The sequence below is a fragment of the Streptomyces sp. NPDC023723 genome, assembly GCF_040639815.1.
Lineage (GTDB): Bacteria > Actinomycetota > Actinomycetes > Streptomycetales > Streptomycetaceae > Streptomyces.
The window spans coordinates 1-56288 of record NZ_JBFAAP010000008.1; the positions used below are offsets into that span (position 1 = coordinate 1).

The 56288-nt window shown below is 71.0% G+C and carries 51 protein-coding genes, 3 pseudogenes and 1 riboswitch; of the genes and pseudogenes, 19 read left to right on the forward strand and 35 right to left on the reverse strand.

Features of this window, described 5'->3' with window-relative positions:
* A pseudogene (locus AB0G32_RS11685) lies at positions 1 to 359 on the reverse strand (hypothetical protein); the annotation flags it as partial.
* A gap of 266 nt (positions 360 to 625) precedes the next feature.
* Between AB0G32_RS11685 and AB0G32_RS11690 the strand changes: the two are divergent.
* Positions 626 to 1747: a hypothetical protein gene (locus AB0G32_RS11690; protein WP_361161610.1), complete on the forward strand. Its 1122-nt coding sequence runs from the start codon at positions 626 to 628 to the stop codon at positions 1745 to 1747.
* A 41-nt stretch (positions 1748 to 1788) separates the two neighbouring features.
* On the opposite strand, the gene AB0G32_RS11695 is transcribed toward AB0G32_RS11690, so the two are convergent.
* The 6 genes from AB0G32_RS11695 to AB0G32_RS11720 form a co-directional block, all read right to left on the reverse strand.
* Positions 1789 to 2694, reverse strand: coding sequence for a universal stress protein (locus AB0G32_RS11695; RefSeq protein ID WP_361161611.1), 906 nt, complete (start codon positions 2692 to 2694; stop codon positions 1789 to 1791).
* 153 nt (positions 2695 to 2847) lie between these two features.
* A complete protein-coding gene (locus AB0G32_RS11700) occupies positions 2848 to 3747 on the reverse strand; it encodes a universal stress protein (protein WP_361161612.1) in 900 nt (299 codons plus the stop codon).
* A gap of 259 nt (positions 3748 to 4006) precedes the next feature.
* Positions 4007 to 6376 carry a glycosyl hydrolase family 65 protein gene (locus AB0G32_RS11705; RefSeq protein ID WP_361161613.1) on the reverse strand — a complete coding sequence of 790 codons (2370 nt, stop codon included), beginning with the start codon at positions 6374 to 6376 and terminating at the stop codon, positions 4007 to 4009.
* Between the two features lie 36 nt (positions 6377 to 6412).
* Positions 6413 to 7291: a universal stress protein gene (locus AB0G32_RS11710; RefSeq protein ID WP_361161615.1), complete on the reverse strand. Its 879-nt coding sequence runs from the start codon at positions 7289 to 7291 to the stop codon at positions 6413 to 6415.
* A gap of 222 nt (positions 7292 to 7513) precedes the next feature.
* Complete coding sequence (locus tag AB0G32_RS11715; protein ID WP_361161616.1) at positions 7514 to 7840, reverse strand: universal stress protein; 327 nt, start codon at positions 7838 to 7840, stop codon at positions 7514 to 7516.
* Between the two features lie 30 nt (positions 7841 to 7870).
* Positions 7871 to 8359 carry a universal stress protein gene (locus AB0G32_RS11720; protein ID WP_361161618.1) on the reverse strand — a complete coding sequence of 163 codons (489 nt, stop codon included), beginning with the start codon at positions 8357 to 8359 and terminating at the stop codon, positions 7871 to 7873.
* 676 nt (positions 8360 to 9035) lie between these two features.
* Here AB0G32_RS11720 and AB0G32_RS11725 point away from each other — a divergent pair.
* Entirely contained in the window at positions 9036 to 9614 is a 579-nt protein-coding gene (locus AB0G32_RS11725) for a hypothetical protein (protein ID WP_361161619.1), read from the forward strand.
* A 103-nt stretch (positions 9615 to 9717) separates the two neighbouring features.
* Here the strand turns inward: AB0G32_RS11725 and AB0G32_RS11730 are convergent, their stop codons facing one another.
* On the reverse strand, positions 9718 to 10008 hold the full coding sequence (locus AB0G32_RS11730; protein ID WP_361162014.1) for a hypothetical protein: 291 nt from the start codon (positions 10006 to 10008) through the stop codon (positions 9718 to 9720).
* Between AB0G32_RS11730 and AB0G32_RS11735 the strand changes: the two genes are divergently transcribed.
* A complete protein-coding gene (locus AB0G32_RS11735; protein WP_361161976.1) occupies positions 9931 to 10380 on the forward strand; it encodes a hypothetical protein in 450 nt (149 codons plus the stop codon). The genes AB0G32_RS11730 and AB0G32_RS11735 overlap by 78 nt on opposite strands.
* A 22-nt stretch (positions 10381 to 10402) precedes the next feature.
* A complete protein-coding gene (locus AB0G32_RS11740) occupies positions 10403 to 10771 on the forward strand; it encodes an AIR synthase-related protein (protein WP_361161620.1) in 369 nt (122 codons plus the stop codon).
* Between the two features lie 92 nt (positions 10772 to 10863).
* Here AB0G32_RS11740 and AB0G32_RS11745 read toward each other — a convergent pair whose 3' ends face one another.
* A complete protein-coding gene (locus tag AB0G32_RS11745) occupies positions 10864 to 12432 on the reverse strand; it encodes a hypothetical protein (protein WP_361161621.1) in 1569 nt (522 codons plus the stop codon).
* A 263-nt stretch (positions 12433 to 12695) separates the two neighbouring features.
* Here AB0G32_RS11745 and AB0G32_RS11750 point away from each other — a divergent pair, with 263 nt between their 5' ends.
* On the forward strand, positions 12696 to 13112 hold the full coding sequence (locus AB0G32_RS11750; protein WP_361161622.1) for a hypothetical protein: 417 nt from the start codon (positions 12696 to 12698) through the stop codon (positions 13110 to 13112).
* Here the strand turns inward: AB0G32_RS11750 and AB0G32_RS11755 are convergent.
* Positions 13089 to 13226: pseudogene (locus tag AB0G32_RS11755) on the reverse strand (acyltransferase); the annotation flags it as partial. The gene AB0G32_RS11750 and the pseudogene AB0G32_RS11755 overlap by 24 nt on opposite strands.
* A 281-nt stretch (positions 13227 to 13507) precedes the next feature.
* Between AB0G32_RS11755 and AB0G32_RS11760 the strand changes: the two are divergent.
* The 4 genes and pseudogenes from AB0G32_RS11760 to AB0G32_RS11775 all read left to right on the forward strand — a co-directional run.
* Positions 13508 to 14446: pseudogene (locus AB0G32_RS11760) on the forward strand (ABC transporter ATP-binding protein); the annotation flags it as partial.
* Between the two features lie 226 nt (positions 14447 to 14672).
* Positions 14673 to 16103, forward strand: coding sequence for an ABC transporter permease (locus AB0G32_RS11765; RefSeq protein WP_361161624.1), 1431 nt, complete (start codon positions 14673 to 14675; stop codon positions 16101 to 16103).
* 166 nt (positions 16104 to 16269) lie between these two features.
* Positions 16270 to 16929 (forward strand): CBS domain-containing protein, encoded by a 660-nt coding sequence (locus AB0G32_RS11770; protein ID WP_361161625.1) that lies wholly within the window; start codon positions 16270 to 16272, stop codon positions 16927 to 16929.
* A 60-nt stretch (positions 16930 to 16989) separates the two neighbouring features.
* The gene (locus tag AB0G32_RS11775) at positions 16990 to 17502 is read left to right on the forward strand and encodes a flavodoxin domain-containing protein (RefSeq protein WP_361161627.1); all 513 of its coding nucleotides are present in this window, start codon (positions 16990 to 16992) and stop codon (positions 17500 to 17502) included.
* A 129-nt stretch (positions 17503 to 17631) separates the two neighbouring features.
* Here the strand turns inward: AB0G32_RS11775 and AB0G32_RS11780 are convergent, their stop codons facing one another.
* Complete coding sequence (locus tag AB0G32_RS11780; protein WP_361161629.1) at positions 17632 to 18534, reverse strand: universal stress protein; 903 nt, start codon at positions 18532 to 18534, stop codon at positions 17632 to 17634.
* 420 nt (positions 18535 to 18954) lie between these two features.
* Between AB0G32_RS11780 and AB0G32_RS11785 the strand changes: the two genes are divergently transcribed.
* The 3 genes from AB0G32_RS11785 (at position 18955) to AB0G32_RS11795 (ending at position 20626) form a co-directional block, all read left to right on the forward strand.
* A complete protein-coding gene (locus AB0G32_RS11785; RefSeq protein ID WP_361161631.1) occupies positions 18955 to 19176 on the forward strand; it encodes a hypothetical protein in 222 nt (73 codons plus the stop codon).
* Positions 19177 to 19428: 252 nt separating this feature from the next.
* A complete protein-coding gene (locus tag AB0G32_RS11790) occupies positions 19429 to 19887 on the forward strand; it encodes a cyclic nucleotide-binding domain-containing protein (protein ID WP_361161633.1) in 459 nt (152 codons plus the stop codon).
* A 49-nt stretch (positions 19888 to 19936) separates the two neighbouring features.
* Positions 19937 to 20626, forward strand: a complete 690-nt coding sequence (locus AB0G32_RS11795) for a CBS domain-containing protein (protein ID WP_361161635.1) — start codon at positions 19937 to 19939, stop codon at positions 20624 to 20626.
* Between the two features lie 120 nt (positions 20627 to 20746).
* On the opposite strand, the gene AB0G32_RS11800 is transcribed toward AB0G32_RS11795, so the two are convergent.
* A complete protein-coding gene (locus tag AB0G32_RS11800) occupies positions 20747 to 20878 on the reverse strand; it encodes a hypothetical protein (RefSeq protein WP_361161637.1) in 132 nt (43 codons plus the stop codon).
* A gap of 315 nt (positions 20879 to 21193) precedes the next feature.
* Between AB0G32_RS11800 and AB0G32_RS11805 the strand changes: the two genes are divergently transcribed.
* The 5 genes from AB0G32_RS11805 to AB0G32_RS11825 all read left to right on the forward strand — a co-directional run bounded on the left by AB0G32_RS11805 (position 21194) and on the right by AB0G32_RS11825 (position 28094).
* Positions 21194 to 21979 (forward strand): hypothetical protein, encoded by a 786-nt coding sequence (locus tag AB0G32_RS11805; RefSeq protein WP_361161639.1) that lies wholly within the window; start codon positions 21194 to 21196, stop codon positions 21977 to 21979.
* A gap of 69 nt (positions 21980 to 22048) precedes the next feature.
* On the forward strand, positions 22049 to 23956 hold the full coding sequence (locus AB0G32_RS11810; protein ID WP_361161641.1) for a DEDDh family exonuclease: 1908 nt from the start codon (positions 22049 to 22051) through the stop codon (positions 23954 to 23956).
* Between the two features lie 86 nt (positions 23957 to 24042).
* Entirely contained in the window at positions 24043 to 24327 is a 285-nt protein-coding gene (locus tag AB0G32_RS11815; protein ID WP_361161643.1) for a hypothetical protein, read from the forward strand.
* Positions 24328 to 24438: 111 nt separating this feature from the next.
* Entirely contained in the window at positions 24439 to 26466 is a 2028-nt protein-coding gene (locus AB0G32_RS11820; protein WP_361161645.1) for an AAA family ATPase, read from the forward strand.
* The gene (locus tag AB0G32_RS11825) at positions 26454 to 28094 is read left to right on the forward strand and encodes an ATP-dependent helicase (RefSeq protein WP_361161647.1); all 1641 of its coding nucleotides are present in this window, start codon (positions 26454 to 26456) and stop codon (positions 28092 to 28094) included. The genes AB0G32_RS11820 and AB0G32_RS11825 overlap by 13 nt, the downstream gene beginning before the upstream one ends.
* A gap of 438 nt (positions 28095 to 28532) precedes the next feature.
* Here AB0G32_RS11825 and AB0G32_RS11830 read toward each other — a convergent pair whose 3' ends face one another.
* The 3 genes from AB0G32_RS11830 to AB0G32_RS11840 all read right to left on the reverse strand — a co-directional run bounded on the left by AB0G32_RS11830 (position 28533) and on the right by AB0G32_RS11840 (position 31799).
* Complete coding sequence (locus AB0G32_RS11830; RefSeq protein WP_361161649.1) at positions 28533 to 29768, reverse strand: MBL fold metallo-hydrolase; 1236 nt, start codon at positions 29766 to 29768, stop codon at positions 28533 to 28535.
* A 189-nt stretch (positions 29769 to 29957) separates the two neighbouring features.
* Positions 29958 to 30743 (reverse strand): SGNH/GDSL hydrolase family protein, encoded by a 786-nt coding sequence (locus tag AB0G32_RS11835; protein ID WP_361161978.1) that lies wholly within the window; start codon positions 30741 to 30743, stop codon positions 29958 to 29960.
* Positions 30744 to 30980: 237 nt separating this feature from the next.
* Entirely contained in the window at positions 30981 to 31799 is an 819-nt protein-coding gene (locus tag AB0G32_RS11840; protein ID WP_361161651.1) for a peptidoglycan DD-metalloendopeptidase family protein, read from the reverse strand.
* A gap of 4 nt (positions 31800 to 31803) precedes the next feature.
* Positions 31804 to 31965, reverse strand: a riboswitch (cyclic di-AMP (ydaO/yuaA leader).
* Between the two features lie 504 nt (positions 31966 to 32469).
* Here AB0G32_RS11840 and AB0G32_RS11845 point away from each other — a divergent pair.
* The gene (locus AB0G32_RS11845; RefSeq protein WP_361161653.1) at positions 32470 to 33267 is read left to right on the forward strand and encodes a tyrosine-protein phosphatase; all 798 of its coding nucleotides are present in this window, start codon (positions 32470 to 32472) and stop codon (positions 33265 to 33267) included.
* Between the two features lie 18 nt (positions 33268 to 33285).
* Here the strand turns inward: AB0G32_RS11845 and AB0G32_RS11850 are convergent, their stop codons facing one another.
* The 20 genes from AB0G32_RS11850 to AB0G32_RS11945 form a co-directional block, all read right to left on the reverse strand.
* Entirely contained in the window at positions 33286 to 33405 is a 120-nt protein-coding gene (locus AB0G32_RS11850) for a DUF6126 family protein (RefSeq protein WP_320783372.1), read from the reverse strand.
* A complete protein-coding gene (locus tag AB0G32_RS11855; protein ID WP_361161656.1) occupies positions 33402 to 34031 on the reverse strand; it encodes an XRE family transcriptional regulator in 630 nt (209 codons plus the stop codon). The genes AB0G32_RS11850 and AB0G32_RS11855 overlap by 4 nt, the downstream gene beginning before the upstream one ends.
* 68 nt (positions 34032 to 34099) lie before the next feature.
* Positions 34100 to 35485, reverse strand: a complete 1386-nt coding sequence (locus tag AB0G32_RS11860) for an aspartate aminotransferase family protein (RefSeq protein ID WP_361161658.1) — start codon at positions 35483 to 35485, stop codon at positions 34100 to 34102.
* Positions 35486 to 37372 (reverse strand): 1-deoxy-D-xylulose-5-phosphate synthase, encoded by a 1887-nt coding sequence (dxs, locus tag AB0G32_RS11865; RefSeq protein WP_361161660.1) that lies wholly within the window; start codon positions 37370 to 37372, stop codon positions 35486 to 35488.
* Between the two features lie 27 nt (positions 37373 to 37399).
* Positions 37400 to 38554 carry a flavodoxin-dependent (E)-4-hydroxy-3-methylbut-2-enyl-diphosphate synthase gene (ispG, locus tag AB0G32_RS11870; protein ID WP_361161662.1) on the reverse strand — a complete coding sequence of 385 codons (1155 nt, stop codon included), beginning with the start codon at positions 38552 to 38554 and terminating at the stop codon, positions 37400 to 37402.
* A 4-nt stretch (positions 38555 to 38558) separates the two neighbouring features.
* Entirely contained in the window at positions 38559 to 39581 is a 1023-nt protein-coding gene (hpnH, locus tag AB0G32_RS11875) for an adenosyl-hopene transferase HpnH (RefSeq protein WP_361161664.1), read from the reverse strand.
* Positions 39582 to 39586: 5 nt separating this feature from the next.
* The gene (locus AB0G32_RS11880) at positions 39587 to 40228 is read right to left on the reverse strand and encodes a 1-hydroxy-2-methyl-2-butenyl 4-diphosphate reductase (protein ID WP_361161665.1); all 642 of its coding nucleotides are present in this window, start codon (positions 40226 to 40228) and stop codon (positions 39587 to 39589) included.
* Positions 40228 to 42258 (reverse strand): squalene--hopene cyclase, encoded by a 2031-nt coding sequence (shc, locus tag AB0G32_RS11885; RefSeq protein ID WP_361161667.1) that lies wholly within the window; start codon positions 42256 to 42258, stop codon positions 40228 to 40230. Before shc ends, AB0G32_RS11880 begins: the two co-directional genes overlap by 1 nt.
* A gap of 107 nt (positions 42259 to 42365) precedes the next feature.
* Entirely contained in the window at positions 42366 to 43430 is a 1065-nt protein-coding gene (locus tag AB0G32_RS11890) for a polyprenyl synthetase family protein (protein ID WP_361161980.1), read from the reverse strand.
* A gap of 65 nt (positions 43431 to 43495) precedes the next feature.
* Positions 43496 to 44914, reverse strand: coding sequence for a hydroxysqualene dehydroxylase HpnE (gene hpnE / locus AB0G32_RS11895; RefSeq protein ID WP_361161668.1), 1419 nt, complete (start codon positions 44912 to 44914; stop codon positions 43496 to 43498).
* Entirely contained in the window at positions 44911 to 45024 is a 114-nt protein-coding gene (locus AB0G32_RS11900; protein WP_361161670.1) for a DUF6380 family protein, read from the reverse strand. The genes hpnE and AB0G32_RS11900 overlap by 4 nt, the downstream gene beginning before the upstream one ends.
* Positions 45024 to 45971, reverse strand: coding sequence for a presqualene diphosphate synthase HpnD (hpnD, locus tag AB0G32_RS11905; RefSeq protein ID WP_361161672.1), 948 nt, complete (start codon positions 45969 to 45971; stop codon positions 45024 to 45026). Before hpnD ends, AB0G32_RS11900 begins: the two co-directional genes overlap by 1 nt.
* Positions 45968 to 46870 (reverse strand): squalene synthase HpnC, encoded by a 903-nt coding sequence (gene hpnC / locus AB0G32_RS11910; protein WP_361161674.1) that lies wholly within the window; start codon positions 46868 to 46870, stop codon positions 45968 to 45970. The genes hpnD and hpnC overlap by 4 nt, the downstream gene beginning before the upstream one ends.
* Positions 46871 to 47231: 361 nt before the next feature.
* Complete coding sequence (locus AB0G32_RS11915) at positions 47232 to 48020, reverse strand: ABC transporter ATP-binding protein (RefSeq protein ID WP_361161676.1); 789 nt, start codon at positions 48018 to 48020, stop codon at positions 47232 to 47234.
* Positions 48013 to 48948: an ABC transporter permease gene (locus tag AB0G32_RS11920; protein ID WP_361161678.1), complete on the reverse strand. Its 936-nt coding sequence runs from the start codon at positions 48946 to 48948 to the stop codon at positions 48013 to 48015. The genes AB0G32_RS11915 and AB0G32_RS11920 overlap by 8 nt, the downstream gene beginning before the upstream one ends.
* A gap of 93 nt (positions 48949 to 49041) precedes the next feature.
* Positions 49042 to 49914, reverse strand: a complete 873-nt coding sequence (locus AB0G32_RS11925) for a glycosyltransferase (protein ID WP_361161982.1) — start codon at positions 49912 to 49914, stop codon at positions 49042 to 49044.
* An 8-nt stretch (positions 49915 to 49922) separates the two neighbouring features.
* Entirely contained in the window at positions 49923 to 50702 is a 780-nt protein-coding gene (locus AB0G32_RS11930) for a CDP-alcohol phosphatidyltransferase family protein (RefSeq protein ID WP_361161680.1), read from the reverse strand.
* Complete coding sequence (locus tag AB0G32_RS11935; RefSeq protein ID WP_361161682.1) at positions 50680 to 51741, reverse strand: iron-containing alcohol dehydrogenase family protein; 1062 nt, start codon at positions 51739 to 51741, stop codon at positions 50680 to 50682. The genes AB0G32_RS11930 and AB0G32_RS11935 overlap by 23 nt, the downstream gene beginning before the upstream one ends.
* Positions 51729 to 52484 (reverse strand): phosphocholine cytidylyltransferase family protein, encoded by a 756-nt coding sequence (locus tag AB0G32_RS11940; protein WP_361161684.1) that lies wholly within the window; start codon positions 52482 to 52484, stop codon positions 51729 to 51731. Before AB0G32_RS11940 ends, AB0G32_RS11935 begins: the two co-directional genes overlap by 13 nt.
* Positions 52481 to 54283, reverse strand: a complete 1803-nt coding sequence (locus tag AB0G32_RS11945) for a DUF5941 domain-containing protein (RefSeq protein WP_361161686.1) — start codon at positions 54281 to 54283, stop codon at positions 52481 to 52483. Before AB0G32_RS11945 ends, AB0G32_RS11940 begins: the two co-directional genes overlap by 4 nt.
* 446 nt (positions 54284 to 54729) lie before the next feature.
* On the opposite strand from AB0G32_RS11945, the gene AB0G32_RS11950 reads away from it, so the two are divergent.
* Positions 54730 to 55668: a cation diffusion facilitator family transporter gene (locus AB0G32_RS11950; RefSeq protein ID WP_361161688.1), complete on the forward strand. Its 939-nt coding sequence runs from the start codon at positions 54730 to 54732 to the stop codon at positions 55666 to 55668.
* Positions 55669 to 56288 lie beyond the last annotated feature (620 nt).

The following is a 56288-nucleotide window of genomic DNA, read 5'->3' on the forward strand; positions in this document are numbered from 1 at the left end:
CCGACACCCAGCAGACCCAGCATGAACAGCCAGTCCGCCCAGGCATCCCCGGCCCACGCACGGAACGTCGACTCCATCGGCCCCACAGCCACCCGGCCCAGGAACCCCTCGGCCGGCGACCCCCCGTCGACCCAGCCCCTGCCCGAAACAGTGGCGTACCCGAACCCGAACGTCTTGTCCAGGAACGCCCACAGGAAGACGAACCCCATCAGCAGACGGGCCGACGCGAAGACATAGGCCCGCGCGGTGCGCGTACCGGCCTCCGCCGACACCACCGGCCCGGACACCGACGCGCGATCCCCGCGCAACGACGGCAAGTGGAAACCTCCACTGCGATGCGGCTGCTCATGCACGGCCATGACGATGACCCCTTCACGGATAGTCCGAACACTTCCTGACACCACTCACTCTGGCCGGGGCGGCGATGCGGCGCCGGATGCCGGAGGGCCGGTTCATCAGGGACCAACGGACCTTTTCCGCAGGGCTGTTCGGCGGAGAGCCCGCTGCATGGGCCCATGGGTCCGAAGTAGGGCCGTAGGGCCTCTCGGCCACGGCCCGACCGCGCCGGAAGCTGATGAGGTCACCTACCGGCGCCGAATCCGGCGCGGAGCGGGAAGGAGCCGTGATGAGCTCTCCGACGCTCGACGTCGCGACCCTGGAACGGCTGGTCGCCGCGGCCGTGACCGCGCCGTCCCTGCACAACAGCCAGCCCTGGCGCTTCGGGCTCGAACCGGACACCCGCACGATAAAGATCAGTGCCGCCACCCACCAGGCGCTTCCGCATACGGACCCGGTGGGACGGGCAGTGCACCTGTCGGTCGGCTGCGCCGTCCTCAACCTGCGGGTGGCGGCGGTGCACTTCGGCTGGGAGCCGGTGACCAGGCTGCTGCCCAGCCCCGCACACCCCGCGCTCCTCGCCACGGTCCGGCTCGCGGGCGCCGTCCGGACGACGGTGTCCCCGGGCCGGTACGAGACCCTGTGGCGCCGGCACAGCAGCCGTCTCCCCTTCTCCGACCGGCCGCTGCCCGTGGCGCTGCTCACCGAGCTGTCCGAGGCGGCCCATGCCGAGGGCGGTCGGCTGTTCTTCCCCGATGAGCAGGGCACCGACCGGATTCTGCGCGCCACCTGGGAAGCGGAGCGCCGGAACCGTATGGACGCGGACCGGGCCGCCGAAAGCCGGCACTGGCTGCGGCGTCCGGGCTCTTCGGCGACCGGCGTGCCGCAGGAGGCGCTGGGACCGCAGGACGCCCTGGACGGCATTCCGATGCGGGACTTCGGCGCCCACCGGCATCCGGCCGTACTGCCGGCCCGCTCGTTCGAGAGGCACCCGCATCTGGCAGTGCTGTGCACCGCACACGACCGCCGGGCCGACTGGCTGCGCGCCGGCCAGGCGCTGGAACGCGTGCTGCTGCTGGCCACCGCGCACGGGGTACGGACCTCCCTGCTCCACCAAGGTCTGGAGTGGACCGATCTGCGGGGTCTTCTGTCGGGCGGGAGGAACGAGGCCGGGCACCATGTACAGATGGTCCTTCGCATGGGTTATGGCCCCGAGGGAAGCCCCTCGCCCCGGCTCGGCGTCGCGGACGTCATGGAGTCAGCGCAACGCAGGGTCTTCGGCCCGTGCCGGTGTGAGGGCCGGACGGGGCGGTCCGCCGTCCGGTACCGGCACGACCGGGCGCAGGGCGGGCACCTGGAACAGTGCCCGCCCCACGGTGGCGCCCTCGCCGACCGGTGGCGACGACCGTGAGGCGCCAGCGGTGACGGTGCCGGCGCACGGTCACCCGCTGCTCAGGCGTGCGGTACGACGGCGACCGGGCAGGCCACGTGGTGCAGGACGGCGTGGGTGACGGGACCGACGTGCGGGCCTATGCCCCTGCCGTCGTTCCGCCGCCCGACGACCACGAGTCCCGCGTCGTCAGCCGCGTCCGCCAGCACCCCGGCCGCCCGGCCGACGACCACGGTCTCCGTCACGGGAACCGCGGGATACTTCTCGCACCAGGGCCGCAGCGCGGCCACGACGGCGCGTTCCCGCGCGGCGAGTTCCTGGGGACCGGTGACCGCCGCCGACGGGGCGGCGGGTGCCACGGTCACCGATGCGTCGGAGACGGGCCGCAGGGACGCCTTGAAGGCATGCACCACGCGCAGTTCCGCGTCGCGTCGCCGGGCGGCGTCGAACGCGAACTCGATCAACTCGTCACTGGGATGGTCCACTTCCAATCCGAGGACGACCGAAGCAGCGGCTCCGGCCGGCGCCGGCTCTCCCCCGGCGCCCGTGGGCCGCTCCGCCCGCACCAGGACCACCGGCCGTACGCAGTGCGCCACCACGCGCTGGGACACGGAGCCGGTCACGAAGCCGCCGAGGGTGCTCAGGCCGAGTGAGCCCAGGACCAGGATCTCCGCCTTTGCCGCGGCGGCGACCAGGATGTCGACCGGTGCGCCGCGTACGAGACGGTCGGTCACCGGCAGGTCCGGGTGGGACCGTCGTACGCTGTCCACGGCTTCCCGCAGCAGCGACGCGGCCCAGTCGTGCTCCGTGTAGTCCAGCGGAACGTACGGCGACGGCCGGGGGTTGAGGCGCCAGGCGTGGACGATGCCGAGGCCCGTGCCCCGGCGTACGGCCTCGCGGGCCGCCCAGTGGGCGGCAGCCAGACCGGCGGGCGATCCGTCGATACCCACGATGACGTTGTGCGGCATGGTGATGTCCCCTCCGAGTACGTCCGCGACCTCTTGGCCTGTACGCAGCCTGCTCCTGTCGGCCGGGAAAGGCCCAGGGGCCGGACGGCCCCGGATCGTTCCTCTTGCGGACACTGTCGGAAGGGACACTCACCGGCACGGCGCTCGGGCCGGTCAGTCGTGCGGGATCAGCGCCACCGGGCAGCCGACGTGGTGGATCAGGGCGTGGGCGACCGGTCCGGTGTGCGGACCGGGAGCCGCGCGCCTGCCGCGCCGGCCGGCCACGAGCAGCCCCGCGCCCTCCGCCGCCCGCACGAGGACGTGTCCCGCGCGTCCCTCGTGCAGGACGGCCGTGACGGGTACCCCCGGGAACTTCTGGCGCCAGGGCGTCAGCAGTTCCTCCACCTCTCGCTCGACCGCCCGCCTGATGCGGGCCCGTTCCTCCGCGTCCACCACTCCTCGCGCGAGCGGCACGTGCCAGGCGTGTGCGACGCGCAGCGGGGCGTGCCGCAGCTCGGCCGCCCGGAACGCGAAGCTCAGAACCTCCTCGCACGGTCCGCCGGTGTCGAGGGCGACGGCCACGTCACGGCACGGCGTGTCCACCGACGGTTTGCCCCCTTCGACCGGGAGGTGTTCGGCCTCTTCCGTCGTACCGGCCCGGACCAGGACGACCGGTCGTCCGGCGTGCGCGGCGACGACCATCGCGACCGAGCCCGCGACGAGACCGCCCACCGCGCCGAATCCCTGGCTGCCGACCACCAGCATCTCGGCGTGGTCGTCCTCGGCCAGCAGGGCGGGGCCGGGCTGCTTGGCCACTTGCTCGGCGGCGAGGAACAGCCGCGGATACCGCTCGTTCAGCTCGTCGACGGCGGCGCGCAGTATCCGGCGCGCGAAGTACTGCGGCGCCCGCAGCTCAGGCAGGTTCGCCCTGGTACCGCTGTCGGGCAGGCCTTCGAAGGCGTGCACCAACCGCAGCGGCAGTTCCCTCCGCAGGGCCTCCCTGGCTGCCCAGTGGGCCGCGGCGAGGCTCTCGCGCGAACCGTCCAGGCCGACCACTACCGGCCTCGGGATCATGACCGTCACCTCCTCGTGCGTCACGTGCGTGGCCAGGTGTACGACCGGAGGCGGCGGAGCCGGCGGCTCAGGAAGAACCGGCTGTACGGCGGACACCTCCGCGGGAATCTCTCTCCCGTTACCAGCGTCCCGCTCCGGCGAGCGGACGGGCAGGGGCTTCCGGGCCCCCGTCCGGGCCGTACGGCCCCTGCCCGGCGTGCGGCGGCGGAATCGGCCGCTCCCCGTCTTCCCGCCCTCCGCGAGCCGTCTCGGCAGCGACTCACTCGGGCAGTACCAGGCGGCAGGTCTCCCCCGGCTGGACGTCGACGGAGCGGCCGGCCAGCCGGATGTGGACGGGCGGCTGCTCCGAGGCGGGTACCGCGACTTCCAGCACACCGCGCTCCAGGCGCACGCGCACGCCCCAGTGGCCCCGGTACCGGACGGTGAAACCGTAGGAGGAGAGTTCCGGCAGCGGTACGGGGTCCAGCCACAGCGCTCCGTCCCGGGCCCGCAGCCCGGTCAGTCCGCGCTGTACCAGGTCGAGTGTGCCGGCCATGGCTCCCAGGTGGATTCCTTCACCCGTGGTGCCGCCCTGGAGGTCGGCGATGTCGCCGCGCAGTGCCTCCTGGCAGAACGTCCAAGCCTCGGCACGCCGGGCACGGGCCAGGACCCAGCCGTGCACCAGTCCGCTGAGGGTGGAGCCGTGGCTGGTGCGGCCGAGGTAGTAGTCGACCGTACGGGACCAGGTCCTGTCGTCGAGGCGGTAGCCCAACCGGTCGAAGAGGGCGCACAGTTCCGCCGGCGAGAACAGATAGCCGAGCATCAGGACGTCCGCCTGTTTCGACGCCTTGTACCGGTTGACGCTGTCGCCCTCCGCCTCCAGGACACGGTCGAGGCGGCGGATGTCGTCGTACCGCTTGTAGTAGCCGCCCCAGTCGAGTTCGGCCAGGTCCCCGTAGCCCTCGAACTGGCTGATGACACCGTCGTGGAAGGGGATGTACAGGGTACGGGACACGTCTTCCCACTGTTCGAGTTCGCCGCCGTCCAGGCCGGTGCGCTCGACGAGTTCACGCCGGCGGGGTTCGGGCAGGGAGCCGAGTACCTCCAAGGCGCGGACGAGGACCCAGGCGGCGGTGACATTGGTGTAGGCGTTGTCGTCCAGGCCCGCCTGCGCTGCGTCGGGGTAGGCGTCGTGGTACTCGTCCGGGCCCATCACACCCCTGATGCGGTGCCGTCCCAGGTCTTCGTCCCAGACGGCCGCGTCACCCCAGAAACGGGCGATCTGCAACAGCATCTCAGCCCCTTTGGTGTGCAGGAACTCGGTGTCGCCGCTCGCCTCGCAGTAGTCCCACACGTTGTAGGCGATCGCTGACCCGACGTGGTACTGCAGCCGGGAGCGGTCGGGCAGCCAGCGGCCCGAGCGCGGGTTGAGGTGCAGCCGCTGGGTCTCCTCACGGCCGTCGCTGCCGCTCTGCCACGGGTACAGCGCACCCCTGCGGCCCGCCTCGCGCGCCGCGGCGCAGGCCCGCTCCAGCCGGCGGTGCCGGTAGCGGAGCAGGGCCCGGGACACCTCGGGCAGATGCAGGCTGAGGTAGGGCAGCACGAACAGTTCGTCCCAGAAGACGTGGCCTCGGTATGCCTCGCCGTGCAGCCCGCGGGCCGGCACTCCCACGTCGAGGTCGGCGGTGTGCGGGGACAGCGTCTGCAGCACGTGGAACTGGTGCAGCCGCAGGATGTCCCCGGCCTCTCCGGGGATGTCGATCTCGGACCTGCGCCACAGCTGGTCCCAGGCCGTCAGGTGGGTCTCCAGCAGTTCCTCGAAGGCGGGCGCCCGGCTCACCCGGTCGGCCGCGGCCCACAGGGGATCGGTGATGGCGGGGTCCCGCGAGGTGTGCACGGCGACCGTCTTGGTCACGATGGCGGTGACGCCCGGTGTCAAGGGCAGGGTCGTCGACTGCACGGCGCGCGAGGGCTCGTGCTGGACGCTGACCGGACGCCCGCAGGTCAGGCGGGAGGCCATGCCGACGCGGATGTCCGAGGTGCGGGTACGGCAGCGCAGCCACACCGTGTCCTCGGCGTGGTCGCCGGTGTGCGCGTGTGTGAGGTGCCGGCCGTCGAGCGCTCGGTAGCGGGCCACGTTGCCGTTGGTGACGGTGCCGTCGAGCGCCGCCTCCACCTGGAGGTCCGCGTGGAAGTTCAGCGCGGTGAACTCCGTGCGCAGCACCAGGAGATGGGGATCGGCCATGTGCGCGATACGCAGCTGCCGTATCTCCAGTACCCGCCCTTGCCCCAGGCCGTAGCGGGTCCGGCGGTCCAGCAGGCCGGAGTCGAGACACAAGGACATGTGGTGCGCGAGCACACCGGCGGTGTCAGGCGTCAGCCACCGGCCGCCGGCTGCGCGGAAGCGCAGCGGCAGCCAGTCGGGCAGGTTGACCATGTCCTCGTTCTCGACCTGGTGACCGGCGACCGCCGAGGTCAGCCGGTCGTAGCAGCCGGCCACGTAGGTACCCGGGTAGTGGACGCCGTCCGCCACGCACTCCGGGAGTGCCCCGCGGACCGCGACGTAGCCGTTGCCCAGTGTGCACAACGACTCCCGCAGTGCCTCGTCGGCGGGCTGATAACCGTCGTACGTCCAGGTCCGGTCCGTCACGGTGATCGCTCCTCGCGCAGGCCCTCGCGTCCGTCGTCAGTTCCGCTCCGGCACGACCGCCACCGGACAGTGCGCGTGGTGCAGCAGTGTGTGGCTCACCCTGGAGAGCTGGAGACCGAAGTGGCCCGTCCTGCGCCGCGCTCCGACGATCACGAGGTCCGCGGCGGCGGAACGGTGGACCAGCACCTTGTGGGCCGGCCCTTCGGTCGTCGCCCCGCGCACCCGGACCCTTTCGTGTCCGCTTCCCGCGCCGCGCAGCACGGCGTCCAGCAGGGCCGACGCCTGTTCCTCGTGCTGGTGCGCCGGGTCGTCGGCCAGCGCCGGGTGGTCGGACCCCTCGAACACGGGGCAGCGCCAGGCGCGTACGACGTCCAGGACGCAGCCGCGCGCCTCGGCCTCGCGGAAGGCGAACCGTGCCGCCTCACCGCCCGTGTCCGGCTGCCCGGCACCGAGCAGGACGCGCTCGTGGGTGCCGGCCAGGCCGGCCTGGTCACCGCGGACCACGATCACCGGACACCGGGCGCGTGCCGCGACGGCCAGGCTCACCGAGCCGAGGAGCAGTCCCTTCAGTTCTCCTCTGCCGCGTTCCCCGACCACCAGGGACGAAGCGTGGTCGCCCGCTCGCAGCAGGGCACCCGCCGGGTCGTCCGCGACGGCCTCGGCGGACACCTCGACGCCCGGCCGGCGCCGCCGGGCCCGCCGCGCGGCGTCCTCGACGATGTGGTCCGCCACGGCAGGCGCGGACGGGCGTTCCAGGCCGCCCGTCGGGAGGGTCTCCTCGTACCGCTCCCAGTGGGTGGCGTGCAGCAGCCTCAGCGGCCGCCCGTGCCGGGCCGCCTGGTCCGCGGCCCAGTCGACGGCCTGCCGACTGGACTCCGATCCGTCGACACCCACGACCAGGGGGAGTTCCGTCATCGTCACCACCGCCTCGATTCAGCTGCGCCTGTGCACGGCGCGGAGTTCCTGGCCACCGTCGCACGCGGACCGCGGCCCGGACAGGGGCGGATCGGCACCTCGTGCGGGACGTTCGGCCCCTGTGCCGGTCCAAGACGCGACGGACCGTGGGGTGGTGGGCGAGGCGGGCGGGGCGTCGACGTCCTCACCGCCCGAGGCAGCCCTGACGTCCACGTACATCCTTTAGCTGTGTTGTCCCGGCAGAGCGACCCGGGTCAGCCGTACGCGGGTGAGGCGGCGCAGTCGGCGGGCGTGGCGCCGGACGGCGACCCGCACCAGCCGGCAGAGCGGGGCCACACGCGGCGGACCGGAGCGGAAGCGGTGCCGGTCCGCATGCGGAACGACCACGACCGGCCACCGGGCCCGGCTCAGTACCCCCCGGACGACCGGACCGAGCCGCGCTCCGCCGAAACCAACGCGCCCGCCGGTACCCACCACCACGGCGACCGCGCGGACGGACTCCATCGCGAGCACCCGCACCGGGTAACCACGGACCACCTCGTGGCCCATGTCGACCTTCGGGGCGAGGTCATGGCGGGCCTAGACCAAGGCCGCCAGCAGCCCCCGACACTCACGCACCGCCGCCCACTCGTCCAGCACACCGAGGAACGGCGGGCGCCACACGTGCACGGCCCGCAGCCCGATCCCACGTCGAGCCGCCTCCTCGACCGCGTGGTCGACGGCGGTCGCGGCATGACGGCGGCCCTCCAGGGCGATGTCCACGCCGACAACGAGACGATCCGGCCGACCGACGGGCACGGTGTCGTTCACGACCACAACCGGGCAGTCGGCATGGGCGATGATCCGTGACACGACCGAGTCCGGTCCGGCCCGTGTCCGCCGCGTGCCCGCCCTTTCGGTGCCGAGCACCACCGTCGCGGCCGTGCGCGCGTGTTCGCGGAGCACCGCCACCGGATCGTCCCCGGTCGACAACGCCCGGACGTCCAGCCGGGGATGTCGCGTCCGAACGGAGACCATCGCCTCGCGCAGGACAGGTGCTGCGGCCTCGTACGGGCCGTGGACGTGCACCAGGCCGAGGGACAGACCACGCGGTGGCGGCTTCGGCGGCTCCCCAGGCCAGGGCGGCCCGCCAGGCGGGGCCGGTACCGGTCCCGACCACGACCACGACCGAGATACGTCCTGGCGGAACTCCCATGCCTCACCGCCCTGCCCGTCCCGGCACCAAGTCCTCAGGCTGAGCTTCACCGACGATGGTCTCGGCGTCCGCCCTCTCCGGACGGCGGCCACGGTCCCGGATCGTTCAGGCCCGATCGCTACCTGTCGTCCGACGGCTGCCCGCTCTAGGATGCCGCCCTGGCAAACGACTACGCGTCCGGCAGCGGGCGGCTGCCGGAGCCCACCTGTCGCGCCGGCCGAAGGGCCGGCCACGGACCTCGTCCTGACGGATCCGAGGCGGCTGCTCCCGCGCGCCTCGCGACCCCCAGGACGACCCGCGCGAGACCTCGGTGCCAGGGGGAGGCGAGTGTTCTCGCGCACGGCGGCCGTCGTCCCGTGTCACGGGGACGGCGGCCGTCCCTCGGACCACACGGCCGGCCGACGGCGTCCCACCGCCCCGCTGGTCGGCCGGGTCACCACCCGCCCCGTCGGAAAGGGACCGTCGGCCCGGGCGACTGGCTCAACAGCCCCTGTTCCTCAGGACCCGCCGCTGCCACGGTCACAGAGCGACCTCAGGAGGTGCCGGGCCATGTCCGCGAACAGTTGCCGACCCAAGCCGCTGTGGCGCTGGCGGCGCAACCCGATGCGCCGCCCCGTCGACGTCGTCGAAGCCTGGATCGTACTGGTGACGTGGGTGGTCATCGCGGTGGGCGGAACGGTCACCGGCCTGGTGACGGCCGAGTTCGCCGACGGTGTCTTCGACCGGCAGCGTGCCGAACGGCAGGCGGTCCATGCCGTCGTGCTCACGGACGTCTCGAAGAGCACGTCGGCGGCCGACGGCACCCACCGTGCCACGGCCGGGGTGCGGTGGACGGCGCCCGACGGCACCACCCGCACCGGGCGCACCCTGGTGCCCACCGGAGCGCGGTCGGGCAGCACGGTCACGCTCTGGCAGGACCCGCAGGGCACGCTCGTCCCGCAGCCGGCCGATCCGGCGGAGGCCGCGGTGGAAGCGGCCCTCTTCGGCATGGGGGCCGCGCTCGCCCTTTCCGGCGGCATCGGCGGCGCGTCCGCGTTGGCTCGCTGCCGTCTGGAGCGGTGGCGCCTCGGAATGTGGGACAAGGAGTGGCGAGTGGTCGGTCCCCGCTGGAGCGAGAGGACGGGCTGACGACTCGGCAACCGGGTCCGGGGAACGCCGGATCTCTTTCCCGAGACCTCCGGCCCCTGCTCTTGTCAGGTGATCGGGGCGCAGAGTGGTGATCGTGACAGCCTCAGCGCAGGCACGTCACGGACGACGAGCTGACTGTCCAGTGCCAGCCGACGGTCAGCAACCACGACACCTGCATCTTGTGCCCCATCCACTTCCTCGGCCTGACGGTCGTACGTACGCCATGAGGTATCTCGACGACCGCGCTGCCGTGTTCGCCCGGCAGCTGCTGACGTAACTGCGGCGGACGGCGTCGCGGCCCTGGCGGATCATGGAAATGTGCGGCGGGCAGACCCACCCCCTGCTGCACCAGGTCATCGACGAACTGCTGCCCGTCGGCATGCGGATGATCCACGGATCGGGCCGCCCGGTCTGTGTGCCCCGCCGGAGGCTCCGGACCGGGCCCTGCGATCGCCGCCCGGTCCGGGGTGATCCTCGCCCGCTTCGGCGACATGCCCCGGATGCCCGGCACGGACACCGACCTGCTGTGCCCGCGGGCGCGCGGCACGACGTCCGCATGGTGTACGCCCTCATGGACGCCGTTCGGCTGACCGCCGCACGTCCGGACCGCAAGGTGGTGTTACTCGCCGTCGGGTTCGGACCGACGGTGCCCACTAACGCGACGGCCGTGCCGCACCTCTCGGCCGCTCCGGCCCGCCCCGGGGGACGGCGTCCCGCTGGCGAGGTCGGTGAGACTGCACCGCACGGCCGTGCCAGGCACCTGTGAGAGCTTGGGCATTGACAGCGACATGGCATCCGACAGCCGCCTGCTGCACCGGCTGAGACGCACCCTCGTATCCCTGGGCGGCACCGTGCAAGCGCTGTGCGACCCTACCCGGGGCGGCTCGGCCGCCGCCCTGAACGAGATCGCCCGCGCCTCCACGGTCGCCGTCGAGATCGAGGAACAGGCCGTGTCCGTGCCCTGGGCGGTCGCCCCCGCCTGCGACCTGCTCGGCCCCGATCCGCTGATCGTCGCCGACGAGGGCTGCCTGGTCGCGTTCATAGCCTCCGGCCGGACCGACGAGGCACCGGCCGACCTGCGTTCGCTTCCCTTCCCGAGGGCGGCGAGGCCGTCCGGATCGGCGAGGTCCTGCCGCCCGGGCCACTCGGACGCCTGACGCTCCGTACTCTGGTCGGCGCCCCGCACACCCTGGACATGCCGCTGAGCGCACAGCTCCCTCGCATCTGCTGATTTCCTCGTCGGCGGGGCTCACGCCCGGCCGGGCGAGGCAGGGGGCACCAGCACCTCGGGCAGCGGACGCCGCGACAGGAGGAGTGTGGTCGGGGCCCGGCCGAACCTCAACAGCAACTGCGGGAAGCGGCCGGCCGTTAGCCTGGTCCGCACTTCCGCGCGGAGCGCGGGCACCTCCAGCGGCTGGGTGTGGAAGGCGGCCTTCACACCGTGGACCGCCGCGTACAGCAGGACGCGTTGCAGCGCCTGCCCTGACCGGACCCAGTCCGGCGGTTCGTCCCGCGCGCTGGACAGCAGGATCACGGTGCCCGTACCGGCATGGTTCCGCCGGCCCTGTGTGTCGCGCCGGAGGGCGAGGGCGAGGTAGTCACGGCCGGCCAGCACGGTGTGGTCCGGGTGCGGGACGCACGCCGCGACGGGCACGCCGTGCCGTCCGACACACCGCGCCAGTTCGGCGGCACGGCGGTGATCAGTACGGTTGTGCTCCTCGGCCTCACGGACGAGGTCCGCGAGGAATTCCAGGCGCTCTGGCTCGTCGATGACCTGTAGCGCGATGCCCTCGGCGCGGGCCTGGTCGTACAGTTCGCCGAGCAGTTCCTCCGCCACAGGTTCGGTCCCGAACGGGCCGCGGTGGGTGTGTCGGCGGGGCATCGCACCCGCCAGGAGCAGTTCGCCGGGGGTGGCCGGGGCGTGGGCGCCGAACGTCACGCGGGCCAGGAGGGCAGCGTTCCCTGAATCCGGCAGCGTGTCGACGACCGGGCGGAAGCCAAGGCGTCGCGTGGCGAGGCGGGTGTTGAACAGCGCCGCCCCACAGGCGATCACCATCTCCCTGCCGCCCGGGTCGGTCAGCGGCATCCGCCGCCCGTGATCCGCGTAAATGTGAATGCCTTGGTCGTCGCTGTCCGCCGCGAAGGCCCAGGGCTGGGTGTTGTGCGGTGAGGGAGCGAGGACGGCTGCGCGGACGAGGTGGAGCGCGGCGCGGCCGACCCGTTCGGTCGTCGAGGGCATGATGCTTCCTCCTTCGAAACCTCCTCCGTCGGATGGTGACGGAGCAGCCGGACCAGGCACCTGCGCAAGAGGTCGCGTATTTGGTACGCGGGGGCAGGGGGACACCGGGAACTCGCCGTGCGGCCGGTACGGTTCCGTGGCGCGGCGGGCGGAACGGGTCAGATACCGGGCCGCTGCCCGGACGTCCGCATACGACGCGACGACCGTGTCGTGATCGGCCGGCAGGAGCCGCACGGGCAGGCCCTGGCCGGTCCGTACGATGACGACCGGCTTGCTCCTGCGGGGTCCGCCCCGGGTGACCGCGCGGGTCAGCCGCTCGTCGGTGGCGACGCCCGTGGCCCGGGGCAGTACCACCAGCACGGCGTCCGTGTCCTGCTGGTGCAGTATCCGGGCGACGCATTGGCGCAGTTGCTCCTCGCCCACGTCGGCGGTCGTGGTCACCGGATTGGCGAGGGCCGCCCCTCGCGGCAGAACGGCGAACAGGTCATCGACGAGTTCAGCGGAAGGCTGCGGCAGCGCGAGCCCTTCCTCTCCGCAACCGTCGGCGGCACGGGCACTCGCGTCCGTGTCCGTCGCCACGATCACCACACGGCACCCCGCCGGACGTGTCCCGGCCCCACCGATGCGCTGCGTACCGTTGCGGAGACGACCAGGAGCCGACCTCGTCATCATGTTCCCCTCCCCCTGACCGGTACTTCGAGCATCCGACGGAACCGGACTGCCCTCCAGGGGCTGAACGGGGGGTGGTGAGGGGCCGGTCGGCCCATGGTTCCGTGCCCGCCGCGGAGGTGCAGTGGCATCGGGGACCGGATCGGTTCTCCCGCACCCGAGGGGGCAGAGCCATGGCGAAGAACCATCTCCTGCGTCATGTCACACCGACCACTTCGACGCCGGCCCTCACCGCTGCGGAAGCGACGGGCGCGAGCGTCGGCCGCGACGACGCCTCGGCGACCGCGGACACCGTCGCCGTCCCGGTCAGGGTGGGCCGTCCGACGTCCGCCGTCGACCGGGTCGCCGACTTCTACGGCGCCTACATCGACGTACTGAGTGATGTCGGCCGCGGCACGCTCTCCGGTGCCCTGCGCGACCACTATCTGGCTCCGAGGCTGCGACAGCGGCTGACGCGCTGGGAGGCCGTTCGTCATGCGGACGGTGTGCTGGCACGCCGAGGAGTGCCCAGCCACCGGCCTCGTCTCCGGCATCCGGGCCGGTGTGTGACCGGCCGGACCACGTGCTCACCCGGCCGGCCGGTCCGATGACCGGGTGACCGGTTTCGGCCAGAGTCGGGGTGCGCGCCTGGCCGCGATGTCCTCGACCCAGCCGACCGCCAGGACAGCGGCACCGATCAGGGGCCAGGCGAGCAGGAAGAGGAATCAGTCGGTGTGCGGGTGAGCGATTCCCGGCCGGCCGCCCATGGCGAGCCGCGACGCCGCGTGCCCTTTCCGGTCGCGCGCCACGGTTCCTCCCCCTCCGCCCGCCCCGTGCTTCCAGTTTCGCGGCGGCCAGCTCGCCGGCTCATGGGCCGGACGGCCCGGTCTCGCGCCCTTCGGCCCGACGTGGACCCTTGTCTCCTTCGCGGCGGGGGACCTTCGGCCCCTGCCCGAGCCTCCTCGATTTCGAGAAGGTCGTAGCCGAGCCCATTCGAGAGGTGATCATGTCCGCCTTACCCGCCCCGGGACGTCCCCCGGCCGACCGGCATGACGGCTCCGCGGCTGTCGTGGTCTCCGGCCTGGTCAAGACGTTCGGGCACACGCGTGCCCTGGATCACCTGGACCTGACGGTGACCACGGGTGAGGTCCACGGCTTCCTCGGGCCCAACGGCGCGGGCAAGACCACCGCCTTGCGTGTGCTGCTCGGGCTGCTCAGGGCTGACTCCGGTCAGGCGACCGTGCTGGGCGGCGATCCCTGGCATGACGCGGTCGCGCTGCACCGGCGGCTGGCTTATGTGCCCGGGGACGTCAGCCTGTGGCCGAGGCTGACCGGTGGCGAGATCATCGACATCTTCGGACGGCTGCGCGGCGACCTGGACCATGCCCGCCGGGACGAACTGCTGGACCGGTTCGAACTCGACCCCGGCAAGAAGGCGCGTACCTACTCCAAGGGCAACCGGCAGAAGGTCGGACTGGTGGCGGCGCTCGCGTCGCGGGCCGAGCTGCTGATCCTCGACGAGCCGACCTCGGGTCTCGATCCGCTGATGGAGACCGTCTTCCAGACCTGCGTCCGCGAAGTGAAGGCCGAAGGACGCACAGTGCTGTTGTCCAGTCACATCCTGGCCGAGGTCGAGACGCTCTGCGACCGGGTCGACATCATCCGGTCCGGGCGCACCGTCGAAAGCGGAACCCTGGCCGAGCTGCGGCACCTCACCCGGACCTCGATCGACGTCCACACCGCCCGGCGGCTCACCGGACTGGACACGCTCCCTGGTGTGCACGAAGTGCGGTCCGACGGTGACCGGGCCCGCTTCGACATCGACACCGGTCATCTCGACGAAGCCGTACGCCACCTCACGGCATTCGGCATCCGGACCCTGGTCAGCCGGCCGCCCACACTGGAGGAACTGTTCCTGCGTCACTACGGCGACGAACCGGCCGGGCAACGCCGTCTGCCGGACAGCCGTCCGAGCGGAACGGCACGGGACGGGACGGGACGGGAGCATGACCGCGTGGCCGCTCGAACTGACCGGGACCCGCGCCCTCACCGGCTTCCTCCTGCGCCGCGAGCGCGTCCGCATCGCGCTCTGGACCACAGCGGTCCCGCTTCTGATACTGCTGACGGCTGCCAGCGTCAAGGGCCTCTACCCCACTCAGCACGACTTGGACGTGGCGGCCCGCGCCAGCGAGGACAACGCCGCGTCGATCGCCTTCAACGGGCCTACCCTGGCCCTCGACACGCTGGGCGGGGAGGTGGCCTTCCAGACGAGTTCCCTGGGGATGGTGCTCGTCGCGCTGATGACCCTGTTCATGGTCGGTCGTCAGACACGCGGTGAGGAAGAGGCGGGCCGTGCGGAGCTCATCCGGTCCATGGCGGTCGGGCGGCACGCGAACGCCGCCTCGGCGTTGTTCGTGGCGACCGCCATGAACGTCGTTGTCGGCCTGCTGCTCTCGGGTGGACTCATCGTCCTGGACCTGCCTGTCACGGGGTCGGCCGTCTTCGGCGCTTCCTTCTGTGCCCTCGGGCTCGTCTTCGCCGGTGCCACCGCGGTCTTCGCGCAGATCAGCGAGAACACCCGGGTCGTGCACGGCAGCGCCGGCGCCCTGCTGGGCCTGGCGTTCCTGCTCCGGGCGGTGGGCGACGCCGGGGACGGCAGGGCCTCGTGGTTGTCACCCATAGGCTGGGCGCAGAAGAGCAGGCCGTACGCCGACGAACGCTGGTGGCCTCTCCTGGTCCCGGTCGGCTGCGCCGTCGCCGCGGTTGTCGGGGCGGCCGCCCTCGCGGCCCGGCGGGACCTGGGAGCCGGTCTGGTAGCACCCCGGCCGGGTCCGGCGCGCGCGGCGCGGAGCCTCGGCCGGCCGCTGGGGCTGGCCTGGCGGCTGCAGCGGGGCAGTCTCCTCGGCTGGAGCTGCGCCGTGTTCCTGGCCGGAGTCGCCTACGGCTGGGTCGCCGACGATGTGGAGGACTTCGTCGGCGACAACGACACCATGCGGGACATCATCGCCGGTTATGGCGGTGCCGATCTCACCGACGCCTTCCTCAGCCGCTCCCTGCTCACGGTGGCCCTGGTCGGGGCCGGCTTCGCCGTGCAGTCCGCGCTCTGCCCGCGCGGCGAGGAGACCGCCCTGCGTGCCGAGCCGGTGCTGGCCACCCCGGTGTCCCGACGCCGCTGGTTCGCCGGCCACCTGGTGGTGGCGATGGGCGGCAGCGTGGTGGTACTCGTCTCGGCGGGCCTGGGCACGGGCATCGCATACGCGGTCGTCAGCCGGGACGCGGGCCAGGTCCCGCGGCTGCTGGCGGCGGCGCTCGTCTACGCCCCCGCCTTGTGGGTTCTCGCCGGTCTCGCGGCGGCGCTGTACGGGCTGTTTCCCGGCGCGGTCGTCGGCGCCTGGGCGCTGTTCGCTCTGTGCCTGCTGATCGGGCTGCTCGGAGAGGTCCTCGGCCTGTCCGGGCGGGTGACCGGTCTTTCCCCGTTCGAGCACGTCCCCCACCTGCCCGCCGGGAAGTCCGGGGTCGCTCCCCTCGTGGTCCTCGCCCTGCTCGCGGCCGGCCTGACGGCCGTCGGCCAAGCGGGCTTCCGCGGGCGCGACGTGGGATAGGGGGCGGGCTGAATCCGTCCGGACGCGGTTCCCCGGCCAAGTACGGACGAGACCGGGACCAACGGTGCCGGAACCGGTCCGGACGGCCCGTGGTCGCCCCTCGGGACCGGTGCAGCCTGAAGTAGGAGCCACCGCACCGCTCACTACTAGCCTCGGGGAGCCGCTCGTGCACGGTAGCCCGCACATCGTCAGTGATGTCATGACCCGCGACGTCGTGACGGTACACCGCACCACTTCCTTCAAGGACATCGCCAGGCTCCTGGCGCTGTGGAAGATCAGCGCGGTACCCGTGCTGAACGGCAGGGCCCGCGTCGTCGGCGTCGTCTCCGAGGCCGACCTGCTGTGCACGGAGGAGTTCCGCGACCGCCACCCGTATCCGCGTGCCTGCTGTCCGGCGGCCGGGGCGAAAGCCGGTGCGCGGACCGCCGCGGAGCTGATGACCGGCCCCGCCCTCACCGTCGACACCGGCAGCACGCTGGCCCGGGCCGCGCACCTCATGACCCGCCACCAGGTGGGGCGGCTGCCCGTGGTGGATGACGAGACCCGTCCGGTCGGGCTGATCAGCCGCTCCGACCTGCTGAGGGTCTTCCTGCGGAAGGACGACGACATTGCCGAGGAGGTGCGCAGGGAGATCGTCTCGTATCTGTTCCCGACGCCCAGAAACTCCGTACGGACGGACGTCCGCGACGGGATCGTCGTCCTGAGCGGCCGGGTCAGGGACCGCTCGTTGGTGCCGGCCGCCACTCGGCTGGCGCGTGCGGTCGAGGGTGTCATCGGCGTGGAGTGCCGTCTCACGGAGACGGACGGTCGTGTGCGGCGCTTGTGACAGGCGTCGACGAGCCGCACGTCCAAGTGCCTGGCAGACGCGACCAAGTGAGGGGAGAACATGGACATCCTGGTCGCCTACGCGACCGCTCACGGTTCCACCAGGAGTATTGCCGAGAGGATGGCCGCCGCACTGCGCGACGAAGGTTTCACCGCGGAGGCCAGGCCCTTCGCGGAGGTCGAGGACGTCCACGCCTGGCAGGCGTTCGTGCTGGGCAGCGCCGTCCACAGTCAACGCTGGCTCGCGCCGGCCGAGGACTTCCTGAGCGTGCACCAGGAACTGCTCGCCACGCGCCCGGTGTGGCTCTACAGCGTGGGAATGCCGGCGGCGCTGCGCGGACCGTGGCGTCGACTGGCCGCGAAGGAGGAAGCGGTCATCGAGCGGAATCTGCCGCCGACATTGCGGTACCGGGGTCACCGGCTCTTCTCCGGTGTGATCGAGCGGTCCCATCTGCCACGCGCCGGACGTCTGTTCTTCGTGCTGCTGGGCGGACGGTTCGGCGACTTCCGGGACTGGGCCGCCGTCCGCGGGTGGACGGCCGGCATCGCGGAGAACCTGAGGAGGGGCGGCTGAGGCCGGCCCGGCAGGATGTCGCGGGAGCGGGAGAGCATGCTCGGCAGCACCCCGGTCCGCCGGCGCCCCGGTTCCAGGGGCCGGGAGGCGGTCCTGGAACCGGGCGCGGACGTTGCCGCTGCCCGCCTCTCACCAGTGCGGCACGACGGCCACCGGGCATCCGACGTGGTGCATCGCGGCGTGGGTGACCTGCCCGGTACGCGGTCCCACCGGCCGGTCGGTCAGCCGGTGGCCGACGACCAGCAGGCCGGCGCCGGTCGCCGCCCGTACGAGGACCCCCGAGGGGCGCCCCTCGGTCAGGGTCTCCAGCAGCCGTACGTCGGCGTACTTGTCGTGCCACGGCTGGAGAACGGCGGAAAGGAAGCCCCGCCACTCGTCGGCCTGGCGGGGACCGGCCGTCAGGCCGACCTCTCCGGGCCCCAGGGTCAGCGGCCCCGGCTCCTGCCAGGCGTGCACCACCCGCAGCCGCGCGTCCCGCAGCCGGGCCTCGTTGAAGGCGAACTCGATGACCTCGTCGGATGGATCGGCCAAGTCGATGCCGAGGACCACGTCGCGCAAGCCGCTGCGGGTGGACGGCCCTCCGTCATCGGCCGGATAGTGTTCGTCCGCCGCTTCCTCACCCGCGCGGACGAGAACCACCGGACGCTCGGCCCGCGCCACCACCCCGAGCGCGACGGACCCCACCAGGAAGCCCGCGACACCGCTCAGGCCACGCGAGCCGAGCGCCAGGACCTCCGCGTGCCCGGCCGCCGCGACGAGCGCCTGTGTCGCCGGGCCCTCGACCTGCTCGGTGTCCACCCGTACCTCAGGGCACCCGGCGCGTACCCGCTGCTCCGCCTGGCGCAGACGCTGCCGTGCGAGGGCACGTCGAGCTGCGGGGGCCGACTCGCCCTCGCCCCGGCCCGGATGCCAGTTGCGCACGTGCAGCAGGCGCAGCGGCAGTTCCCGGCGCACAGCCTCGCGGGCCGCCCACTCGGCGGCGGCCAGACTCTCGGCGGATCCGTCGACTCCGGTGACCACGGGCCACTGCATGGTCCCCACCTCCTCCGTACGAACCGGGCGCCGCCCGAAGTGGTGCGGCCGTGTCCCTTTGCCCACGGTCGCACCGGCAGTCCGGCGGCAGGAGGGGCGGATCGGCCCCGTCCCAGGACGTTCGGCCCCGGCGAAAGCCGGGGCCGAACAGCCCCGCGCCGGTGCGGACCGGTACGTCCGGCAGGTGACCGCGAACGCAGGGGCCGTTCGGCGTGTGCCCGTGCACCGGTCGGCCCCTCGGCCTCCCGCTCCGCCCGCCGGACGCTGGGCCCAGGGAAACGTCCGGCACCCGGTTCGCACCGGGTGCCCGGCGAACGCCTCACGGCCGGCCGGGCAGACCCGCCGGCCGGGAAGCCTTACTGCGGCTCGCGCCACCGCCGGTGGCCGCGGCCGATGCGGGAACGCGAAGGGGGTTCAGCCATGATTCCGCTCCTGCTGATCGGCGCGACGGTGGTCGGCGCCTGTCTGGTGTTCGGCTACAGCTCGTTCATGGTGGGCTTCATCCTGATGGCCGCCGGCATTCTGGGGCTCATCGCCTTCATGTCCACACCGGGCGCCATACTCCGCCCCGGCGAGAACGAGGTCGTCGAGCGACGGCACTACATCGGCAAGCACGACGACCACCGGTCCTACCGCGACTGACCACAGCAGCCTCCCCTGACGGGAAGGACGGCACCCGCTTCTCGCGGATCCTGATCGCGCGGTGCGCGGCCGCCGGCCGCTCCTCCGCGTCCTTCTGGCAGGCGTCCTTCCCGTCGCTCTCAGCACATCAAGGGGTCGCGCACGCGAGTAGGGCCGGACGGACCGCCTCGGGGTCCGGACGGCCCGTGGCCACTGGCACCGCGCACGGTCAGACTGTAATCGGCGACTCAAGACGGAAAGGGGGCGAAGACGATGACCTCCACCAAGACACTGACCGCGGCCCTCGAAGCCGGTCACCGTGAGCGCCTGATGCGGAACGCCCACGAGGTGTCCTTCGAGGCCGGAACGCGCTTGTTCGAGGAAGGCCGGCGGGCCGACCGGTTCTGGGTCGTGCGTACCGGCACCGTCACGCTCGACCTGCACGTGCCGGGCCGGCGGGCCGCTGTCGTCGACACTCTGGGCCACGGTGAACTGGTCGGCTGGTCCTGGCACTTCTCGCCCTACCGGTGGCATCTGGGCGCCGAGGCGATGAGCCCGGTACGGGCCTGGGAGTTCGACGCACAGGCCGTACGGGACCTGTGCGCCCAAGATGCCGAGTTCGGCCGTGCGGTGGCCGCCTGGGTCGGCGACGTGGTCGCCCATCGGCTGCACGCGGCACGTATCCGTCTGCTCGACCTGTTCGCCCCCTACGGAAGCGGCAATCGGTTGTGATGCTGCGGTCCCGACGTGGCAGGACCCCGACCATGTGAAGGTGAGAAGCATGTTCCCGGACAGCCCGCATGTCGTGAGCGACGTCATGACGCACACCGTGGTGGCCGTGGGCCGGAACGCCCCGTTCAAGGACATCGTCACGCTCATGCAGCAGTGGAAAGTGAGCGCCCTTCCTGTCCTGGAGGGCGAGGGCCGTGTGATCGGCGTCGTCTCGGAGGCCGACCTGCTGCCCAAGGAAGAGTTCCGCGACAGCGATCCGGACCGCTTCACCCAGCGGCGTCGGCTCGCCGACCTGGCCAAGGCCGGCGGACTGACGGCAGCCGACCTGATGTCCACGCCCGCGGTCACCGTTCACCCCGACGCGACACTTCCCGAAGCGGCGCGCATCATGGCCCAGCGCAAGGTCAAGCGGCTGCCCGTTGTCAGCAGCATAGGGCTGCTTGAAGGCGTGGTCAGCCGGGCCGACCTGCTCAAAGTGTTCCTGCGCACGGACGGGGAACTCGCCGAGGAGATCCGCCGGGAGATCGTGCCGCACCTGTTCTCCGTCTCCCCGTCGCCCGTGACCGTGGACGTGTCGGACGGCGTGGTCACCCTCACCGGCCGGATACGGGACACCTCTCTGATACCCGTCGCCGCACGCCTGGTGCGTGCCGTCGAGGGCGTCGTCGATGTGGAGTTCCGTCCGGCCACCGACGCGCCGCACGCCGCCGACGACCGGCCCGAGGAGACACAGCGGTGACAGGCGTGGGCGCCTGACCCGAGCGTTCCTATCGCGCGCCGACCCTTCGTCTTGGTTCCGGCATGCCCTCAGCTCGGGTTTCGGGCCCTCGCCGTCCTCCGTTGACGGCGGTGAATCGAGTCAAGGCAGGATGAATAGGTTGGCCTCAGGTTCGATAAGAGTGTCGCGGCCGTCGACATGCTGGCGCTTGGCCCGGGCCTCCTTGACGTGCCGGTACTCGATAACGGTGCGCGGGACTTCCCAGATATCCATCGTCCGTAGGCCGTGCTCGCTGTCCTCTCACAGGACGGAGATCCGGCGGTTTGCGGACGGCAGGGCTGATGCGTACTCAGCAGGTGATCTTGAGGAATGTGGTGGCGTGGTCGGGGCGTGACCGGTAGTGGGGCAAAGGCACCACGCCGCCAAAGCGGCAGCCGACAAGGGCAGTACGACGCCGACAGCCAGGGGCGGAGAGCGGTTCAACGTTCACCTTTCCATCACGATTCTGTCACTTACCCCTCAAGGTCTCCCCGTGGGCACATCGCACCCCTTACGGTCATCTGGCACCAATTGATTCGTGGGGGACGTATGTCGTACAACCAGCCGCCGCCTGCCCAGCCGCAGTTCGCCGGACCGCCTCCGTTCGGGCCGCCGGTGCAGCCCGGCGGCAAGCCGAAGTGGGCGCGGAAGCGCATCGCGATTCCTGCCGTGGTTCTCGTCTTCTTCGTCGGGGTCGGCGTCGGTTCCGCCGGCAACGCCGACGAGAGTGCGGCGAGTGTCAGCAGTAAGGGCGAGCCGCAGCCCACCGTCACCGTGACCGCCACGGCCGAGCCCTCACCGAGCGAAGCCGCCAAGGTGGCCAACGATGACAAGCCCACCGCGGACGCGCCGAAGAAGGCGACCGTCCCCGACTTCGTCGGTATGGGCCTGCAGTCGGCGCAGGACGAGGCGCAGGAAGCCGGTTTCTACGGGCTCACTTCCCACGACGCGCTGGGCCGGGACCGTATGCAGGCGTTCGACCGGAACTGGAAGGTGTGCAGCCAGAACGTCGAAGCCGGTTCTTCCGAGCCGACCGACACCGACCTCGACTTCGGGGCTGTGAAGCTGGAGGAGGACTGCCCAGCGAAGGACGAGAAGCCCCCGGCCGCCGAGGGCGGCAAGATGCCGGACTTCGCCGGCGAGTCGGTCAAGGCCGCGCGTTCCGCCCTGGACTCCGGTGTCTCCTTCACGGTGGAGGACGCCCTGCCGGACGACCGCTGGGTACTGGTCGAGTCGAACTGGAAGGTGTGTACACAGCAGCCGACCGCCGGCACATCACTCAACGGGCAGCCGGTCACGCTCAAGGCGGTCAAGTTCGAGGAGTCGTGTCCCTGACGCCGGTCGCGCTGCGGCATGACGCGCGCCGGGCAACACTGGTCACCGAGTTGATTGGGCAATCACGCGATGAGTCTCGTCTCCGCCGGCCTGGACACACCCACTGCCGGTGACTACGCCTACGACTGGGCGCTGATCGATGTGGAAACCTCAGGGCTCGTACCCCGACGGGATCGAGTGCTGTCCGTCGCGGTGGTGACGGTCAGTCCGGAAGGCGAACAGACCGGGGAGTTCTCCACGCTGCTCGACCCGGGGTGCGACCCGGGACCGGTCGAGGTGCACGGGCTCACCGCCGAGCGGCTGCGCGGCGCTCCGGCTTTCGCCCAGGTCGCCGGGCAGATCGGGGCGATGCTCCAGGACCGGGTCCTGGTGGCCCACAACGCCCAGTTCGACTACGACTTCCTCGCCCACGAGTTCGCGCGGGCGCGGATGTGGCTTCCGGTCTCACAGCGGCTGTGCACCCTGGCACTCAACCGCCAGGTCGACCCGCCGACCGGCGACCTGAAGCTGGGGACCCTCGCCGCCCACTACGGCATCCCCCAGCAACGTGCTCACGACGCACTCGACGACACCCGTGTACTGGCCGGGATCCTGCGGGCCTCACTGCGTGAGGCAGCCCGGCTCGATCTCCCCCTGCCACTCGTGACCTGCCCGCCCCGGGCGGAGTCGCAGTTCACACCGAAGCCGCCCAAGACTCCCTGCGCCTACCGCAACCCCGGCCGGATGGCTCCTGGCGGACCACTCCGGCAAGGCATGAAGGTCGCCATCACCGGCGATACCACCCGCGCCCGCGCGGAGCTGATCGGACGAGCGGTCACCGCCGGACTGAACATGATGACCTCCGTCAGCCGGCACACCAGCGTGCTGGTCACCAACGAACCGGTACCGGACTCGGCCAAGGCACGCCGCGCCCGTACCGAGGGTGTGCCGGTGATCGACGAGCACACCTTCCTGCGGCTGCTCGCAGACGTACAACCGGGGACAGCCTTCGAGACGCCGGCCGTCGCAGCAGTCACGGCCGCCACCGAGTCCGACGCTCGGAGGGCCGCCCCCGCACCACCGGCTGCGGACACCAACCCCAACCGCGAGACAGCGGCACCGAGCTCCTCAGCCGCCGCGAAGGCGGCCGTCCCACGGACACGCCACGCGGAGCCGTCCGCAGATACCCTGCCGGACAGACCGCTGGCCGGGCGCAGAATCCTGGTCCTGGGCGGCGTCCACGCCGAGGCAGCGGCGGCCCGCACCCACATCGTCGCTCTCGGCGGTTCCGCAGCGGTCAACCTCTCCGCCAGCGTCACCGACGTGATACTCCTGCCCGGCGGAGAACGCGACCGACGCATGACCCGCATTGAGGCCCTCGCACTCCCCGTGCACGCCCCCGACTGGCTCACCACCGCGACACCCACGCTTCGACCTCGGACGAGCTGTCGTTCCCAGGAGCCGGTGGTGATGTCCAGAGGCGGCGTCATCGACCTGCCCATGACGCCCGGATCCCCTTCTCCCCTGTGGCACCTCACCGCCGGCTGGGCCCCGCAGTCCCGCTTCGACGTCGACGTCGTCGCCTTCCTCCTCGACGAAGACGACCAGGTCACCTTCGACGAGGACTTCATCTTCTACGGAGCTCCGGAGAGCCCCGCCGGGACCGTGCGTCTGCTGACCGGCGGCCCAGCCGAGCAGACGATCACCCTCGACCTGGCCACCCTGCCACCGACGACCCGGAAAGTCGTCGTGGCCGCAGCCATCGACGGCACCGAAACGTTCGAAACACTCGGTGCGATACAGATCAGCGCGGCTCCCGACAACAGCGGGCCACCACTCGCACGGGCCACCCTGGACGCCGCCACCACCGAACGCACCATGCTGCTCGCGGAGTTCTATCGCAGAGGCCCCGTCTGGCGTCTGCGCGCCGTCGGCCAAGGCTACGACCACACACTGGACACACTCGCACGCGGATACGGAGTCGACATCGCCGAGTGACACGTATACGTATGCGGCTACCGGGTCAGTTCCTCGCTGCCCGACCACCAACGCCTCCATCGCTGCCACAGCGGAGGGCGTGCGAGATGGCCGACCAGTCGACGACATCCTCGTCGCGCTGGACGATCAAACCGTCGGCCTCATGTCGTTCTCGGTCCTCTGAGCACCAAGTGCTCGCCCTGATTTCGCTGTCCTCCATGGTCAATCCGGGCGTGAAGTGGCTGCTGCTGACGGCCCAGCAAGAACGGCCTACCGGAGGAAGTCGAGAACCACTTCATCGCGAGGGCTTCGATCGCCACCGCCCGGACCACGTCAAGATGCCTGCCGCAAGTCAGCAACTGCGATCGATCAACGCAGACCAAGACGGATGACATCTGGAATCTCACCAACCATTTTGAGCCATGTGTGGATCTACGCCTCTCCCGTAACAGATACTGCTCTGACTCCGGGAAGTCGCAGACGTACGCCTCTCGGGAGCTGTGGTGAGGGACGATCTCGGGAGTGCGATGCAACTGACCCATGCCGAAGTGATCAACTTTCGCGCCCTGGAGAGGGTTGATGTCCGAGTTGATCCGAAGGCCACCCTCATCGTCGGACGCAACAACAGCGGCAAGACGTCATTCGTTAATCTCTTCGAGAAGTTCTTCGGCGAGGAAGACACGAGGTTCGTCCTGGAAGATTTCTCTACATGCCGTATCGCCGATATCAATCAGGCGCGGCAGATCTTCGGCGAGGCACAGGAGCACGCCGACCGGGGCGACGCGGAGACAAGCGAGGATCTACTGGCCAAGGCCTATGACCTCGTCCCGGCCATCAAGTTGGCCCTCACCATCGAGTACACGGAAGAAGACGACCTCGCGCCGCTCACAGGTGTGATCCTCGACCTCGACGACACCTGCTTCCAGGTCAGGATCGAAGCAACACTGGAAGTTACCCGTCCGTACGACCTCCTCAACGAGTTCTGGTCGGCAAGCCGACGGGGGCCATTCGATCGGACCAAGTGGCTACGCAAGAACTTCTCGGACTACTTCACACCAATGTATCGAGCGGTCAGTCCTTTGGACTCACACGTCCACAAGGAGATCAAGCGTGGCGCCGCCGAAACCATCCTGTCGGTCAGGTTTGTCTACGCGCAGACCAAGGTGGACGACACGCCGAGCGACAAAGCCCGCACCTTGTCGAAAACGTTCGAGGCCTTCTACAAGGCCACCAGCGGGCACGACGACCGTCATCAGAGCATCGAGCAGATCGAAACCGCCCTGGCGTCCGCCTCGCAGCAACTCGACGACAACTACGCCACACTGTTCGACCCAATCTTCGAGGACCTGCGCACCTTCGGGGTCGGCACCATCACCCCGGTCCAGAAACCCCGCATCGTATCCCTTATCGAAGCCTCAGGCATCTTGCGTGGCAGCACCCGCATCCAGTATCCCTCCGGGGACGACGACTTCCACCTTCCCGAAGGCCACAATGGGCTGGGCTACAGCAAGCTGATCTTCACGATCCTGCAGGTCATCAGCTTTCACCAGACGTACGAACGCACCACACCCAAGCCGGCGCTGCAAGTACTATTCATCGAGGAACCCGAAGCCCATCTGCATCCCCAAATGCAAGAGACGTTCATCAAGAACATCCAGGACTTCATCGACCGCAAGACGGGGTGGAGGGTACAGGTGGTCATCACCACACACTCCTCCCACATCGTCGCCAGCAGCGGCTTTCACACCGTGCGCTACTTCGACCGTTCCGAGCCACAGCTCACCATCAAGGACCTGTCGACCTTCCAAGCCAACGTCAAGGCCACCCCGCGAGGCGACGAAACCCTGCGCTTCCTGCGTCAATACATGGTCTTGCACCGGTGTGACATGTTCTTCGCCGACAAAGTGATCCTGATCGAGGGCACCGCAGAGCGCCTGCTGCTACCGGAGATGGTCCGACGCTGCGCCCAGGAGCTGCTGCACCAATACCTCTCGGTCATCGAGGTCGGCGACGCCTACGCCGTCCGCTTCCGGGAACTACTCGCCTTCCTGAACGTCAAGACTCTCGTCATCACCGATATTGATTCCGTATGTCCCAGACACCGCAAAGCCTGCCCACCGGGCCAGGGGCAGACCGTCACCTCAAACCAGACACTCAAGAACTGGCTGCCCGCCAAGTCCAGCATCGCCGAGCTGCTCGCCACCGACTCGGCCGAAAAAGAGCAGGGACACGTCCGCGTCGCCTACCAAATCCCAGAGAATGATTCGGGCCCCTGCGCGCGGAGCTTCGAGGACGCTTTCATCATCGCTAACGCACAGCCTCTCGCCCGTGACTTCCGCCAACTGGCCCTCAAGGCGGCCTTCATCAAGGAGGTTGGGGCCGACCCCACCGCCGACGACATCGCGGCGAAGGCTTACGACGTCGCTCAGCAACTCAGCAATCACAAGACTGACTTCGCCTTCGACGTCATGCTCCTGGAGGACTGGACCGTTCCCCGCTACATCAGCGAGGGACTGCGGTGGCTCGCATAGACACCCTCGAAGCCGTCGCCACGGAGCTGGACGCCCGGCGCAGCTTCCTCGTCGAAGCGGGGGCCGGCGCCGGCAAGACCACCGCCCTGGTCCGTGCCCTGCAGTACCTCATCAACCACCGCCGCAGAGATTTGGAGGTACGCGGTCAGCGGATCGCCTGCATCACGTACACTAACGTCGCCAAGAGGAAGATCCTCGAACGCATCGCTGCGGACCCGTTTGTCGAGGTCGGCACCATCCACGAGTTCCTCTGGAGTGCCATTCAGCTGTACCAGCGCGAACTCTGGCAGCAGATCCTCGAATACAACAAGGAACTGGCCAGACCCGAAGACCTCGACTCCGTCACCGCTCCCCCAGTGATCGAGTACTCCGACCGCGGACGGAGACTGAGCGAGGGGCGCATCACCCACGACGATGTGATCGCACTGTCGCTGCGTCTCGTCTCAGCCCATCCCAAGCTCATACGCATCATCGCCTGCAAGTACCCGGTCATCTTCGTCGACGAGTACCAAGACACCTCACCCAAGACGATGCAGCTCCTACTGGACCACCTGGCGGGCGCCGGCCACATGAAGTGCGTAGTCGGCCTCTTCGGCGACTCCATGCAGAAGATCTACGAGTCCGGCGTCGGGAAGGTGAAGCGACCCGGTCTCCTCACTGAGATCACCAAGCACGAGAACTACCGGTGCTCGCCTCCCGTCGTCGAAGTACTCAACCGGATGCGTCCCAAGCTCGTCCAAAACGCCGTCGGTGAGCAGCAGACCGGTGAGGTCCACCTGTTCGTCAGCGCTGGAATCCCTGCCGGCCCTGCGCGACTGACTGCCGCCGAAGCAACACTCGCCGAGCACGGCTGGACGCGGGCGAACAGCAAATATCTTCTGCTCACTCACCGCAGGATCGCGGGCACCTTGGAGTACGCCAACCTCCTTGAACAGTACCGACAGCTGAGCCGCTACGGGCCCGACGACCTGTTGACGCGCAATGAGCCTTACATCCAGTACCTCACGCGCATCGAGGCCATGAGCACGGCCTTCCGCAACAACGACTTCGCCGCGCTGACCAGCCTGCTGGACGAGGGACGGACACGCATCACCCGACACAACCACAAGCGCGCCATCAGCAAGGCGATCGGGGCGCTCGACGTCGTACGCGCGAGTGGGACCATCGGCGACGTGCTCGACCTGATGGCCGACGGTCATCTCCTCAACATGCCAGGCAAGCTCAAAGATCGTGAACGACGCAGGACGGCCGCGGGTCTCGATGAGCGCGACCAACGACGAGCGGACTTCTCGAACAATCTCCGCAACGTGTCCTACCAGGAAGTCATCGGCGTCACTCGCTTCATCGACGAACTAACCCCGTTCTCGACCCAGCACGGCGTCAAGGGCGACGAGTTCGAAAACGTTGTGGTGGTGGTCGACGACAGCGCCTGGAACAGATACAGCATCAGCAAGATGCTCGCCGGAACCGACAAGCCCGACCGCACCGAACGGTCCCGTAACCTGTTCTATGTCTGCTGTTCGCGGGCCCGGCGCGGCCTGGCCGTGGTATTCACCAACGATCTCCCCGAACAGGCAGAGACCACACTGCACGACTGGTTCTCCGTGGGGACCATCCATCGAACATGATCCTGGACAAAACCCTCCCGCGCTTCGTCCCTAACGGAAGTCGCCACGCAGAGGCTCCTCCCGTACCGCCATTCCCTGCTCTCCCGCCGGGCAGGGCTCGCGATCACCCGATCGAGGATCCCGTTCGATCGACAGACTCCACGATCGGTATGGCAACGACCTCGCGGAGGCCGCTGCCGACACTGGGCAAGCGGTGCAGTCGCACGCTGCCCGGCCGGGTCCCTCCTGCAAGTTCAGCTCTCCACAACCGTCTTCGCACAACAACCCCGGACGAGTCCTTCAGTGATGGCAAGGGCCTGAATCGCTGGACAGGAGCTTGACGCTCAATCCGAGGCGCCCCGTCCAAAGCCCGGACAACACGGTCGCGCCCTTCAGCCGGGAGACGCTTCAGCATCCGGAGCATCTCCTCGGCCTCATCCCCGGCGTCTCCGACCAAGGTCACCGCTCCCCCGCGAGATCGAGATCCCCCTTACTCGTCCCGGCCGCGCCTTCGACGATTCGGGGACGACGCCACGGGTGCGCGATCGGACCCGACACCGCCCGCCACCACGCCTCCACCGGCAGCTCCCCCGCCGGCTCGAACGGCTCCCCCGGCCGCGGGAACGCCACCGCCTGGCCGACCTCCTCGGCCGCGTCCTTCATCCACTCCGCGGGCTCCGCCCACGCATGCCCCGCCAGGTTGAACGTCCCCCAGTGGATCGGCATCAGCACCCCGCCCGGGCTGCCACCTTGCAGGTCAAGGTGGGTCTGGACCCCCTGGGCGGGCGTCATGTGAATGTCTGGCCAGAGGCCCGGTAGCGGCGTATAGTCCGTGTGGTTCTTGGGCCAGAACTCGGAGTACGCGCCGACCTGGATCATCGTCGCGTCGAACGGGCCGTGTGCCGCGCCGATGTCCTTGAAGCCGTCGAAGTAGCCGGTGTCGCCGCTGTGGTAGACGCGGTGCTCCGGTCCGGCGACCACCCAGGAGGCCCAGAGTGTGTGCTGGGTGTTGCGCAGGGCCCGGCCGCAGAAGTGGCGGGCCGGGGTGGCGGTCAGGGTGAGGCCGCCGACCTTGGTCGACTCGTGCCAGTCGAGTTCACGCAGCCGGTCCGCGGGCACCCCCCAGTGTTCCAGGTGGGCGCCGACGCCGAGCGGGACGGCGAACAGGGTGTCGGTGTCGGCCAGCGCCTTGATGGTGGGCAGGTCGAGGTGGTCGTAGTGGTCGTGCGAGATGACCACGACGTCCACCGGGCCGAGGGCGGCCAGCGGCAGCGGGACCGGGTGCAGCCGCTTGGGTCCGGCGAACGGGAACGGGGAGCAGCGCTCGCCCCAGACCGGGTCGAAGAGCACGCGCCGCCCGTCTATCTCGGCCAGGACGCTGGAGTGCCCGGCCCAGGTCAGCCGGAGACCGGTGGCCGGGGGACGGGACAGGTCGGCGACGGTGGTGGGATGCACCGGGATGGTGCCGGCCGGGGCCCGGCGGGCCCGTGCCTGGCGGTCGAGGTAGCTCTTGGCGAGCTGCGACGTCGATCCGGAGGGCCGGGTGCGGGCGGTGCCTCCCGGATTCTGGAAGACGCCGTTCGCGAAGTGCGGTGATCTGCGGATGCGCGCCATGCGCTCGCCGCTCGGGTCCGCGCCGAAGGCCTCGGGCCGCAGCGCGCGGAACCCGGAGCTGGGGGAACGGAAACCGGCCACGGTACCTCCAGGTGGAGTAGGACAGACCTTCATTATGGTCGTCCTGTGTGACAGCGGCCTTCGCCGCAGGTCACTTACGCCCACCGCGTATCACCGGTTTCCGGGAACTCGACAGCCCCGCTCGACCGTCCCCTCAGCCGCTCCGCTCGGCCGTCCCGCCCGGGCGCGGCGGTCCCCCGCGCCGCCGCCTCACGCCACCGCCGAGATCCGCATCCTGATGTCGTCCGCCGACAGCGTCCCCTTGGCCGTCACGTGGTCGCCGGAGGACTCACCGCGCAGCCGGCGCCCGAACCACGGCACCAGGTACTCCCGCGCCCACTGCACATCGTCCCGGCGGATGTCGAGGGTGCCGCGCGGCGGCAGCGGCGGCCAGGGCTGTTCCGGGTCGGCCGGCACCGGCAGACCGAGCAGCTGGCCGGCCCGCAGCGCCACCCGGGTGTGCCCCTCGGGCGAGAGGTGCAGCCGGTCGGTGTCCCAGGCACGGCGGTCCTGGATGCTGCGCAGCGACCACAGGTCGAGCACCGGGCAGCCGTAGCGGTCGGCGACGGCCCGCACATGTCCGTTGTACGTGGCGATCTTGCCCCGCAGGTGCTTGAGGACGGGCACCCGGCGGGTGTCGAAGCCGGTGGTCACCATGACGGTGCCGGCCGTGGCGGTGAGTGCGGCGACCGCCCGCTCGAACCGCTCGGCCAGCTCGTCCGGGTCGGTGCCGGGCCGGATGATGTCGTTGCCGCCCGCGCAGAAGGAGACCAGGTCCGGTGCGAGCCGGGCCGCCCTGGGCACCTGGTCCGCCACGATCTGGTCGAGCAGCTTCCCGCGTACGGCGAGGTTGGTGTACGTGAAGTCGCCCTCGGGCCGCCGGTCCGCGAGCAGGACGGCGAAGCGGTCGGCCCAGCCGACGAACGCCCCGTCGGGGCCGCGGTCGCCGACCCCCTCGGTGAAGCTGTCCCCCAGCGCCACGTACGACCCGATCACTGCCTTGCCGGCACTCTTCTCACTTCTCGAATCGTCTGCCACGTCGACCCATGATTCACCTTGGATTGTGACCTACGCGACCGTAGGACGGGGTTGACGAGCGGTGAGAAAGGCCACTCCTAAAGTGTTGGCCAATTCCGGAATAAGTGAGCGCCGTTCCACAGGTCACAACACCGAAGGCCGGACCCGGGGATCGGGGTCCGGCCTTCGATGAGCGCGGGGCTGGGTCGGGCGGCGTCAGACGGAGACGCCCTGCGACCGCAGGTAGGCGAGCGGGTCGATGTCCGAGCCGTAGTCCGGCGTGGTGCGGATCTCGAAGTGCAGGTGCGGGCCGGTCACGTTGCCGGTGGCACCGGAGAGGCCGAGCTGCTGTCCCGCCGTCACCGCGTCGCCGCTGGAGACGGAGATCGAGGACAGGTGGGCGTACTGGGCGTAGTAGCCGTCGGCGAGCTTGATGACGACCTGGTTGCCGTACGCGCCGCCCCAGCCGGCCGTGACGACGGTGCCCGCGCCGACCGCCTTCACCGAGGTGCCGGTCGGGACGACGAAGTCGGTGCCGGTGTGGTAGCCGCTGGACCACATGCTGCCGGACTGGTGGTACGGGGTGCCCTCGGTGGCGCCGTCGACGGGAGCGACGAAGCCGGTGGACGCGGTGGAGGTGTCCGCCGCGGGCTGCGCCGTCTTCTTCTCGGCCGTGGCGGACGCGCTGTCCGCCGCGGCGTCCTTGGACTGGGTGGACGCCTCGGCCTCGGCGCCGACGGTGAGCTTCAGGCCGGGGCGGATCAGCGAGGGGTCCGCGCCGACGGCGTCGCGGTTGTCCTCGTAGAGCTTCTTCCAGCCGCCGCTGACGTGCTGCGCGTCGGCGATCTTCGCCAGCGAGTCACCGGCGCGCACGGTGTAGGTCTGCGCGGTCTGGGCGGAGTCGGACTGGGCGGCGTGCGCGCCGGCCGCCCCGATGAGCGGCAGGGCGAGTGCGGCGCCGCCGGTCGTGGCGACGGCGAGCGTGCGGGTCAGGCGCTGGGTCCTGGTACGGCGGTGCTTACCCTTTGCGGGCATGACGAATTCCTCTCCGGCGCCTGCGAGGTGAGCTGTCGGGTGCGGGCTGGAGCTGCCCGGCCGCGCCGGAAAAGGCGCGGCTTTACCCCTAGCCGTCCCGGGAACCGGAACAGGCGGTTTTACCTGTGGGTCCCCCGCTCCTGCCGAATACGGGTGGTGAGTGGGTGCGGTCTCCGGGCGGCGGCAGGATTAGGCGTCCGTCCGGATCGGTGGTGAACGTAAGCGACGGGGACGCGCGTGGACAAGCCGATGCCGGCCGGTACTTCGCGCGGTGCCGGAATGGCCGCCCAATTCCCGGTCACTCTCCGTGGATTAAGGATCTTCACCCTTCCGCTAAAACCCTTCAGGAGCACGTCGATTACGTGCGCATGGCGAAAGGCGCCTCGTCACCACCAGGTACGGATATGACGCTGCTCACCCGCCCCGGCTCATATACCGCTAGACAGGGGCACGTTGAGGTAAATTACCCAATTCCTATTCATTGGGACTGAACGGTCAGATCGGCCTTGCGTACGACGCCCTCGCGGCGCGGCCGGCACCCTGGTCGGTCCGGTCCCGGGGCGGTCGGCGGGACCTCGGAACACGGCCGGGTCCGGGCGGGGCCATGCCGTATCGTCGGTCCGTGCGGACCGCTGAGCCGCGGCGGTGTGCGCGACCGTGAGGAGCCTCCATGACGCAACAGGTCCCGTCGACCGAGCCGGAGCTGGCCGGGGTGCGTAACTTCCGTGACGTCGGCGGGCTGCCGGCCACCGACGGACGGCGGGTGCGGTTCGGCGTGCTGTTCCGCAGCGGCCACCTCGCCCACGCGACCGCCGAGGACGCGGCGTTCCTCGCGGGCCTCGGCCTGCACACCGTCTTCGACTTCCGCAACGCGGCCGACCAGAAGCTCGAAGGCCCCGACGTGACCCTGCCGGGCGTGCGCAACCTGAACCTGCCGCTGTCCGACCCCGCCGACGGCGCCGAGTTCTGGAAGATGGTCCGCGACGGCGACCTCGACCAGCTGCGCGAGATCCTCGCGGACGACAAGGGCGCGGACCGGATGATCGCCTCGTACCGCTCGATCATCACGGACCGCACCGCCGAGCACTCCCGGGTGCTGCACGCGCTGGCCGAGGACAGCGTCCCAGCCCTGATGCACTGCGCGGCCGGCAAGGACCGCGCGGGCCTGTCCATCGCGGTGACACTGCTCGCGCTGGGCGTCGAACGGGACGCGATCGTCGAGGACTACCTGAAGTCCAACGAGAAGCACCGCCGGTACCGGGTGAAGCGCAGCGGCACCTCGGAGTCGGCCTACTCCGCCGAGGTCATGGAGCTACTGAGCCCCCTGTTCGACGCGCGCGCCGAGTATCTGACGGCCGCGTTCGAGACCGTCGAGCGGACCTGGGGCGGCGTCGACGCCTACCTGGAGCGAGGGCTCGGGATCACCCCCGGGACCCGGGAGCGGCTGCGCGACCGCCTGCTCGGCTGAGCCGCCCCGCGCGGCACGTCACTTCGCGCCCACCTCGAAGAGCAAGTACACGAAGGCCGCGAAGACATGGCCCACGGCGATGTAGATGATGAGCCGCACCCACAGGGCGCGGGGGAACTTCTCCTCGATGTCGCTCATGGCGTGACTCCCTCGGTGGGGCCCAGGCACAGCGTGGCCGTGGGGCTCTGCAGCAGGGTGTGGACGAACAGCAGCTCGACCCCGTCCGGGTCCTGGGCCGCGATGCGGTGCGGGGTCAGCGAGTCGAAGTGCGCGCTGTCCCCGCGGGTCAGCAGCTGGGTGGTGTCGCCGAGCCGCAGCCGCAGCCGGCCGCCGAGCACGTACAGCCACTCCTCGCCGGGGTGCACCCGCACGATGTCGCCCTGGGAGCCGTACGGCACCTGGACCCTGAGGGCCTGCATGCCGCGGCCGGGCGCGCCGGCCGGCCAGTACGTCCAGCCGCCCGCGGCGGTCGGTTCCGTGTCGGCGGCGCGGACCACGGCGTCCCGCTCGGCGGCCGTCTCACCGAGCAGGTCCGAGACGGTCGTACCGTAGATACGGGCCAGCGCCAGCAGCATGGGCAGCGAGGGCTGGCGCTGTCCGGTCTCCAGCCGGGAGAGGTGCGCCGGGGAGAGTCCGGCGGCGCGGGCCGCGGCCTCCAGGGTGAGGGAGGCGCGGCGGCGCAGCGCGCGGAGCTGGGGGGCGACGGCGGTCAGATCCGCCGCCGGCTCGGTGTCCGAGGGGCCCGGGGCTTCCGAAGGGCTCATGCCCTCCATTCAGCCGCACCCTTGCCTGTGGGACAACTTTTTTGCCCCACAGGCAAAAGGGGCCGGGCTCAGCGGTGCGCCACCGCCTGCTTCACCAGCGTCTTGCCGAAGTCCCACATCAGGCCGCCGCCGCTGTGCGCGTCGTCCATGACCTCGGTGAAGGCGTCCACGAACCGGTCCACCTCCCGCTCCCCCACGACCAGCGGCGGGATGAGCTTGATGACCTCCAGGTGGTCACCCGAGACCTGGGTGAGGATGCGGTGCCGCTGGAGCAGCGGCACCACCACCATCTGCGCGAACAGTCCCTTGCGGGCGGCCTGGAGCATGGTCCAGCGGCTGCGCAGCTTCAGCGACTTGGGCCGGCCGAACTCGATGCCGACCATCAGCCCCCGGCCGCGTACGTCGGCGAGCAGCTCGTACTTGTCCATGAGTGCGGCGAGCCGGGAGCGCAGCAGGTCACCGGTGATCCGGGCGTTCTCGACGATCCGTTCGTCGGCCATCACGTGCAGGACGGCCAGCCCGGCCGCCATGGCCTGCGCGTTGGCGCCGAAGCTGGCCGAGTGGACCAGCACCCGGTCCATCGAGGAGTAGACCTTCTTGAAGATCCAGTCCTTGCCGAGGGTGGCGCCGACCGGCACGTATCCGCCGGACAGCGCCTTGGCCACGCACACCAGGTCCGGCTCGACACCGGCCTCGTGCTGGTAGGCGTAGAAGGTGCCGGTGCGGCCGAGGCCGGTCTGCACCTCGTCGGCGATGAGCAGCGCCTTGTGCCGGTGCAGCAGTTCCTGCGCGGCCCGCAGATAGCCGGGCGGCGCCTCGTGCACGCCCTTGCCCTGGATGGGTTCGACGATCAGGGCGGCGACGTCGCCCTTCTTCAGCTCGCGGGCGAGCGCGTCGAGATCGCCGAGCGGCACCGGTGTGTCCGGCAGCAGCGGCGCGAAGCCGTCCCGGAAGCCGCCCTCGCCGTTGACCGACAGGGAGCCGGTGGTCAGCCCGTGGAAGGCGTGGTCGCAGTACAGGACGCGCGGCCGGCCGGTGGCGAACCGGGCGAACTTCAGCGCGGTCTCCACCGCCTCCGTGCCGCTGTTGCCGAAGAACACCCGGTCCAGGTGCGGACTGTGGGAGAGCAGTTGCTCGGCGAGCAGGCCCGGCAGCGGCTGGCAGTCGAAGCGGGTCAGGTCGGCGAGCGAGGCGTCCAGGACGTCGTGCAGCGCCCTGCGGACGACCGGGTGGTGACGGCCCAGGCCCATCACCCCGAAGCCGGCCAGCATGTCGAGGTAGTCGGCGCCGTCCGCGTCGAAGAAGTACGCGCCCTCGGCTCGCTCGTAGACCTTGTCGAAGCCGATGGTGCGCAGCATGCGCGGGAGCTGGTGGTTGAGGTGCCGGGTGTGCAGCTCGTACCGCTCGGCCCCGCGCTCGGCCAAGAGCGCGCCGAGGTCGAACTCCTTGGACATTCAGTTCTCTCCTTGTCCTGACGCGAGGGCCAGGCTCGCGCTGATCCGGCCGGCGATCTCGACCGGGGTGAGGCCGATGTCGGCGAGCACCTCGGCCCGTTTGGCGTGCGCGAGGAACTGCTCCGGGATGCCGAACCGGCGTACCGGTACGTCGACTTCGGCGTCCGACAGGGCCAGCGCGACCGCCGCGCCGACCCCGGCCGCGCGGCTGTTGTCCTCGACCACGGCGACCAGCCGGTGCCGGGCGGCCAGCGGCGCCAGGGCGGGGTCGACGGGCTTGACCCAGCGGGGGTCCACGACGGTGCAGGCGATACCCCGGGCGGCCAGCAACTCGGCGGCCTTCAGGCAGACCGGCGCCATCACCCCGACGGCGACGAGCAGCACCTCGGACTCGTCGGCGGCGTGCAGGACGTCGAGGCCGCCGATCCGGTCCACCGCCGGGACCACGGGGCCCACCGACTCCTTGGGGAAGCGCAGCAGCGTCGGCGCGTCGTCGACGGCGAGGGCCTCGCGCAGCTGGGCGCGGAGCTGGTCGGCGTCGCGCGGCGCGGCGATGCGCAGGCCCGGCACCACCTGGAGGATCGACATGTCCCACATGCCGTTGTGCGAGGCACCGTCGACCCCGGTGACACCGGCCCGGTCCAGCACGAAGGTCACGCCGCACTTGTGCAGGGCCACGTCCATCAGGACCTGGTCGAAGGCCCGGTTGAGGAAGGTGGCGTAGACGGCGACGACCGGGTGCACGCCGCCGGTGGCGAGGCCGGCCGCGGAGACGGCGGCGTGCTGCTCGGCGATGCCGACGTCGTACACGCGGTCGGGGAACCTCTCGGCGAACCTCCCCAGGCCCACCGGGTGCAGCATGGCCGCCGTGATGGCCACGACGTCCGCGCGCTCCGCGCCGATCCGGGCCAGCTCCGCGCCGAACACCGAGGTCCAGGACGGCCCGTTGGACGGGGCGAGCGGCTCGCAGGTGAGCGGATCCATCGCGCCGACGGCGTGGAAGTGGTCCTCCTCGTGGGCCAGGGCGGGTTCGTAGCCGCGGCCCTTCTCGGTGAGGACGTGGACCAGGACGGGACCGTGGAAGCGTTTCGCGCGGCGCAGCGCCGACTCGACGGCCTCGATGTCGTGCCCGTCGATCGGGCCGACGTACTTCAGCCCGAGGTCCTCGAAGAGGCCCTGCGGGTTGAACGCGTCCTTGAAGCCCTTCTTCGCGCCGTGCAGTGCCTCGTAGACGGTGTTGCCGACCACCGGGGTGCGCTGGAGCACGTCCTTGCCCCAGGCCAGCATCTTCTCGTAGCCGTCGGTGGTGCGCAGGGTGGCGAGGTGGTTGGCGAGGCCGCCGATGGTGGGCGAGTAGGAGCGCTCGTTGTCGTTGACGACGATGATCAGCGGCCGGTCCTTGGCGGCGGCGATGTTGTTCAGCGCCTCCCAGGCCATGCCGCCGGTCAGCGCGCCGTCGCCGATGACGGCGACCACGTGCCCCTGCTCCCCGCGCACCTCGCGGGCCTTGGCGAGGCCGTCGGCCCAGCCGAGCGCGGTGGAGGCGTGGCTGTTCTCGATGACGTCGTGCTCGGACTCCTCGCGCGAGGGGTAGCCGGACAGGCCGCCCTTGCCGCGCAGTTTGGAGAAATCCTGACGCCCGGTCAGAAGTTTGTGTACGTAGCTCTGGTGGCCGGTGTCCCACAGGATGCGGTCGACCGGTGACTCGAAGACCCGGTGCAGGGCGACGGTGAGTTCGACCACCCCCAGATTGGGCCCGAGGTGACCGCCGGTCCTGGCCACCGCGTGCACCAGGAACTCACGTATCTCCTCGGACAGTTCGCCGAGTTCGGCCTCGGACAGCGCCTTCAGGTCGCGTGGTCCCCGGATGCTCTCCAGAATCGTCACGCTCGGGCCCCCTTCGGTCCGTGCTGTTCAGCTCACGGTGACGGCGGGCTCCCCCGACGCGCCGTCCTTCTCCATCTGTTCGGCGATCCTCATCGCCTCGTCGATCAGCGTCTCGACGATCTTCGACTCGGGGACGGTCCTGACCACCTCGCCCTTGACGAAGATCTGGCCCTTGCCGTTGCCGGAGGCGACCCCGAGGTCGGCCTCGCGGGCCTCGCCGGGGCCGTTGACGACACAGCCCATGACGGCGACCCGCAGCGGCACCGTCATGCCCTCCAGGCCGACGGTGACCTCCTCGGCCAGCTTGTAGACGTCGACCTGGGCCCGGCCGCAGGACGGGCACGACACGATCTCCAGCCGGCGTTCCTTCAGCCCCAGCGACCGGAGGATCTGGATGCCGACCTTGACCTCCTCGGCGGGCGGCGCGGACAGCGACACCCGGATGGTGTCGCCGATGCCCTGCGACAGCAGCGCCCCGAAGGCCACGGCCGACTTGATCGTGCCCTGGAACGCCGGACCGGCCTCCGTCACCCCGAGGTGCAGCGGGTAGTCGCACTGGGCGGCGAGCTGCCGGTACGCCTCGATCATCACGACCGGGTCGTTGTGCTTGACCGAGATCTTGATGTCCCGGAAGCCGTGCTCCTCGAAGAGCGACGCCTCCCACAGCGCGGACTCGGCCAGCGCCTCGGGGGTCGCCCTGCCGTACTTCTGGAGCAGGCGGCGGTCCAGCGAACCGGCGTTCACGCCGATCCGGATCGGCGTCCCGTGGTCCTTGGCCGCCTTGGCGATCTCCTTGACCTTGTCGTCGAACTGCTTGATGTTGCCCGGGTTGACCCGGACCGCCGCGCAGCCGGCCTCGATGGCCGCGAAGACGTACTTCGGCTGGAAGTGGATGTCCGCGATCACCGGGATCTGCGACTTGCGCGCGATGACCGGCAGCGCGTCGGCGTCGTCCTGGGTGGGGCAGGCCACCCGCACGATCTGGCAGCCGGACGCGGTCAGCTCGGCGATCTGCTGGAGCGTCGCCCCGATGTCACAGGTGCGGGTCGTGGTCATCGACTGCACCGACACCGGGGCGCCGCCGCCGACCGCCACCGGCCCGACCTGGATCCGCCGCGACACGCGCCGCTCGGCGAGAGGCCGGACCGGTACTTCGGGAAGCCCCAAAGAGATGGCGGTCATGGTCTCAGGCCCGGTTTCCGGAGACCGTCTCGCGCATGGCCCGCAGGGACTCCTTCAGGGACCCCATGGTGGCCAGCACGGCGGTGGGCTCGTAGCCGCAGTGCGCCATGCAGTTGTCGCACCGCGGGTCCTTGCCGCGGCCGTACTTGTCCCAGTCGGTCTCCTCGATCAGCTCCCGGTAGGTGGGCACGTACCCGTCGCTCATCAGGTAGCAGGGCCGCTGCCAGCCGAAGAGCGAGTAGTTCGGGATCGCCCAGGCCGTGCACTGGAAGTCGACCTTGCCCTCCAGGAAGTCCAGGAAGAGCGGGGAGTGGTTGAGCCGCCAGCGCAGCCGGTTGCCGTTCGCGAACGCCTTCTTGAACAGCTCCCGGGTCTGCGTGACCCCGAGGAAGTGGTCCTGGTCCGGCGCCTTCTCGTAGGCGTAGGCGGGCGAGATCATCATCTCGTCCACCTTCAGCTCGTCGTTGAGGAAGTCGAGGACCTCGATGATGGTCTGCGGGGTGTCGGTGTTGAAGAAGGTCGAGTTGGTGGTGACCCGGAAGCCGCGCCGCTTGGCCTCCTTGATCGCCGCCACCGCCTCGTCGAAGACGCCCTCCTTGGCCACCGACTCGTCGTGCCGCTCCTTCAGCCCGTCGATGTGCACGGCGAACGCGAAGTACGGAGAGGGCGTGAACTTGTCCATCTTCTTGCGCATCAGCATCGCGTTGGTGCACAGGAAGACGTACTTCTTCTTGGCCACCAGCTGGCGCACGATCTCGTCGATCTGCGGGTGCATCAGCGGCTCGCCGCCGGCGATGGAGACCATCGGCGCGCCGGACTCCAGGACCGCTCCGACCGCCTGGGCGACCGGCATGCGCTGTTTGAGCACCCCGGCCGGGTGCTGGATCTTGCCGCATCCCTCACATTTCAGATTGCAGGCGAAAAGCGGTTCCAGCTCGACGATCAGCGGGAACTTGCTCCGCTTGCGAAGCTTCTGTTCGGCCAGATATGTAGCGACCTTGATGGACTGACGAAGCGGCATTGCCATCTGGCTCACCTCCGGGGGAGCAGCAAAGAACGGTGCCATTCATAGAAAGCAGGAAGAACGGATCGAAGAACGCGGAAAGCCGATATTCCACCGCGCACCGTGCCGATCCGGACGAGTTCATGTTCTGGAGCGTCCACGACCACCCGTACGGCCGCAACCGGGCGCGCGACCGTACGGACGGCGCTCAGAAGCGTGGCCGCGGACTCCATGTCGACCGCGATCGCGCCGGTCGCCCGCAGCTCGGCGCGTTCCGGGCCGCGCACCACATGGTCGGAGCCGGTCAGCGGACCGGTGTGCACGGTGCGTCCGGGGACCGCCCGCACCAGCGCCTTGACCAGCAGTTCGGTCCCCACGCAGTGGACCGTGGCGCGCGGGTCCCGGGTCTCCTCGGCGACCACCAGGTCACCGGGGTGCATGCCCGGGGCGAGCCCCGCGCAGAAGCCGGTGGCCAGCACGGCGGCGTCGGCCAGCGCCGGGTCGGCCAGCACCCGGGTGACCGAGCGTTCGGCCGCCTTGGGTCCCATGCCGGTCCGTACCACGGTGACCGGCCCGTCGGCGCCGCCGCGCCGGCCCGCGCGCAGGGCGAGGTGCTCGATGCCGAGCGCACAGGCGACCAGCAGCGGTGCGGGGACCGGCCTGGTGCTCATCAGTGCGCCTTCGCCTCGGCGAGGCGCGCACCGCCGCCGGTCTTCGGCCGGGTGACGGCGGGTTCGCCGTGCACGTACCGGCCGAGCGCGGTGAGCGGGAAGACCTGGCGGTACAGGTGGTAGTTGATGGAGAAGTCCCAGGGGAAGCCGGTGCCGGTGAAGTACGGCTCGTCCCAGGAGCCGTCCTCGCGCTGGGTGTCGGCGAGCCACCGCACGCCGCGCTCGACGGCCTTGGAGTTCTTCTCCCCCGCCGCCAGCAGGGCCATCAGTGCCCAGCCGGTCTGCGAGGCGGTCGAGGCGCCCCGGCCGCTCCACTCCCGGACGTACCGGTAGGAGCGCAGGTCCTCGCCCCAGCCGCCGTCCTCGTTCTGCACGGACTCCAGCCAGCTCACCGCGCGGCGGATGGCCGGGTGCGCGGTGGGCAGGCCGGCCGCGACCAGGGCGGGGATGACGGACCCGGTGCCGTAGACGTAGTTGACACCCCAGCGGCCGAACCAGGAGCCGTCCGCCTCCTGTTCCGCGAGCAGCCACTCGATGCCGCGCCGGGTGCGCGGGTCATGGGTGAGGCCCTCGGCGGCCAGCATCTCCACCACGTGCGCGGTGACGTCGGCCGACGGCGGGTCGATGACCTCGCCGAAGTCGCAGAACGGCAGCCGGTTGGGGAACGGGCTGGTGTTGTCGACGTCGAAGGCGCCCCAGGCGCCGTTCTTCGACTGCATGCCGAGGTTCCAGCGCACCCCGCGGCCGATCGCCCGCTCCACCCGCTCCGGGTCGTGGTGCTTGACCCGGCGCAGCGCGAGCACCACCTCGGCGGTGTCGTCGATGTCGGGGTAGTTGTCGTTGTGGAACTCGAACGCCCAGCCGCCGGGCGGCAGTCCGGGCCGCTTCACCGACCAGTCGCCGGGCCGCACGATCTGCTCGCCGAGCATCCAGTCCGCGGCCTTGACCAGTTGCGGATGGTCGGCGGGCAGCCCGGCGTCGGCGAGCGCGATGGTGGCCAGGCAGGTGTCCCAGACCGGCGACTGGCAGGCCTCGATCATCCGGGCGCCGTCCTCGCGCCACACCGCGAACTTGTCCAGCGACTCGAGGCCCGCCCGCATCACGGGGTGTTCGAGGTCGTAGCCCAGCAGGTACAGCGCGATGACCGAGTAGACGGCCGGCGGCTGGATGCCGCCCCAGCAGCCGTCGTTCTCCTGCCGCTCGATGATCCAGCGGGCCGCGGCGTTCATCGCCGCGCGGCGCATTCTGCGCGGGGCGACCTTGCGGAAGGCGTGCAGCGCCTTGTCGAGGCGCTGGAAGGCGCCGTCCCAGGTGACGGCCGGGGCGAAGGCCCGGTGCGGGTTGGGGTCGGCCGGGTCGGTGTGCAGTTCGTCCAGCGGGAACGGCGCGGGGCGCACCGGGCGCTTGGCCGACACGATGGTCAGCGGCACCACGGTCTGCCGGGCCCAGCACCCGAAGTCGTAGATGTTCAGCGGCATCCAGGTGGGGAACCAGATGAGTTCCGGCGGGAGTTCGGGCAGGTCCTCCCACTTCCACCAGCCGAACAGGGCCAGCCAGATGCGGGTGAAGACCCGGGAGGCGGCGATGCCGCCGCGGCCGCGGATCCACTCGGCGGCCCGCGCCATGTGCGGGGCGTCCGGCGCGTCGCCGGCCAGCCGGAGGGCGACGTACGCCTCGATGGTGGTGGACAGTTCGCCGGGGCCGCCGTAGAAGGAGGCCCAGGTGCCGTCCTCGCGCTGCTCGCCGCGGATGAACAGGGCGGCGGCGCGGGTGGTGTCCTCGTCGAGGATGCCGAGGAACTGGCGCAGGAGGAGGTCTTCGGCGTCCATCGTGACGTTGGTCTCGAGGTCGCCCTTCCACCAGCCCTCGGCGTCCTGCGTGCGGAGCAGGAAGTCGGTGGCGCGCCGGGTGGCGCGTGCGGCGGCTTCTGGTACCCCGGCCGCCTCGGGGATTCGGTTGTCGGTGGTGCTGGCCGCGGCTGCCCGGGTCGGCGAAGTCGCCCCGGTGCTTCCGTCGGTCGTCGCTGTCATGGCTTCCCCTTCGTGCAGTGTGCGTCTGCTGTCTGCTGCGGGTCCGCCGTCGGCCGGTGCGCGGGCACCGGCCGGCGACTACGCGAGGACTAATCGACCGATACTGATCATCTCTTTCGTACGACGACGAAGTCGGCGAGCGCCGCGAACCGGTCCCGTACCTCCACGGGCATGTCGACGGCGTCGAGGGCTTCGATGGCGATGGTGTGCTGGCGGCGCGCCTCTTCGGCGGTCCACTCGCGCCCGCCCGCCTCCTCGATGAGGGCGGCGCGGGCCGCGAACTCCTCCTCGGAGAAGTTCGCGAAGTCGGTGCTCTTGGCGTCGTCGGCGAGCAGTTCGCCGAGCCGCCGGGAGGCGGGGCCGCCGGCCGCGAGCGCGGCGACCACCGGGAGGGACTTCTTGCGCTGGCGCAGGTCGCTCCAGGTCTGCTTGCCGGTGGCCTCCGGGTCGCCCCAGATGCCGAGCAGGTCGTCCACCGCCTGGAAGGCGAGGCCCAGGTGATAGCCGTACTTCTCCAGGGTGTCGGCGGTCCGCTCGTCGGCGCCGCCGAGCACGGCGCCGATGGAGGAGGCGCAGGCCAGCAGGGCGCCGGTCTTGTTGCCCTCCATCTCCAGGCACTCCGCGACGCTGACCCGGTCGCGGTGCTCGTAGGAGATGTCCTGCGCCTGACCGTCGATCAGGGCGCGGCTGGCGGCGGTCAGCCGGCGGGTGGCGCGGCCCGCCTCGACCGTGCCGAGTTCCAGCAGCACCTCGTTGGCCAGGGCGAACAGGGCGTCACCGACCAGGATGGCCTGGGCGGGGCCGTGCACCTTCCAGACCGTGTCGCGGTGCCGGCGCTGTTCGTCGCCGTCCATCAGGTCGTCGTGCAGCAGCGAGAAGTTGTGGACCAGTTCGACGGCGACCGCGCCGGGCACACCGGTGCGCGGGGCCGCTCCGGTGACCTCGGCGGAGAGCACGGCCAGCGCGGGGCGGACGGCCTTGCCGCCGTCGCCGTCGGCCGGCTTGCCCGCGGCGTCGATCCAGCCGAAGTGGTAGGCGGCGACGGTGTCCATGGGAGGCGCCAGCCGGTCGACGGCCGCCCGCAGCACCGGCGTGGCCAGGGTCCGGCCGCGCTCCAGGAGCGCGGTCACGTCCACCGTGGTCCGTCGGTCGGCCTTCTCGGCCGGGGGCACAGTGGGCACAGTCTCTCCTCCAGTTGCGGTACCGGGGGTGCGGTCGGCGCCGCGCGACTCGGTCCTCATGCCGCCTCCTCGAAGGTGTCCTCGAAGAAGTCGGGCAGGACGTCGCGGGACCGGCCCAGGGCGCCGAGCGCGGCGCCCGCCGCGCCGACACCGCTGCGGACCGCACTCTCCATGGTCGCGGGCCACCCGGTGGCGGTCCACGCTCCGGCCAGGTACAGGCCGGGTGCCTTGGTGCGGGCGCCGGGCCTGAGCCGTCCGACGCCCGGGGCGGGGGCGAACGTCGCGGTGCGCTCCCGGGTCACGAAGAAGTCCTCCACCCCGGCGCCCCGGGCGCGCGGCAGCAGCCGTTCCAGCTCGGGCAGGTACCGCTCGCGCAGCACCGCCACGGGTGCGTCGATCTCGTCCTGCGCCGCCGACTGGGACACCGCCAGATACTGGCCCTCGGTCAGGCCGGCGGCGTCGGTGCGGTCGAACACCCACTGCAGCGGGGAGCCGAGGGCGGTGAGGAACGGCGTGTTCAGCACCTTGCGGTCATAGACGACGTGGACGTTGAGGATCGGCGCGGTGCCGATCTCCAGCAGCCGGCCGGGATCGTCGAGGGCGCCGTCCGGCAGCAGGGCGTGCGTCTCGCGCTGCGGTACGGCCAGCACGACCGCGTCGGCTTCGAGCGTCTCGCCGGGAACCTGAACGCTCCACCGTCCGTTCTCGTTGGTGGAGACGGAGGTGACGCGTGTACGGACCTCGGTACGGACGCCCGCGGAGTCGAGCGCCTTGCGGGCCAGCCGGTCGTGCAGTTCGCCCAGCGGCACTCGGGCCCACCCGATGTCGGCCGCGCCCGGGTCGGACAGCAGACCGGTCTTGAACACCATCGCGGCGAGCCCCAGCGAGCAGTCGCCCGCGACCGCGTTCAGGGTGGCGACCCCGACCAGGTCCCACAGGGCCTCGACGGCACGCGGTGACTGGCCGTGCGCGGCCAGCCAGCTGCCGAAGTCCTGGGTGTCCAGGGTCGGATCGGCGAGGTCGAGTCCGCCCAGCGCGAGCGCCGCGCGGACCGCTCCGGCCCGGTCGGCCAGCGACAGATGCGGATACGTGGCGAGGCTGCGCGCCAGGTGCAGGGGCACCGGCAGCGGGTCGCGGCGGATTCTGCCGAGCCGCCGTCCCTCGGGTCTGGTCACGTCGACGACGGGCACGTCGAGACGTTCCTGCATCGGTGCCAGCGCCGATCCCTCGATACGGTCGAGGAACCAGCGGTAGGCGGTGCAGCAGCGCAGATAGACGTGCTGGCCGTTGTCGACGGTGAGGCCGCCGCGCCGGAAGGAGAAGGCGAGCCCGCCCAGCCGCGGCCTGCCCTCGACCAGGGTGACGCGGACGCCGGCGTCGGCGAGCGTGAGCGCGGCGGTGACGCCGGCGAGCCCGCCGCCGACCACGACGGTGTGCCCCCTGGGCCCGTTCGGTGCGTCGTCGCCGTGGGTCATCGTGCGCCCTCCCCCGTCCGGCCTGCCGTTTGAGTCAGGGACGCGGGAGAACACCGGAGGGTTGCCCGCCGTTTTTCGCCACCCTCATCACCTTGGACCGTTTTGTCCATCAGACCCGCCTCCTGACGGTCCGGCGGGTGACATGCCGGGCGTCCAGTCCGGACAGGCCGCGGACGGCGACGTACGCCTTCTCCCGGCCGGGCAGCGAGACCCGGCCGCGCAGCACGGCCTCGGGGTCGCGCTCGATGCGGTCGAGCAGCCGGCGGTAGATGCCGGCCATGGCGGCGACGCAGGCGCCGCTGCGCCGGTCGAGCATGGGGAGCAGCCGGTAGCCCTCGGCGAAAAGGGCGCGGGCCCGGCGCACCTCGAAGTGCACGAGACCCGCGAAGTCGGAGCCCTCCGGCGGTTTCGGCCCCTTGAACCCGGCCGAGCAGCCGAACTTGGCGAGGTCGTCGGCGGGCAGATAGGTCCGCCCGTCCTCGGCGTCCTCCCGGACGTCCCGGAGGATGTTGGTGAGCTGGAGGGCGAGCCCGAGCGTGTCGGCGTACTCGGGGGCGCGCTCGGCACCGCGCGCGCCCGGTTCGGTGCCGAAGACGCCGAGCGAGAGCCGCCCGATGGCGCCGGCCACGCAGCGGCAGTAGACCTTCAGGTCGTCCCAGGTCTCGTAGGTCTCGCCGCGCAGGTCCATCTGGACGCCGTCGATGAGTTCGTCGAGGCCGCCGAGCGGGATCGGGAACCGCCGGGCGGCGTGCGCGAGGGCGACCGCGACCGGGTCGGTGTGGTCCTCGTCGACCGCGCCCTCGCGGATCCGGGTGAGCAGCGTCCGGGTGTCGTCGAGCCTGCTGACCTTGATGTCGGCGGGCAGCACGCCGTCGCCGATGTCGTCGACGCGCCGGGAGAACGCGTACAGCGCCGACATCGCCCGGCGCTTGGGCGTGGGCAGCAGTCTGATGCCGTACGCGAAGTTACGGGCCTGCTGTCCGGTGACGGCCTCGCAGTAGCTGTAGGCGGCGAGTACCGGTGCGGACGCGGGTGCTGACTCCACCGTCCGGATCACCCCTCTCCTCGCAGAGTCACGCCCGCCTCGCGCAGCAACTGGACCTTGCCGGGCTTGGGCGGGCCGGGAAGTACGTCGTATTCGGCGGCGGCGATCGCCCGGATCGCCGCCCTTCCTCCCGCCACGAACCCCGCGAGCAGCAGTCTGAGCCTGCCGTGGACGCTACCCACGAGAGGGGCGCCTTCATCCAGGAGGTCGCGGGCGCGTTGCGCTTCGTAGGCAATCAGCGCGCGCACCGATGCGCCAGCGGATTTCGCGGCCAGATCGGCTTCCCGCACGTGGAAGCGTTTCATGTCCTCGGCGGGCAGGTAGACCCGATCCCGGGCCAGGTCCTCGGCGACGTCCTGGAGGTGCTCGACGATCTGCAGGGCCGTGCAGATCGCGTCGGAGCGGCGGATCCGCTCGGGCGTCGAGGTGCCGGTGACGCCGAGGACCAGCCGGCCGACCGGGTTGGCCGACAGCTCGCAGTAGGCGAGCAGGTCGTCGTAGGTCTCGTAGCGGGAGACCAGCTGGTCCTGGCGGTTGGCGGCGATCAGGCCGAGGAAGGGCTCGGGGCCGAGCGAGCGGCGGCGCACGGTCGGCTGGAGGCGGCCCAGGATCGGGTGGCGCGGGGTGGCGTCGAAGACCCGGCGCAGGTCGGCCTCGTAGGCGTCCAGCAGGGCCAGCCGGTCGTCGGCCCGCTCGGGCGGGACGCCGAGCAGACGGGCGTCGGCGCCGCCGGGGGCCAGGTCGCCGTCGCCGATGTCGTCGACCAGACGGGCGAAGCCGTAGACGGCCATGAGGTCGGCGCGCCAGGCGCGGGGCAGGAAGAAGGGGGCCACCGGGAAGTTCTCGTCCGCGGCCTTGTCGAGGGTGCCGCGCTCCGGGTCCACGGCCGGTGCCGCTCTGGTGGCCGTCACCGCCGGCCGCCCGGGGCGGGGACGGCGCACGCCTCCCGGCGCTGGGGAGTTTCCGTAGCCATTGCCGTCACATCTCCCGTTCTACACTGCGGACCCAATACACACTATTTCGGACACGCCGCCTGGCCGCCCGTGCGGCAGCCCTGGCTGAGGGTGTCGGGCATTATCGCCCCATGTGCCGCGTTTCGGGACCGGTACAGCTTACGTTGTACAACTCATCGAGCTACGCGGGGGGCGTACGTACATCACAACAACACACCGATTGATTCCAAGATTCCTTGGACTGCCCGGAGTTGACGTTTCCTTTGCAGACGCGAGACCCCGCCGGAACAGTTCCGGCGGGGTTCCGGGGGCCGTACGGTTACTTGCCGACGAACTTCTCGTACTCCTTGAGCACCTCGTCCGTCGGGCCGTCCATGCGCAGTTCGCCGCGTTCCAGCCACAGCACGCGGTTGCAGGTGTCACGGATGGACTTGTTGTTGTGACTGACCAGGAACACCGTGCCGGCTTCCTTGCGCAGCTCGCGGATGCGGGCCTCGGAGCGCTTTTGGAACTTGCGGTCGCCGGTGGCCAGCGCCTCGTCGATCATCAGGACGTCGTGGTCCTTGGCGGCGGCAATGGAGAACCGCAGCCGGGCCGCCATGCCGGAGGAGTAGGTGCGCATCGGCAGGGTGATGAAGTCGCCCTTCTCGTTGATGCCGGAGAAGTCGACGATGTCCTGGTAGCGCTCCTTGATCTGCTCGCGGGTCATGCCCATCGCGAGGCCGCCGAGGATCACGTTGCGCTCGCCGGTCAGGTCGTTCATCAGGGCGGCGTTCACACCGAGCAGCGAGGGCTGGCCGTCGGTGTAGACCTTGCCCTGCTCGGCGGGGAGCAGGCCGGCGATGGCCCGCAGCAGGGTGGACTTGCCGGAGCCGTTGGAGCCGATCAGGCCGATCGCCTCGCCCCGGTAGGCGGTGAAGGAGACACCCCGTACGGCGTGCACCTTGCGCACGCCGCGCTCCGCGTCGTCGGAACCGCGCCTGAGCATCCGGCTGAGGGCGGCGGTCGCACCGCCCTTGCCGGCCCTCGTGCCGTTGACGCGGTAGACGATGTGCAGGTCGTCGGCGATGACGGTGGGCACCGGCGCGCCCCGGGTCGCCTCAGCCACGGCCGTACCTCTCCTCGGCCTTCCAGAAGTAGACGAAGCCGACCGCCCCGGCCAGCACCGCCCAGCCCAGGGCGAAGGCCCACACGTGCGGCGGCAGGTAGGAGGAGCCGTAGCCGTCGATCAGCGCGAAGCGGATCAGGTCCATGTAGATGGCGGCCGGGTTCCACTGCAGGACGTCGGTGAGCCAGCCCGGCACGTCCTTGTCGGCGAGCATCGCCGGGATGGAGAACATCACCCCGGACGCGTACATCCAGGTGCGCATCACGAACGGCATCAGCTGGGCCAGGTCGGGGGTCTTGCTGCCCGCGCGGGCGAAGATCAGCGCGAGGCCGGTGTTGAAGACGAACTGGAGCAGCAGCGCGGGCGGTACCAGCAGCCAGCCGAGGCTCGGGTAGCTGCCGAACCCGATCATGACGATGACCAGCACGATCATCGAGTACAGCAGTTGCTGGAGCTGCTGGAGCGCGAAGGAGACGGGCAGCGAGGCGCGGGGGAAGTGCAGCGCCCGGACCAGGCCCAGGTTGCCGGAGATGGCGCGGACGCCGGCCAGCACCGAGGACTGGGTGAAGGTGAACACGAACACGCCGGTGACCAGGAACGGCACATAGATGTCGTGCGGGATGCCGCGGCGGGCGCCGAGCAGCAGACCGAAGATGAAGAAGTAGACGGCCGCGTTCAGCAGCGGGGTGGCCACCTGCCAGAGCTGGCCCAGTTTGGCCTGGCTGTACTGAGCGGTCAGCTTGGCCCGGGAGAAGGCGAGGATGAAGTGCCGCCGGTCCCAGAGCTGGCGGACGTACTCGACGAGGGAGGGCCGGGCGCCGCTCACGGTGAGGCCGTACTTCTCGGCGAGCCGTGCCGCCGCCAGGCCCTCGTCGGGTGACACGGGCTTGGTCATGGCGACCGTGCCGTCGTGCGTTGTCTCACTCACTGGTGGAAACCTTCGTCTTCGGGATGCGCGGCCGGTACCGGCCTGGCGCGTCCTGCGGCTCGGGGCCGCCGGACGCGCCGGGGTACGAGCTTCTCAGATGACGGGGGGCCGGCCCAGCCGGGTCAGCCGCCACACCGTACGCCACTTCATGGGCCGGCGGGGACCGCACGGGGTGCTCCAGCCCTCCCGGAAGCCGCCGAACCACGCCTTCAGCGCGGGGCGCGAGGGGCGGCGGGCGAGCGTGAGCAGCAGCCAGACGCCGAGGTAGACCGGGACCAGGAGGGCGGGCAGGTTGCGGCGGGCCAGCCAGACCCGGTTGCGGGCGACCATGCGGTGGTAGACCGCGTGCCGCGAGGGGGCGGTCGTGGGGTGGTACAGCACCATGTCGGACCGGTAGTCGATCATCCAGCCCGCGTCCAGCGCCCGCCAGGCCAGGTCGGTCTCCTCGTGCGCGTAGAAGAACTCGTCCGGCAGCCCGCCGACCTGCTGGAGGACGGCGGTGCGCACCGCGTTGGCGCCGCCGAGGAAGGTGGTGACCCGGGAGGAGCGCATCGGGTCGGCGGCGCGCAGCCGGGGGACGTGCCGGCGCTGGGTCCCGCCGGTCTCCGGGTCGGCGATGCGGAAGCTGACGATGCCGAGCCGCGGGTCGCCGGCGAACGCCTCGCGGCACAGCTCGGCGGTGTCGGTGCGGGCCAGCAGGCCGTCGTCGTCCAGGAACAGCAGCACGTCGACGTCCCGGCCGCCGGGGCCGAACGCGTCGATGCCGACGTTGCGGCCGCCGGGGATGCCGAGGTTCTCGGGCAGCTCGACGGTGCGCACGCCCGCGGGGACGTCGGGGACCGGCGAGCCGTTGCCGACCACCACGACCTGGACCGGCTCGCCGTCCTGCTTGGCGATCGAGTCGATCAGGGCGCGCAGTTCCTCGGGGCGGTTGCCCATGGTGATGATGACGGCGCCGACCTTCATCGGGCGGCTCACTTCAGCCTGCTGGAGGCCAGCACGGACACCAGGTGCAGCAGGGTCTGGAGCAGCGCGATGCCGGCCAGCACGGCGGTGCCGAGGCGGGTGAAGAACAGGTCGCCGCGGACGTGGTCCACGATGGCCAGCAGCAGGATCAGCAGCGACGCCTCGATGCCGAGGATGAGGCGGTGGAACCGGAGCAGGGCGGCGGCCCGGCGGGCCAGCGCCATGCCGGAGGAGCGCATCTCGGCGGCGGCCTCCTTGACCGGCGGCATTCCGTTCTGGTGCCGGGCCACGCCCACCAGGTCGGTCTCGGCCTTGATCAGGATCGCGCCGAGCGCGGCCAGGGTGCCGAGGAAGGCCCACAGCCAGTCGATCCGGCCGGTGCCGAACAGGTCGGCGGCGCGCAGGCCGAGGCCGACCAGCACGGCGGCGTCGGTCAGGTAGGCGCCGACCCGGTCCAGGTAGACGCCGCCGAGCGAGTACTGCTTCTTCCAGCGGGCGACCTCGCCGTCGACGCAGTCCAGCAGCAGATAGAGCTGGACCGCGACGACGCCGAGCACGGCGCCCCAGATGCCCGGCACCAGCAGGGCCGGGGCGGCGAGCACGCCGCAGACGGTCATCAGGTACGTGAGCTGGTTGGGTGTGACCCTGGTGTTCACCAGGTAGCGGTCGACCCGCAGGGACACCTCACGCATGTAGAGGCGTCCCATCCAGTGCTCACCGCTGCGCCGGTCCTTGACCCCTGCGGGGTGGACGACCGGACGTAGTTCAGCTACCGATGGCCTTGACATAGTCGGTGTAGACGTCCTTGATCTGGTCGGTTTTCAGGTCGAGGTGTTCGAGGATGGTGTACCGCCCGGGCCGGGTCTCGGGAGCGAACTCCACGGCGCGGACGAACTCCTCGGTGGTGAAGCCGATCTCCTGGGGCAGCACCGGCAGTCCGTGCCGGCGCAGCACCTCGGCCATGTACGCCGACTGCTCGTGCGCCCCGCGCAGATACATCGCGAAGGCCGCGCCCAGGCCGCACTGCTCGCCGTGGGCGGCGGCGCGCTTGGGGAAGAGCAGGTCGAAGGCGTGGTTGATCTCGTGGCAGGCCCCGGAGGACGGCCGTGAGTCGCCGGAGACGGACATGGCGATGCCGCTGAGCACGAGTGCCTCGCTCAGCACCTGGAGGAAGTCGTTGTCGCCGATGCCGCCGGGGTGACGCAGTACGGCCTCGCCGGCCTGGCGGGCCATCGCGGCGGCCAGCCCGTCGATCCGCTCGCCCTTGACCCGGTTCGCCAGCTCCCAGTCGGCGATCGCCGAGATGTTGGAGACGGCGTCGCCGATGCCGGCCCGTACGTAGCGCACGGGGGCCTCGCGGATGACGTCGAGGTCGATGACGACGGCGATCGGGTTGGGGACGCCGTAGGAGCCGCGGCCCGCGTCGTTGTCGAGGGTGGCGACCGGGGAGCACAGGCCGTCGTGCGCGAGGTTGGTCGGCACGGCGACCAGCGGCAGGCCGACCCGCGCCGCGGCGAACTTGGCGCAGTCGATGATCTTGCCGCCGCCGAGTCCGACGACGGCGTCGTAGTGGCCGGCCTTTATGTCGCCGGCCAGCCGGACCGCGTCGTCCAGGGTGCCGCCGCCGACCTCGTACCAGGTGGCGCCGGGCAGACTCGGTGCGACCCGCTCGCGCAGCCGGGCGCCGGAGCCGCCGCTGACGGCGACGGCGAGCCGGCCGGAGTGCGAGATGCGTTCGTCGGCGAGGACGCAGCCGAGGTCGTCGAGGGCACCCGGGCGGATGTCCACGACCAGCGGCGAGGGGATCAGCCGGGTCAGTACTGGCATGCGATCTCCCGTCCACGGGCGAGATCGTCGTGGTTGTCGATCTCCACCCACTTGACGTCGCCGATCGGCGCCACGTCGATCCGGAAGCCGCGGTTCACCAGCTCCTGGTAGCCGTGCTCGTAGAACTGCTGGGGGTCGGTCTCCCAGACCGTCTTCAGCGCGTCGGCCAGCTCGGGTGCGGCGTCGCCCTCGATGAGGGTGACGCCGATGTACTCGCCGGTGGCCTCGGCCGGGTCCATCAGCTTGGTGATCTTCGTCATGCCGCCCCTGGCAGGGTCGACGACGACCTTCATCTCCTCGTCGGCCAGCGACTTCACGGTGTCCAGGGCGAGGATGATCTTCTTGCCGTCGCCGCGGGCGGCGAGCAGCGTCCGCTCGACGGAGACCGGGTGCACGGTGTCGCCGTTGGCGAGGATCACGCCGTCCTTGAGGGCGTCCCGGCCGCACCACAGGGAGTAGGCGTTGTTCCACTCCTCGGCCTTGTCGTTGTCGATGAGGGTGAGCTTGAGGCCGTACTTCGCCTCCAGGGCCGCCTTGCGCGCGTAGACGGCCTCCTTGCGGTAGCCGACGATGACCGCGGCCTCGGTCAGACCGATCTCGGCGAAGTTGCCGAGGGTGAGGTCGAGAACCGTTGGTTCGCCTTCTATGCCCGCGGGCCCCACCGGCACCAGCGCCTTCGGCAGGCTGTCGGTGTAGGGGCGCAGACGCCGTCCGGCGCCGGCCGCGAGCACGAGGCCGATCATGCGGTTTCTCCTTCATCGTGTACGGCGGGTGAGCCGGCCCGGTGGGCGGACACCCAGTAGCGGATGCTCTCGAGGAGCACCAGCAGGGCCACGGCCACGGCGACGACCGTGAGCGCGACGGTGAACTGTGCGGCGGTGAGCAGCGCGGCCAGCAGGGCCACCAGCAGCGTGCGCCCCTCGTGTCCCCCGACGGCCCGGCGCAGCCAGTCCGGCGGCGCGCCCGCGCCGCCGCGGATGCGGTAGACCGTGTCGTAGTGATGGTAGGCGACCGCCGCCACCAGCCCGAAAGCCGCCGGAAGGGCGCCGTTCACGTCCGCCTTCGCCGCGAGCAGCAGGACGGTGCCGTACTCGGCGGCGCGGAAGAAGGGGGGGACCAGCCAGTCGAGGGCGCCCTTGAGGGGGCGGGCGACGGCGAGGGCCGAGGTCACGGCGTACACGGCGGCGGCGACCAGGGTCCAGGGGCCGCCGAAGCCGGTCAGCGCGGCGGTGGCGGTGACGGCGGCGCCGCCGATCAGGGCCAGCACGGGCGCGGTACCGCCGGGCAGGCCGCGCACCACCCGGGTCAGGGCCTCGGCGAGTGGTCCGCTGTCGGCGAGGTCGGCCAGCGCGGTCGCGGCCCGGTCGGTGCGGCGGGTCAGCGAGCGCAGGACGCGGCCGGCCGTGGTGTACGTGGCGGCGAAGGCGCAGCCGATCAGCAGGACGATCAGGGTGATACGAGGGGTCGTGACGGCGGTGAGGACCGCGATCATCGCCCAGCGTTCGCCGATCGGCAGCACGATCATGCGGCGTACCCAGACCGTCCAGCCGACGCTGTCGAGCTTGCCGGAGAGGGCGGCGGTGGGGCTGGTGTTGGCGTCGGCGTCGTGGTTGGCCTCGTTGAAGGAGAAGTCGACCACGTGGCGGCAGGTCTGGAGGACCATCGCGCCGAGCGCCAGGGCCCAGACGTCGTCGCCGCCGCGGGCGGCGCCGAGGGCGAGGCCGGCGTAGTAGGCGTACTCCTTGGCGCGGTCGAAGGTGGCGTCGAGCCAGGCGCCGAGGGTGGAGTACTGGAGGGAGTAGCGGGCGAGCTGGCCGTCGGTGCAGTCCAGTACGAAGGAGAAGAGCAGCAGCAGGCCGGCGGCGACGAAGCCGACGCGGGTGCCGGTGGCCGCGCAGGCCGCCGCTATCAGGGCGGTGAGCAGGGAGGCGGTGGTGACCTGGTTGGGGGTCAGGCCGCGGCGCGCGCACCAGCGGGCCAGGTAGCGGGAGTACGGGCTGATGCAGAAGGTGGTGAAGAAGCCGTCGCGGGCCTTCACCGCCGACTTCAGCCGGATCGCCTCGTCGTCGACGGCGGCGACCGCCTGCCGGGCCTCGTTGCGGGCCTGCGGGTCGGCGGGGACGGCGGCGACCAGGCTGCCCAGCTCGGGCCGGTGCACCTCGGTGCCGTCCGCGTCGAGGGCGCTGACGATGCGGTCGGCGAGGCTGTCGACCAGAGTGGCCGCCGCGCCGGTGCCGCTCGCGGACGTCTGGCGGGCCATCGCGCGGGTCAGGGCCTGGCGGCCGTCCGGCTTGGCCGTCACGGCGCCCGGCACGGCGGCCAGCGGGAAGCGGGGGTCGGTGAGGCCGAGGCGCAGGGTGTGCGGGTGGCCGACGAAGCGGGCGTCGACCACGGCGACCCGTTCTCCGCTCGGCACCTGGGCAAGACTGCGCTCGGCGTCGGCGGCGTCGGCCGCGAGGCGCACGTCGAAGCCGAGCTCCCGCAGATCGCCCTCGATCGACGAACCGGGAACCGGCTGACCGGTGAGGATGGCGGTCGACAACCGAACTCACTCCCTGGGTGCCGGCGCCGTGCGCCGGGCCTGTGCATGGTGGGGGCGCCTGTGTCCACAGCCCCCGGGCGGCATGTCGGCAGAGGTTATCGGATGACCAGAACGCCGCGTTCACCGGCCGTTTCACGGACGGTCGACGCGGCGTGCCCACGCCTTTGCCGCGATCATCATCGGGGATACGGGGCCCGGCTAACAAACCGCACCCCTGGTCGACCGGTCCCCGAGGCCGGATGAAGGGGGCGTGCGGGGGTACGCGGGGGCCGGGCCGGGCGGGCGCGCGAACCCCCTCCAGTCAGCCTTCGAGCGCCCGTCGACCGCTCTGACCTGCGCAACGTTTTCGCAGGTCAGGGGCAATGACAACGGTGTTCAGTGCCGCGTTGCCGGATGCCGTCGGCCCGTAGTTCACTGTGCTCCCGGACCACAGGGAGGCGGCTTTCATGGGGGCTGGGCACGATCACGGGCACACGCACGGCGCACCCGCCGGCGGCACGGCGACCGCGGCGTACCGGGGCAGGCTGCGGGTGGCGCTGGCGATCACGCTGACCGTCATGGTCGTGGAGATCGTCGGCGGGGTGCTGGCGGACTCGCTCGCGCTGGTCGCGGACGCGGCGCACATGGCGACGGACGCGGTGGGCCTGGGCATGGCCCTGCTGGCCGTGCACTTCGCCGGGCGCCCGGCCAGCGACCGGCGCACCTTCGGGCTGGCCCGGGCCGAGATCCTTGCCGCGCTGGCCAACTGTCTGCTGCTGCTCGGGGTGGGCGGTTACGTCCTGTACGAGGCGGTCCAGCGGTTCGTCACCCCGGCCGGCACCGCGGGCGGGCTGACCGTCGTCTTCGGTGTGATCGGCCTGGTGGCCAACTCGGTGTCGCTGTCGCTGCTGATGCGGGGGCAGGCCGAGAGCCTGAACGTGCGGGGCGCGTTCCTGGAGGTGGTGGCGGACGCGCTGGGGTCGGTCGCGGTGATCGTGTCCGCGCTGGTGATCGTCTCCACCGGGTGGCAGGCCGCCGACCCGATCGCGTCGCTGGTGATCGGCGTGATGATCGTGCCGCGGACCGTGAAGCTGCTGCGCGAGACGCTGGACGTGCTGCTGGAGGCGGCGCCGAAGGATGTCGACATCGGCCAGGTGCGGGCCCACGTGCTGGCGCTGGACGGGGTGGAGGACGTGCACGACCTGCACGCGTGGACGATCACTTCCGGGCTGCCGGTACTGTCCGCGCACGTGGTGGTCGGTTCGGAGGCGCTGAACGCGATCGGCCACGAGAAGATGCTGCACGAACTCCAGGGCTGCCTCGGCGACCACTTCGACGTGGAGCACTGCACCTTCCAGCTTGAGCCGGGCGGACACGCGGAGCATGAGGCTCGGCTGTGCCATTGAGGAGCCCCGGGGGGGGCGGGGGCCCGGGGGCGGCAGCGTGGCCTGGCCTCCCCCGGGCCCTGGGAGAGCAGGCGGGCCCGACCCTGGGAAGAGGCACGGCCTCGGTAGGGGCGCGGGTCCTGGGAGGGGCGCGGGTCCCGGGGCGCGGGTCCCGGGGCGCGGGGCGCTGGGCGCGGGGCGCGGGGAGGCGCAGACGTCGGGAGCGGCACAGGCCCAGGGTGAGGACGCGGGCTACGGGATCGGCGTAGGGCGTGGGAAGGGGTGCGGGCTACGGGAGCGGCGCAGGGCCTGGGAAGGGGTGCGGGCTACGGGAGCGGCGCAGGCCCCGGAGAGGGCCCAGAGCCCGGAGAGGGCCGCGGCCCCGGGAGCGGGCCCAGACCCCGGCGGACCACCTCGGGAGCAGCTCAGGCCCCAGGGAGAGGACACGGGCTACGGGAGTGGCGCAGGCCCCGGGAAGGGGCCCCGCCCCGGAGGTGGGCACAGGCACCCGGGAAGGGGCCCCGCCCCGGAAGCGGGCACAAGCACCCGGGAAGGGGCGCCACCCCGGAAGCGGGCACAAGCACCGGAAGCAGGGGCGAACCCCGGGATAGCGCACGGCCCCAGGGAGAAGGCACCGGCCT

Excerpts from the sequence above, each read along its gene's own strand:
- AB0G32_RS11925 (WP_361161982.1), bottom strand. The coding sequence starts at position 49,914 with ATGAAGGTCGGCGCCGTCATCATCACCATGGGCAACCGCCCCGAGGAA.
- ispG (WP_361161662.1), bottom strand. The coding sequence starts at position 38,554 with ATGACCGCCATCTCTTTGGGGCTTCCCGAAGTACCGGTCCGGCCTCTC.
- AB0G32_RS11695 (WP_361161611.1), bottom strand. The coding sequence starts at position 2,694 with ATGCCGCACAACGTCATCGTGGGTATCGACGGATCGCCCGCCGGTCTG.
- AB0G32_RS11775 (WP_361161627.1), top strand. The coding sequence starts at position 16,990 with ATGGACATCCTGGTCGCCTACGCGACCGCTCACGGTTCCACCAGGAGT.
- AB0G32_RS11710 (WP_361161615.1), bottom strand. The coding sequence starts at position 7,291 with ATGACGGAACTCCCCCTGGTCGTGGGTGTCGACGGATCGGAGTCCAGT.
- AB0G32_RS11805 (WP_361161639.1), top strand. The coding sequence starts at position 21,194 with ATGTCGTACAACCAGCCGCCGCCTGCCCAGCCGCAGTTCGCCGGACCG.
- AB0G32_RS11850 (WP_320783372.1), bottom strand. The coding sequence starts at position 33,405 with ATGAGCGACATCGAGGAGAAGTTCCCCCGCGCCCTGTGGGTGCGGCTC.
- AB0G32_RS11900 (WP_361161670.1), bottom strand. The coding sequence starts at position 45,024 with ATGGACAAAACGGTCCAAGGTGATGAGGGTGGCGAAAAACGGCGGGCA.
- AB0G32_RS11735 (WP_361161976.1), top strand. The coding sequence starts at position 9,931 with ATGTGCGGCGGGCAGACCCACCCCCTGCTGCACCAGGTCATCGACGAA.
- AB0G32_RS11795 (WP_361161635.1), top strand. The coding sequence starts at position 19,937 with ATGTTCCCGGACAGCCCGCATGTCGTGAGCGACGTCATGACGCACACC.
- AB0G32_RS11860 (WP_361161658.1), bottom strand. The coding sequence starts at position 35,485 with ATGTCCAAGGAGTTCGACCTCGGCGCGCTCTTGGCCGAGCGCGGGGCC.
- AB0G32_RS11740 (WP_361161620.1), top strand. The coding sequence starts at position 10,403 with ATGGCATCCGACAGCCGCCTGCTGCACCGGCTGAGACGCACCCTCGTA.
- hpnH (WP_361161664.1), bottom strand. The coding sequence starts at position 39,581 with ATGGCAATGCCGCTTCGTCAGTCCATCAAGGTCGCTACATATCTGGCC.
- AB0G32_RS11785 (WP_361161631.1), top strand. The coding sequence starts at position 18,955 with ATGATTCCGCTCCTGCTGATCGGCGCGACGGTGGTCGGCGCCTGTCTG.
- AB0G32_RS11790 (WP_361161633.1), top strand. The coding sequence starts at position 19,429 with ATGACCTCCACCAAGACACTGACCGCGGCCCTCGAAGCCGGTCACCGT.
- AB0G32_RS11845 (WP_361161653.1), top strand. The coding sequence starts at position 32,470 with ATGACGCAACAGGTCCCGTCGACCGAGCCGGAGCTGGCCGGGGTGCGT.
- shc (WP_361161667.1), bottom strand. The coding sequence starts at position 42,258 with ATGACAGCGACGACCGACGGAAGCACCGGGGCGACTTCGCCGACCCGG.
- AB0G32_RS11700 (WP_361161612.1), bottom strand. The coding sequence starts at position 3,747 with ATGATCCCGAGGCCGGTAGTGGTCGGCCTGGACGGTTCGCGCGAGAGC.
- AB0G32_RS11780 (WP_361161629.1), bottom strand. The coding sequence starts at position 18,534 with ATGCAGTGGCCCGTGGTCACCGGAGTCGACGGATCCGCCGAGAGTCTG.
- AB0G32_RS11930 (WP_361161680.1), bottom strand. The coding sequence starts at position 50,702 with ATGTCAAGGCCATCGGTAGCTGAACTACGTCCGGTCGTCCACCCCGCA.
- AB0G32_RS11750 (WP_361161622.1), top strand. The coding sequence starts at position 12,696 with ATGGCGAAGAACCATCTCCTGCGTCATGTCACACCGACCACTTCGACG.
- AB0G32_RS11935 (WP_361161682.1), bottom strand. The coding sequence starts at position 51,741 with ATGCCAGTACTGACCCGGCTGATCCCCTCGCCGCTGGTCGTGGACATC.
- AB0G32_RS11940 (WP_361161684.1), bottom strand. The coding sequence starts at position 52,484 with ATGATCGGCCTCGTGCTCGCGGCCGGCGCCGGACGGCGTCTGCGCCCC.
- AB0G32_RS11690 (WP_361161610.1), top strand. The coding sequence starts at position 626 with ATGAGCTCTCCGACGCTCGACGTCGCGACCCTGGAACGGCTGGTCGCC.
- AB0G32_RS11815 (WP_361161643.1), top strand. The coding sequence starts at position 24,043 with ATGGCCGACCAGTCGACGACATCCTCGTCGCGCTGGACGATCAAACCG.
- AB0G32_RS11715 (WP_361161616.1), bottom strand. The coding sequence starts at position 7,840 with ATGGGCCACGAGGTGGTCCGTGGTTACCCGGTGCGGGTGCTCGCGATG.
- AB0G32_RS11840 (WP_361161651.1), bottom strand. The coding sequence starts at position 31,799 with ATGCCCGCAAAGGGTAAGCACCGCCGTACCAGGACCCAGCGCCTGACC.
- hpnE (WP_361161668.1), bottom strand. The coding sequence starts at position 44,914 with ATGACCCACGGCGACGACGCACCGAACGGGCCCAGGGGGCACACCGTC.
- AB0G32_RS11810 (WP_361161641.1), top strand. The coding sequence starts at position 22,049 with ATGAGTCTCGTCTCCGCCGGCCTGGACACACCCACTGCCGGTGACTAC.
- AB0G32_RS11880 (WP_361161665.1), bottom strand. The coding sequence starts at position 40,228 with ATGAGCACCAGGCCGGTCCCCGCACCGCTGCTGGTCGCCTGTGCGCTC.
- AB0G32_RS11950 (WP_361161688.1), top strand. The coding sequence starts at position 54,730 with ATGGGGGCTGGGCACGATCACGGGCACACGCACGGCGCACCCGCCGGC.
- AB0G32_RS11800 (WP_361161637.1), bottom strand. The coding sequence starts at position 20,878 with ATGGATATCTGGGAAGTCCCGCGCACCGTTATCGAGTACCGGCACGTC.
- AB0G32_RS11855 (WP_361161656.1), bottom strand. The coding sequence starts at position 34,031 with ATGAGCCCTTCGGAAGCCCCGGGCCCCTCGGACACCGAGCCGGCGGCG.
- AB0G32_RS11725 (WP_361161619.1), top strand. The coding sequence starts at position 9,036 with ATGTCCGCGAACAGTTGCCGACCCAAGCCGCTGTGGCGCTGGCGGCGC.